Here is a 57,671-nt window from a genome sequence, read left to right as displayed (position 1 = left end):
CGGTCCGCAACCATGCCGAAAAGTTCGATCTGGAGCCTGGATCGGGCATGCTTGGCCGGAGTGTACAGGCTGAACACGATAAACGGCACAATGAAACAGGCGTGCAGGAGCGAAGAGACGGACAGCCATCGGCACATCCTGGAACGTCCCTGATAGTGTGACATCGCATCACCCTCGCCATACGTAACGGTACAAGTATTCATGGTTCACGTCCGATTCTTGGTCTGAACGGCCACCTTCTTGAAGCTCAACTGCTTCAGCAGGTCGGCCACATCGATGAAATGCTGGAGGGTGATCTCCCGGTCCGCCCGGATGATGAAGCCGGTGTCCTTGCCCAACGGCGCCAGTTCGCCTCTCAGGGACTCCAGGGTAACCTGCTTGCTGTTGAAATAAATTGTGCCGGCCGCGCCCAACTCGATGATGGCGGCCTTGTCCGTTTCCGCAGCGCTTTTCGAGGCCTGGGGCAGATTGACCGGGATTCTCCCGCTGGCGATGAAGCTCGACGTGGTCAGCACGATGGTCAGAAGCACCAGCATGATGTCCACGAACGGAATAACGTTCATGGTTTCAAAGGGCTTTTCGTCCATTGGCAATCTCCCATTTCAGCGTCAGCACTTTGGCCTTCCTCAAAAGCGCGTTGTACAGCACCACCGACACCAGCGCCACCACCAGCCCCACCGCCGTCGCCTTCAGGGCCAGGGCCAGCCCGATCATGATTTTACCCGTATCCATGGCAGCATCCTGACCCATGTTGTAAAAGGTCAGCATGATGCCCAGCACGGTCCCCAGAAGCCCCAGATACGGGGCGTTGCTCCCCACCGAGGCGATCACGGAGAGCTTCTCCGTCAGCACCAGCTCCAGGGATTTGATATTATCGAAATCCGCGATGCGGAGTTTCCGGTACAGGAAGAACCGCTCCAGCGCCACGGCCACCACCATTACGCTCAAGAACAACAACAGGCCGATGATGCCGTAATCAATAGTTCCGGACAGCCACTTCACAATCATATTCTATCCTTTCCCTTGGTTTGAAATGTGCAGGATCTCACTAGAACACCGCGCCGAATTGCAGCAGAATACGGGTGCCCGGATCGTTGACGCCGCTGGTCTTCCCCACAGGCTGCGCCACCTGGGCGGTGCAGAACAGTTGCTTGTAACTGGCGTAATACCCCAGGCCGATATCGCTCAGGATGAAGATATCGTTCACGGTGTACTCGCCCTTCTCCGCATAGGCCAAGCCATGGTCGAAGAATACCCCCAGGGACTGCTTGAGGCCAAACAGGGGGGGCAAGGCATACTTGGCTTCAAGATTCACCAGATAGCCGTTGTCGAAACCGACGCTTTCCGAATAGGCCTTGACGCCGCCGAGCCCGGAGATGAAGAACTGCTCGCTCGAATCGATATTGGCCGCCGACAACACCTGTTGCATCTTGAACGAGGCCTTGGCGGATATGTCCTCGGTCAACTCCAGGTTCGCGGACAGGGCAAGATCGAATTTCGAATAGATGCCTTCCGTATTGGCGGCGTTCTTACCCATGTTCAGCGCCTCCTGGGCGGCGTCCGTGAACTCCACCGAGCCGACGCTGAAGCTGGCGGTGGCATTGGTGAAGAGATGCTGGCCCAAGAGGCTGCCGTAGGCGTTCCGTTGCAGGGCCACGGTCCCCGCATAGGCCTCCCGCCGGTTATGGGTGCCCGTGTACCACAGGTCGTCCCACAGTTTCTTGTAGGTAAAATTTACGGAAAGGTCGTAGGCCTCCTCGCTGGTTTTTTTGACCGGATAGAATACGGTGCCTTCCAGTGAGTCCGCCACGCCTAGCGCGCTCAACGACGAATATTCACCGCCAAGCTCATAATTGGTCCGGGACACCGCCACTTCGCCGCGCAGGCCGTTATGGGCCAGGGGAAAGCCGTAGGCCAGCCGGGCATTCCACAGATCGCCGTCCTCGGTGGTCATGCCGCTGACCGAGAGCTTGTCGGCGCTGCCGGTGGGAGAATTGAGATCGATGCCGCCGTACACCCTGTTTCTTCCCGTGAAGCGCGACCCTTGATTGTCCGCCATGAGATAACCGGTAAAGCGCTGCCCGGCATCCACGCCCACCTCGAAATCGGTGGTGCCCGGCAGGGTCCCCGGCGCCAGGGTAACCGTGGGGATGGCGCAGCCCGGCATATCCCTGACCACCAGTATGGAGCGCTCAAGCCCCCCCTTGGTGACGACCTGTGACGCGCCTTTCTTGGTGTTGTCGAAGACCCCTTGCAGGAGCGAATCTCTCACCAGGGATTTGTTCTTCAGGGAGAAGGTGCCGTAGCTGCCCATGATGATCCTGATCGTCAGGATGCCGTCCCTGGCGTCCTGCTTGGGTATGTAGGCCTTGGCCACCAGGTAGCCCCGGTCCCGGTAGAAAAGCGTCAGCTTGTTGGCCGCCTCCCTGATCTCCGTCATGGTCAGGTCCCGGTTCTTGTACGGTGCCAGCAGAGCCGACAGCTTGGCCTCGTCCCCCTTTTCCGCACCTTCCAGCCGGAAATCCTTGATGAAGATCTTTTCGCCGTCGGTCAGGGAGAACGGTTTCTCCTCCTCCTGGATGATGACCGGCTTGGACGGGGTCGGCACCTCTTTCTTGGGCGGCGTAGGCGGCGGGGCCGCTTCCTTCATGGCGCCGCCGATATTGTAATCGGGGATCTGCGGGGCGGCGAACGCGGTGGACGCGGCAATGGCGAACACCAAAATGGTCAGTATCCGCACGGCGCTTGCCGTCGGGCGTCGATTAAATATGTGCATGGTGGTGGTCCTCTGTCGTTTGTTGGTATGCCATGGCCACTCCTCGGGACGGCGGCCGCCCATCAGGAGTTATCTTCCGGCAGGCGGATCTCCACCTTTGCCCGGTCCCGCAGTTGCTTGACGAACGGCTGCAACTCCTTTTCCGCCTTTTCCTGCCTGACCGTGGCCATGATCCGGTCCTTCAGTTCGTCGAAGGTGGGGGTAAAGGCCGCTCTGCTCTCCATCACCTTGATGACGTGCAGACCGAAGCGGTCCTCCACGACAGCGGAGACGTCGCCCACCTTGAGATTTTTAACCTTGGCGTGCATTTCCGCCGGCATCTGCTCCGAGGTGAACCAGCCGATATCGCCGCCACGGGTCCGGTTCTTGGCGTCGTCGGAATACTGGGCCGCAAGGGCCGAGAAGTCATCCCCGCGGGCCACCCGTTTCTGGACCTCCGCAATTTTGTCGGCGGCGGCCTTTTTCTGCTCCTTGGTGGCATCCTTGGCCAAGGCGATCAGGATATGGCTGAGATGAACCCTGGGGGGTTGGGCAAAAGCGGCAGCATTGCGGTCGTAATAGTTCCTGGCCTCCTCGGGCGTAACCGTGACCTTCTTGCCGACCGCCTCTTCGATGAGGGTACGGATGGCGATCCCCTGGGCGATCTGCTCCCGCACCTGGGCTTCGCTCAGCTTCAGGCGCGTCAGGGTTTCGACGTACTGCGCCTCGCTGGCGAAGTTCGCTTTATACTGCTTGTATTCCCGGTCGACGGTCGCGGCGTCCACCGCGATGTTCCGCCGGCGGCTCTCCTGATAGAGCAGCTCGCGGGTGATCATGTTGTCCAGGGTTTCCTGTTTCACCCGTGCCATCATGGCGTCATGGGCCAGCTTGGCCTTGGCCTCCTGCACCTGGGTGGCGCTTTCCAGTTCCTTCCGGTACGCCCCCATGGTGATGGCCGTGCCGTTGACCAGCACGGCCGCAGCGGCGGGGTCTTCGGGTGCCGGCGCGGCGTGGCCCGGAGCGGCCAGACCGCAGGCGCACAGGGCCAGCGTCAGGAGCCTGGCTGCGGTTGAACAGCACACGGTGAAACGGTTACGGCGTTCGCATCTGTCTTTCATTGGTACCTCGCATGTATGACGTAGTGAACCGGCAAAGGTCGCTCATTTTGGCGCTTCGGCGGAACCTGCGGGCCGGTGCCCGCAGACTCTGCCGAGGGGCCAACACTGGGAGGGGATGACGGCGGCCCGCCGGAGAGCCCACGGCTCTGCCGGCTGACCGCCGTCCTTCCCGGTGCCGGGACGTTCCCCGGAACGTCCCTTGTATTCCGGCCCCGTTGTATGCCAAGGCCGGGTGTGCTGCGTGTTTGTTCCAGCTACCCGGTTGTGCTAGATCGTGCCGTAGCAATGAAGGGGGAGAAAGGTGCTATTCCAGGTACCGGCGCTGATTTGGCCCTGGATGTAGCTGTTGAGATTCGCCGCCACGGTATCGGACGGCAGGAGCAGGATCGCCTTCTGGTCCAGGGTATAGTCCGAATGGGTAAACTCCACGTAGGAAACGCTGTTCTTTATGCTGCAGATCTGCGCCAGGGACACGAACCCGTTTTTGGTGGTGCCGCTGGTGGTTACGGCGTCGAAGGTCAGGTTGATGTTGGTGTACAGCGGGGAGACGACCCAGGTGGGGATCGTCGTGGGCAGCGCTGTCCCTTCGATGCTGTTCACGATGGCATGCGCCTTCACCCCATAGGGGGCGCCGGCATTGGCAATGGCCGTGGAGCCTGCGGTGGTGGTATCGGCAATTACATACGTGCTCAAATTCGAGCCGGTCAGGGTCGCATAATAATCGCTATTCTTGTCGCTGATCGTGAGGTTCGAGATCAGTTCGTCCACCGTGCGGTCATCTGCCCCCCTATACGTAAAATATACGGGTACCCCTTTGGCATAGGAGTATGCTATGCGGGGGGAAGTGGTATCGTAATAATTTGCCGTCGTATCGGCGGCAAAAAACATACTGTAGAGGTTCGAATTGGCGTCGATCTGGCTCCTGAGGTTCGTCGTGGAATCGTTGCAGATCGTGATGGCCGTATTGGCGCCGGCAGTCGTCAACTGAAAAGCGTCCACCATATCCTGGGCCGGGGTCGTAAAGTTCGAGGCGACGGCTATTTTGGTAACATTCAGTCCGGTCCCGACGGTTCTGGTGACGCAGGTAGTGGCGGCCCAGCCGCCCGAGGCGGTGAGGGTCAAAACGGCAGCGGCCGTGCAACATGAATGAAGCGCTGTTTTAATGCTCATTTGTAATCCTCCATGTTTTTTCTGGTTATGTTTCACCTTTGTCTGATTCCACTTCCACCATAAGGGGCCGGGGCGCCCTCATGGCCATCTTCCCGGAGTAGACGTGGCGTTCGCCGTCCCGCCGCCGGGTTCCTCGCCTGCGGCACCGGGCCGCAGCTTCCAGCGTATTACGGGCTGATTCGCCCATCACCCCCCTTCGTCATAACCTGCGCAGGGGACCGGTTCCCCACACGCCCTGCTTCGCGGCCGGGAATCCCAGCGGCGCACTCGCCCTTACTTCTTCCCGTCCTTCGTTTTGTCGCGCAGGTCGTACTGCACCCCGTCGGCGTTGATGGAATCGATGTCCGCCGAGTAGTCGGCCGAATCGGCGTACTCGATCTGGTCCTCGATGGACGCGGCGGCCAGGGAGGCATCGGCCTGGGTGGACAGGCTTGAGCGCGACGAACCCGACACGTTTTGCACCGTCTGCCCCGAGGTTTGGCTCCCCTGGGCGGCGGCTTCCTCCGGCAGGGCAGCATCCCGGGCGGCTGCGGCGGCGGACGCGGCGTCGGCACGGTCCTGGAGCACCTGGTCGATGGTGCCGTCGACATAATGATCGACGTCGCTCATTTGCGTACTGGTAAGGCCTTCATTATTGTCACCCGTGACTTGCACCCCGTCGCCGGCGGCCGAGCTGTTGCTGTCGCCATTCCAATAGTTGTCGTGGCCATCGGCATTGCCCCCGCCAATCAGGCCGCCGACCTTTGTCGCGCCGTCGCTGCCGGTCACGAAACCGGCGGCATAGGAGTGATCGATGGTCGCCCCGGTCGCGAAGCCCGCCAGGCCGCCGACCCAATGCGCTCCGGTTATAGTGCCCGTGGAGTGGACATAATGGAGGGCGGTGTTGGTCATGTACCCCACCAAGCCGCCGACAAACCCGGTTTTCGAGGTACCGGTGACGTCGCCGGTGGCGTAGCTGTTGGAAATGCTGTTGCTGCCGTTGCTGTTAAGATTCCCGATCAACCCCCCCGCGTAATCCACAGAGTCGCTGGCCACTACGTCGCCGGTGGCATAGGAGTCGGTGACGGTCAGGGAACCGGTACCGGAGTTTTCCGCCGTGCCGATCAGGCCGCCGGCTCCGCCATCCGTAGCATAATCTTTGGTTAAGTCAGTATCTTTGGCCGTGGCCGTCACGGCGCCGGTGGCGTGGCAGTTGGCGATGGTGGTGCCGTCGGGGTCAATGGCGAGATATCCCACCAGTCCCCCCACCCTCGACTTGCCCGACACACTCCCCTTGGCAAAGGAGTTTACGATGTAGCTGCCGCCGGAGAAAGACCCGACCAGCCCCCCCACGTTGTAGCCCGTGCCGTCCCCCACGGTGCCGGTGGCGTAACAACTTTCGATGTTGGTGCCAGAGGCGGTCCCGATCAGGCCACCGGTACCGTTCGTCACATCCCCGGTGGCGTGGCAACTCGTCACGGTGGAGGCGCTTGTCCAACCGATCAACCCCCCGCCCGCACCGTCAGCGGCTGAGTAGGAGGACGAGATGGTGGAGCCAGTGACGTTTCCGAGCAGCCCGCCGCTAGTGCCGTAGGATACCGATACCTTCCCGGTGCTGTAGGTGTTGCTCACCGTGCTGTCGGTAACCTTGCCGGCCAGTATGCCCGCATATGCCACCGTGCTGTCGGTGGACCTTAGTGATGAGACCGTGGCATTGACCACGCCGATATCCCGGATGGTGCTGCCGGTGGCCTGGCCGATCAGGCCCACATATATTTCTTTGGTGTCGCTAATGGCCAGGTTGCTGACCGTATGCCCCAGCCCGGCCAGGGTGCCCGAGAGCGCGGCGATGGGCGAACTGCTGTAGGTGGTGCCCGAGGCGTCCAGGTCCTGCGCCAGGGCGAAGTAGCCGGTGGCCGTGCCGGTGGCGTCGTCCAGGGCCGCCAGGTCGGCCATGCTGTGGATAAGCGTGTAGCTGGTGCCGTTCATGGCCAGCTTGGCGTTGGCGCCGCTGAGGGTAATGCCGGCGTATTCGGTCCCGCTCGGGGCCGCGTTGGCCACCGGGATGCCGTCCGCATCCAACACCGCACCGCTGTAGCTGGCCGGGGTGAGGATGCTGTAGTCGCCCCCGTAGTTCATGGCCAGGGCGGCATTGGCGCCGGTGAGGGTGATGTCCGCATCGATGGCGATGTCGTTGCCGGCCGAGAGCGCCAGGGTGGCGTTGGCGCCGCTGGCGGTGATGGCCTTGTTGACGGTGAGGTCCTTACCTGCTGTCAACACCAGGGTCGCGTTCTCGCCGGTGGTGGTGATCGGGGCATTGAGAACGAGGTCGCCGCCCGTGGCGGCCAGAGCCGTTGCGGCGTTGGCGCCTCCCGTGGTGATGGCGTCGTTGACGGTGAGGTCGCTCCCGGCGGTCAGGGCCACTGCGGAATTGTCGCCGTTGGCGCTGATTGATGCGGCAACTGTGATGGCGTTAGCGGCGTTGAGGGTCAGTTTCGTGTCCGCTGTCCAGGCCAGGGCGTCGTTGACGGTGATGTCGCCCTTCGCCGAGGTAAGGATAAGATTGCACAATGCCAGTTCGGCATTGACAAGGGTTCCGGTGAGGGTCCCGCCGTCGCCGATGGTGATGCTGCCGGCCTGGGTCCAGGACCAGGTGCCGCTGGTGAGCGTCGCGCCGTCGGACAGAACGACGGTGTCGCCGGCCGTCTCGATGAGTCCGCCCGCCGCGTTCAGGGTGCCGCCCACCGTGGCGGTGCCGTTCAAGCCGGAGAGGGCATAGCCGGCCAGACCGGTGTCGGCCGTATTCAGGGTGAGGGTCATTTGATCCGCCGAGGCCAGCAACACCGTGCCGTCGGTGGCGGTCACGCTGCCCGAGGCGGTGACCCCGTTGTTACTGATCAGGGCCAGGAAACCGCCGTCGGCGATGATGATGTCGCCCTCGGCGACCACCGAGCCGCTGGTGCTGCTGGCCACGGTGAACACGTAGTTGTTGTTGAGAAAATCGGCGTCGGTGAGTTGCAGGGCGCTGGCCACCAGGCCGGCCGTATTGACGGTGGAGCCGGCCGCGAAGAGGATGCCGTTGGAATTGATGAGGAAAACCCGGCCGTTGGAGGCGAGGGTGCCGTTGATCACACTGGCCTCATAACCCACGACCCGGTTGAGCACAATGGAGGTGGTGGAGGGCTGGTCAAAGGTGACGGTTTCCCCGCTCGCGATGTTGAAACGGGTCCAGTCGATGACCGTCTTGTCCGTGGAGGTGGTGACGGTGGTGTCGGTGCCGCCGCCGGCGTTGGCGGCCGTGGTGATGGTGGCCGTGCCGCTGGCCACCGAGTTGAGGACAAGGCTGGCGCCACCCACGATGACGTATGAAACGGTGGTGCTCCCCGCCACGGTGTAGTTGGGATTGCTGACCGTGAGGCCGCTGGTGTCCGTAAGCGCATAGGTGGAGCCAGACGTAGCCGTGGTGGAGACCGTGGCCGAACCGCCGAGGGTGACCGTGTCGCCGGCTACGATGTTGGTGGCCGTGAGATTCGACGATGGGATGGTATAAATACCGTCGTCCCCCTTGATGCCGTACAGCGCCAGCACCAGGGGGTTGATGGTGGCCGTGGTGGAGAGGGTCGAGGTGGTGCCCAGGGTATAGTTGCCGCCGTCCGTGCCGCCGAGGGAGAGGTTGGTGGCGGTGACGGCCTTGCCGGTTTCGGCGTTTTTGTCGGCAAAGGAGGCTGAGTAGCCGAGGGTGACCGTGTCCCCCGAGACCACTCCGGCCAGGGTGGAGGAGACCGTGGCGGTCGTGGTGCCGTCATAGGTTTTGTCGTTGCCCGTGACCGTGGCGGAGATCGTCTTCTTTTCGATGCTCGCCGTGGTGGTCGTGGTGGCGATGGTATAGTTGCTGGCCTTGCCCGTGCCGTCGGTCGCGGTGGTGACCACGGTGACGGTCTTGCCATCGCCGGCGTTCTTGTCGGAGAAGGTGGCCGTGGCCGAAGTGGTCAGGGTCTGGCTCCCCACCAGCCCGGAGAGGGTCAGGCTGGTCAGGGTGGCCGTGGTGGTGCCGTCGTAGACCTTGTCGGAGACCGTGGCCGTGGCCGTGATGGTCTTGGGGGCGACCGTGACGGTGCCCTTGACGTTCGTGTAGGCCGAAGAAGTAAGAACGCTGGCTGCAACCTGGGTACCGGCATCCACATAACCGGCGTCCGTTGTGGTGGTGAACATGTTACTTACACTATCTTTATCTGTGATTGATAGACCTTGCAGGCCATATACCAGCAGGTTCATTGTGGCTGTGCTCGTGGCGCTCCCATAGTCGGGGGTGCTGCTGCTGTCGGTGCTGACGTAGACGATAATGTTTTTAAGAATAGGTATGCCTGATGCGGACATGCCCCATATGCCCGTTGAAAAACCCGAGTAGATGGAAGCGCTGGTCAGACTGGTCAGTTGTGTTGCCGAAGTCAGATCGGTAACAGACGCGTTATGGTCGGTAATAGCCGCGTTATTATTCGCGAGCCAGTAGGAATTGGTGATCGTGCCGGTGTTGGACTTTGCGAATCCGTAACGCGCGGCAGAGTCGGATGAAGATTCAATGGCGTAGGAGTTTTCGATTGTACCTGTGTTGTCACCGACAAACCCGGCTGTCCAATAGGAAATTCCGCTTGCATTCGATAAATATAAAGCCGTGGTATAAGAATTGGTAATCGTACCGCTATTCAGCCAGACGAATCCCGCGACGTTGGCAGTGTTGGCGGTTGCACTAAAGTTGCTTGTCGCATAGGACTCGTTGATGGTGCCGGCATTCATTCCGGCAAAACAACCATATGTTGCTGCTTCATAAATATTATTATATGAAGTCGTAGTGGTATATGACCTCTCAATGTCCCCACCGGTATCATTAACCCCTACCAACCCTCCCAAATAGCTGCCCGTAGAGGCACTGGCGTTATTGGCCATTCTATTGACACCACCGGAGCCAGCATTGCTCCGCGACGAACTGTCGAGGATCGTACCAGTGTTGGTGCCCACCAAGCCGCCCGCTATGTACCAAGCATTGACTGCCCCACCAAAAACATAGCTTTGCGCGATCAGCCCGGAGTTGACGCCGACCAGGCCGCCGACGCTATAAATCCTTGTTTTATTGGATGTGGTACTATTATTGACGAAACTGTTAATAATATTGCCCTTATTATAATTCGCGAGAATCCCCTCCGCGGCTATGTAAGCGCTCGCAGTGGTTCTGGTGCTGCTGGATGCCGCATAACTTGTGTTTTGCGAAAGAGTCGCTTTGTTGATCCCCAGATTGCTGACCGTCGCGCCCGTGTCGATGGTGTCGAACAGTCCGGTCGCATACAACAGGGCGGAATTGATCAGATGGCCGAAGCCGTTGAAGTTGCCGGTGAACGTACCGATGCCGGTGCTCCAGACGGAAGAGCCCCATGTAATGTCGCTGCCCAGCACATAATTGCCATCAGGATGGGCCTGGGCGTAGTCCAAACCATAGGCCGAGACGCTGCCGTCCGTATTATAGGTTGTCGTCAGTGTGCTGATGACGATGTAGTCCGCGCCGTTCATGGTCACGGTGCCGGTGCCGCTGAAGTTGATCGTGCCGGTGAACGCGCCGTTGGTCGCGCTCTGGAGGGTGTAGAGCCCGTAGGGGGTGCCGTCGCTGTTGCCGGTGCCGCTCGCCGTGGTGGTCGGGTTGCCCGAGCTGTCCAGCACATGGCCGTAATTGGCGGCCAGGCTGGCCGAGCCGGTGGCGGTCATGGCGGCGTTGACGTAGATGTTGTTGGTGGCGTTGAGGGTCAGGGTGTTGGCCGACCAGGAGACCGCCGCGTTGATGTCGATGTCGCCGTCCGTACCGGTCCCCGAGGTGGAGGCGATGGTGACATTGCCGTTGGCCAGGGCGTTGGTGAGAGCCGTGGCGGTCATGTCGCCGTTCACGCCCACGGTGAAGCCGTCCGGGTCGATGAGCCAGGTGCCGTTTGCGCCGGTGGCCGATTTGGTGGTGATGGTGGCGCTGTCCGCGATCTTGACCGAATCGCCGCTGGTCTCGATCAAGCCGCCGTCACCCGCCGTGGGGGCCGAGGCGTCCAGGGTTCCGGCCACGGAGGTGGTGCCGCCATAGGCGTGGAGGTTGATGGTGCCTTTCAGATCGTCCACGGTGCGGGCCTGGATCAGGCCGCTGTTGTTCACCTGGGCCGACAGGAGGTCGTCCGCCGCCTTGGCCGTGAGGACGACCGTGCCGCCGTCGGCGTAGATGGCCTCCTTGTTCTCCACCAGGGCGTCCAGGGTGCCTTCATCCACGGTGACGCTGGCCAGGGAGTCGCCGTTGAAGTTGAGGGTGATCTTGTCGCCGCTGGCCAGGGCCACGGTCCCCTTGGTGGCGGTGATGACCCCCTGGTTGGATACGGAATTGCCGAGCATGGCCACGTAGCCGCCGTCCGAGGCGGTGATGGTACCCATGTTGACCACCGAACCGGTGGAGCCGTTGGCCTTGAACACGTAGTTGCCGGCGTTGAAGTCGGCGTCCGTGATGTTGAGGGTGCTGGCCACGAAGCCGGCGGTGTTGACCGTGGAGCCCTTGGTCATCAGGATGCCGTTGGAGTTGATCAGGAAGACCTTGCCGGTGGCGTTCAAGGCGCCCTGCAACACGCTCGCCTCGTTGCCGATCACCCGGTTGAGGGTGATGGACGAGGCGCTGGGCTGGTTGAAGTTGACCGTTTCCGTGGGCGCGGTGCTGAAGCTCGTCCAGTTGATGGTGGCCGTGTTGGTGGACTGGTTGACGTTGGTGACGCTGCCGGATTGGCTGATGGCCGCGCTGCCGCTGGTGACCACCCCGCCCGTGGGCGCTCCGAAGACCGTGCCGGATGCCACCAGTTGGCATGCCCACAGCCCCAGGACCAACCGGGCCGTCACCTTTGTTCCGAATCCCCGGCCATACCAGGATTTCTCATGCATCGTGTTCTCCTTTCAGAAACTAATCGATACTGGTTGCAAGCGAGACTATTCAGCAAACTGGGAAACTCGGAAGTGGGGCGGCGTGCCGGCGGCTACGGTTATCCCGTTTACCAAGGCCGGTGCCGGGTTCGTGCGTGACGCCGGGATGCCGATGCGGATCTTGTCAACACAATCTCGGCACAGGTTATAAAGGCGTCTATATAACGACAACCGCACGGTTCCCCGAGCGAATGCGAAAAGGTGGGGAGGCTGTTGCTCCCCCATCGCAGGGAAGGGTGCTTACGTTTGGGTCAGGATGGGTACAGAAGTTTCACTTTGAAGATCGGTAACACTGCAATGGCACTTGTAAGCGGCCCCCTCTGATCGATGGCACATCGGAGGAGGCCGAAACAAAGCGCCGTTATTGCCAGTGAAATGGAGGCACGCCGACGGCACGAGCTATATAATATACAACATAACGCAAAACAAATATTTTATGTAATATATAGATAAGTTAAAAGAATACGACCTTCGATATATAATTAACTACATAATGCATACCAAAACAACAAAAAAAACTATAACTATATGTTATATATATGCTTTTATTCTTTTCGCCATACATGCTAAAATGACGATGTATTTTCATATTGATTATGATTGCACTTATAATGTGCACCAAATAGTTGCAATCGGTTTGGTCGCAGAAAAAACATTCCTCGGAAATTCATTAAAATATACAGCATTTTAATTAGTTATGGCGTAATTATTATTTTGATAAACTCTCTTATCATATTGATAGCGTACTGCCCACTCAAGAAGCAACCTGCCTAAAAAATACCCCTGAGGCAGCCTGAGCCGGCAAGACAACCTGAAATGCCAAATAAACCTCACCATCCATCGTTACAAAAAATAGTTGTGCCAATAGTTGCACATATCACTTTTTCAGTGTAGTATCTCTCCAATATCACTCCAAAAACCAAGGAACACCACCATGGAACCGATCATAACCTTTAAGGAGCGCTGCCGGCTCTGCTATTCCTGCGTGCGCAGTTGCCCGGTCAAGGCCATCAAGGTCGATAACGGCTTTGCCCAGATCATGTATGACCGTTGCATCGGCTGCGGCAACTGCCTGAGCTGCCCGCAACAGGCCAAGGCCGTGGTGGACAGGATGGGACAAACCCAGGAGTTGCTTACGTCGGGCGTGCCTGTCGTCGCGGTACTGGGGTGCTCCTTCCCGGCGTTCTTCCACACCATCACCCCCGGACAACTGGTGGCCGCCCTCAAGAACCTCGGCTTTTGCGAGGTGCACGAGGGGGCCTACGGCGCCCGCATGATCGCCGATAGTTACCGAAATGTGTTGCAGAGGATCGAGCGGCCGCTGATATCTTCGCACTGCCCGGCGGTGGTCAGCCTCATCGAACGCCATTTCCCCAAATTGATCCCGAACCTGGCAGGGGTCGTATCGCCCATGATCGCCATGGGACGCTTCATCAAGGACATCCTGGGCAAGGAAACCAAGGTCATCTATATCAGTACCTGCATCGCCGGTAAATTCGAGGTGCAGGCGGCCGAGTCGTCCAGCGCCATTGACGTGGTCCTCACCTACCACGAAATCGACAAGTTTTTCAAAAGCCGCGGCATCAACCCCGCATCCCTGACGGAAGCGCCGTTCGACGGCTTTGATCCGGGCAGCGCGCGCATCTTCACCCTCACTGGCGGACCGCTCAAGGTATTCGACATCGAACCGGAATTCCTGGATACCGACATCATCTCCGCCGAGGGAGAAAATCACGCCATCGACATCATTCGCGACCTCGCTGCGGGCCGCATCTCACCGTCCTTTGTGGATTTACGCCTCTGCGACGGAGGCTGCGTCGACGGCCCGGCCCGCGACCGCACCCTCAACCACTTTTTCAAGCGGAAACTGATCGTCAGCTACAACAACAGCTCGCTCCCCTATAAAACTGCGCCGCACTACCGCTCGACGGCATCCATGCCCAACCTGATGCGCCCCTACTCCGACAAGTCACGCAGGCTCCCCAGCCCGGACAAGGACGACATCAAGCGCATCCTGCACTCCACCAACAAGTTTACGCAAAGCGACGAGCTCAATTGCCGCGCCTGCGGCTATAACACCTGCCGGGAACATGCCGTGGCGGTCTTCCAGGGGTTGGCGGACATCGAAATGTGCCTCCCCCACAACCTGCAACAGGTTGAGGATGACCGGGGACGGCTGATGCAGAAATACGAGTTGATCCGGCGCGAGTTGGACCGGCAGCTCGGTGACGACCCGATTGTGGGAAATGACAGTAAAATCCAGGAGGTATTGGAGCTGATCCGTCAGGTGGGGCCGACACCTACCACAGTTCTCATCAGAGGAGAAACCGGCACCGGCAAGGAGCTGACGGCCCGGGCCATCCACCGCTTGAGCCTGCGCAACGACAAGCCGCTGGTAACGGTCAACTGTACGACCATTACCGATTCCCTGCTGGAAAGCGAACTGTTCGGTCACAAAAAAGGGGCATTCACCGGCGCTATCGGCGACAAGAAAGGGCTCTTCGAGGCAGCCAACGGAGGCACCATCTTCCTGGACGAGATCGGGGACATCACCCCCAAGCTACAGGCCGAACTGTTACGGGTCCTCGACCTGGGCGAGGTGCGGCCGGTGGGTGGCGCGGCGCCGAAAAAGGTCGATGTACGCCTGATTGCCGCCACCAACAAGGACCTGGAACAGGGCATTCGGGAAGGCTGGTTCCGCGAGGATCTCTACTACCGCCTGAACGTCTTCAACATCCATCTTCCGCCGCTTCGCAACCGGCAGGAGTCCATCCCGAGCCTGGCTGAACACTTCCTCGACAAGGCCCGCAAAAAGCTGAACAAGAATATCGCCGGCATCGAGGAGCGGGCCGTCAAGGCCATGCAGCACTACCCCTGGCCCGGCAATATCCGCGAAATGCAAAATGTTATCGAGCGCTCCTCGGTTCTTTCCAAAGGCACGATCATCCGGCTGGAGAACCTCCCCACCATCTTTGCGGACACCTACGAACGGTGCAGCAACGGGGAGGTCAACCGGCGCCACGCCTCTTTCAAGGCCGAACGGGAACTGCACATCAGCCGTACGGAAAAAAACCTGATCCAGCGGTATCTCGAGGAAACCGGCGGCAACGTGGCAAAGGCGGCAAGACTGGCAAACATCCCGCGCCGGACCTTCTACCGCCTTTTGGAAAAACATGGCCTTGATATCGCGCAACGGGTGCGGACCAAGGCAGCGGGACAAGACCCCTTGGAGTAGTGTATACTTTTGGCCACATGTGTGCCAATTTGTGCACGTTTTTTCTGTAAACCGAAACATGCCACTTTTTTGTAAATCAGTAACATGCCAATATGATTCATAAATTTGATGTATACTCTGTTTTGGCATGGATATGGCAGAATAGATAGGAAATTATTCAAGCGTGTCATATCACACCACATAAAAACGGAGGAGCACACCATGGGCAGAATGAGAGAAAATCCGCGTTACAACGTAATCTCCATGAGGATCAGCGACGAAGAACGCGAGCAACTGGAAAGCCTGATGAGCAAAACCAAAAAGAGCGTATCCGATATCATGCGCGAGGCCATGGAATACTTCTCGGCCCAGCATGAGCAGCAGACAGGCCTGAAGCAGAAGGCAGCCTAAGGCGCTCTTTCTCAGACACACAAAAGGCGGGGACAGAATATCTGTCCCCGCCTTTTTGTTTCCAACCGATGCCAGCGGGCGATTAATTGATCAGGATCTCGAACTGTTCCTGATGAAAACCGGGCTTGGCCCGAACCGTAATACGTTTCTTGAAGCGCTTCTCCAACTCTTCAAGGCCCCGCCGCTCCTCGTCGTAGAGCAGGTCCGCCACCTGCGGATGGACCGACACCGTGGCCTTGGTCCCCTTGATGTCCAGCATCTCGCGGCGTAATTCCCGAAAGATTTCATGACATACGGTGATCTTTGACTTGATGTAGCCGCGGCCTTCACAGTAGGGGCACGGTTCGCACATCATTCTGCCGATGCTTTCCCGCACGCGCTTGCGGGTCATCTCCACCAGCCCCAATTCGGAGATCTTGAGGATATTGCTCTTCGACTTATCCCCCTTGAGGGCTTCCTCCAGCGCGGCAAAGACCTTGTCGCGGTTGACCTCTTTCTCCATGTCGATGAAATCGATGATGATGATGCCGCCGATATTACGCAGCCGGAGCTGATAAGCGATCTCCTTGACCGCTTCCAGATTGGTCTTGAGGATGGTGTCCTCAAGATTATGCTTGCCCACGAAACGCCCGGTGTTGACGTCGATGGCGGTCAGCGCTTCGGTCTGCTCGATAATGATGTAACCGCCGCTCTTCAGCCAGACCTTTCTGCCCAGAGCGCGGCTGATCTCGACTTCAAGGCCAAAATGATCAAAGATCGGCTCTTCATCGTCGTACAACTCAATGGAATACTTCATCTTGGGCATGAACGTGGAGATGAACTGGACGATCCGGTCAAAATCCGGCTTCGAGTCCACAATGATCTTGTCCACCTGCTCGGTAACGATATCCCGCACCACCTTCTGCACCACATCCAGGTCGGAGTGGATCAGGGAGGGAGCGGAAGCCTTGTCCTTGCGTTTGGCAATCTCAGCCCACAGCGTCGAAAGGTACTGCATGTCCGACAACAGGTCCTCTTCACTCTTCCCTTCCGATACCGTCCTGACAATATACCCCGAACCGCTCTGCTTGAGGCGGTCGACGATCTCCCGCAACCGCTCCCGCTCCACCTCATCCTCGATACGGCGGGAGATGCCCACATGGTCCACCGTGGGCATATACACCAGGTGGCGGCCCGGCAGGGAGATATGGGAGGTAATGCGTGCGCCCTTGGTGCCGATCGGTTCCTTGGATATCTGGACCAGCAGTTCCTGTCCTTCCTGGAGCAGTTCCTCGATGGGGTGCAACGGCTTATAATCGGGATGAGCGGATTCCGGCCGCTCGCCACTCGGTTCGTGCTCCTTCTTGCCCTCGTCAAGGAGCGATTCGTACTCCTCAATGGCGTCAAACACATCCGCCACATACAAAAATGCCGCCTTCTCCAGGCCGATATCCACAAAGGCGGCCTGCATCCCGGGAAGCACCCTGATGACCCGCCCTTTATAGATATTGCCGACAATCCCCCGTTCGCGGCTCCGCTCGATATAGAGCTCGGCAATGGTGCCGTTTTCAATCAGTGCAATGCGCGTCTCGTGGGAGGCGGCATTGATAACCAGTTCTACTCCCATACCGTCTGTCTCCGTCTATGTAAAATGTATTAAAATCAGTCGTGTGGCAGTGCCGGGCGAAAGATGACCTCCAGCTTTTCCACCCGCAGGTCATCCATGCTGAGCGTATCGTCGCCGGTGATGGCGCGGGCATATTCCACCGGCTTGCCCCTGCCGGCAACCAGCTCGATCGAGCCGTTCCCGGCAACCAGAGACACGGTCTCACGCCGCAGGTCGATGGTCTGGCGCTCGCCTTTTTTTATCCGTTGAATAACGAAACTGTCATGTGCCAAAAACAGCTCACACTTTTCGGAGAGGTCCCCAGAGAGTGTCTTATTAAGGGTTATCCGATAGTGCGTGGCCGCCATCTGTGGCGAAAGGGATGGTGATTTCACGTCTACCAGCTCTGCCTCCAAGACCTGCAGCCCTTCAGGCAGGACCAGATTCAGCCTTCGCTGCACCTCTTGAGCGCTGATACCGGCCGCCACGAGCATATCCATGTATTCCGCGTTGGATTCTATACCAACCGAGGTGGCGGTGGCAAAGGAGAATTTGGGATGGGGATGAAAACCTTGCGAGAAAAGGATCGGCACTCCCGCTCGGCTCACGGCGCGCGTGAACACGGTAATCAGTTCGAGGTGGCTCAGAAAACGCATGGCACCGGTCTTACTAAAACGGAGCCGGACGCGGGCCGGGACCGGTTCAGTTGCCACCGCGGCGGCCAGCGGCGGCAGGGTGTCATGGGGTGAAAGCCGCGTCGCCACAGCGCTGAAATCGCAGACACCGCAGGCACTGCAACGGCCATGACGGCAATCCTCGGTCGCGGACTCGCCGAAGGCGCGCTCCCGCTCGGCCAACAAGAACTCCCGCGTAACACCGCAATCGAGGTGATCCCACGGCAGGACCTCATCCAGTGAGCGCCGCCGCAGATACCACTCGGGCCGGATGCCGCAGTCGGCAAAGGCCTGTTGCCAGCGTGCCGGAGAAAAATGTTCTCCCCATCCGTCAAAACGGCAGCCAAGCTCCACAGCCCGCACCAGCACCGGGGCCAGGCGCCGGTCGCCCCGGGCAAAAACCCCCTCCATGAACGAAAGCGGGGCGTCCTGCCACTTGAAATGGAGCTTGCGCCTTTTCAGGTCACCACGCAGCAGGCCTTGCCGTTCCCGAATCTCGTCCTGGGAAATCTGCGGCTCCCATTGGAAAGGCGTATGGGCCTTGGGGACAAAACTGCTGACCGATACATTGACCTCGCCCGAAACACCCACCGCTTTGGCCTGGTCCTTGACCCGGCGCGCAAGGGCGGCAATCTCGAGCACATCATCCAGGGTCTCCCCGGGCAGGCCAATCATGAAGTAGAGCTTGATGAGCCGCCATCCGGCCCGATAGACATTGGCCGCGCCCTCCAGCAGGTCGGCCTCGGAAATCCCTTTGTTGATCACGGCCCGCATCCGTTCGCTCCCCGCTTCCGGGGCCAGGGTGAATCCGGTCTTACGCACCTTCTTGATCTCGTCGATCAACTCTTCGGTCAGCGTCCCAACCCTGAGCGACGGCAGGGAGACTGCCACCCTGTCCTGGGCATAGCGCGCCATCAGTCCTGTCAGGAGCGGGGCGATACAGGAGTAATCCCCCGAAGAAAGCGACAGGAGCGAAATTTCGTCATAGCCGGTGGCCTCCAGGGATTTTTCGACCAACTCCAGGACGGTTGCCGGCGAACGCTCGCGCACCGGCCGGTAGATGTAGCCGGCCTGGCAAAAGCGGCAGCCACGGGTGCAGCCGCGGGCGATCTCCACCGCCACCCGGTCGTGAATGGTCTTCATGAAGGGGACGACCGGCGCATCGGGATACGGTGCGGTGTCCAGGTCGGCGAGAAAACGGCGACGCACCTGCGTTTGTCCGGCCTTGAGCGGGATTATCTCCGCGATGCTCCCATCCGGGTGGTAGCGAGGCTCGAAAAACGACGGGACGTACACCCCCTCGATGGCGGCCAGGCGCTCCAGGAGCGCCTTCTTCCCTTCACCGGATCGTTTTGCCAGACGCACCGCCTCGGCGATCTCCAGCACCGCCTCTTCACCGTCGCCCAGCAGAAAGGCATCAAAGAACGGCGCCAGCGGTTCGGGATTATAGGCGCACGGACCGCCGCCAATAATCAGCGGAAAGGTTTCACGGCGCTCCTCGACCAGCAGAGGTATGCCGGCCAGACGCAGCATGTTGAGGATATTGGTATAGGAAAGCTCGTACTGCAGGGTAAAGCCGACGATATGGCAGGCCGCCAAAGGCGTGGCGCTTTCCTGGGTCGCCAGGGGCGATCCGGCGGCCTCAAGCTGCGACTCCATATCGGGCCAGGGGGCAAAGACGCGTTCGGCCGCAATCCCGTCAACGGCATTGAGGATATGATACAGGATTCGCAGCCCCAAATGGCTCATCCCGACCTCATAAACGTCCGGGAAGGCCAGGGCAAAACGCAGATCAGCCTCATCCTTGCGAATGGAGCCCATCTCCCCACCCATGTAGCGGGCAGGCTTTTCAACAGCAAGGAGATTCATAAATGGAAGACAATCCTTAAGAATGTGATTTATGGAGGCTTGGGACTGTAACAAATCGGAAGGGATAATGGCAAGGGAAATAGCCATTTTTTTCTTGCATCGGCTTGTCATTAATGGTAAATGAATTATTCTATTGCCGAAGTGGCGGAATTGGTAGACGCGCCAGATTCAGGTTCTGGTTCTCGCAAGGGAGTGCTGGTTCGATTCCAGTCTTCGGCACCATTTAAAGGAATTAAGGCTTTGCAGGTTTTCTGCAAAGCCTTTTTCCGTTTCAGGCAGCACTTAACTAAGGGCCTGTGGACGGCCACGGACCTCATTCCCCTGATATGGACTGCGCCTGCTCCCGGCAGTCAAATTTTGTTGCCTCACGACGCCAATCCTCTTATGCTGTGGAGGCAGTATCATTACCAAAAACGAAATGGAGTTGTCATGCCGACTATCTTGAAAATGTGCCTCATCATCACCCTGGCCCTGAGCCTCCCGAACCTGGCGGCAGCGGCGGATGCACCGCCGACCGCCGTTGCCAAGCCCGCCGCACTGCCTGAACCATTACAGAAAGCTCCTGCTGTTTCCGCGGCGGAAACCAAACCCTCCGACGCCGCAGTACGCCAGATGACCAAGATCGGTTCCGTGGACCTGGTCCGCATCGGCACTGAAACCCTGCAAGGCAAGGCGATTGAGGCCAAGCTCAAAGGAATGAAGGACAAGTTTCAGGGCCGGGTCGATGCCAAGCGGAAGCAACTGGACAAACTGCGCGCCTCTCTCGAAGCCAAGCTGCCCACCCTCTCCCAGACTCAACGGGAGGCCAAAGCGAGGGAATTCCAGAAAAAGGTAGAGGAATTCCAGAAGTTCGGCAAGCAGATGGAAGAGGAACTCTACACAACCCAGGAGAAGGAAACCAAGACGCTTTACGACGCGACCGAAGCCGCAGCAGTTGCCTACGGCAAGGCCAACGGCTTTGCCGTCATCGTCATCAAAAAGGAACTGCTCTATGTGGGCAGCAACATAGATGCCCAGGATGTGACCGACGCCATTATCAAGGCAATGGACGAGGCTACCAAGAAGAAATAGCTTCAGCCTGTGCCGTAAAACCCTCTTAAACGAAAAGGGGCGACATCCCGAGATGCCGCCCCTTTTCGTTGTCCTGCCCGACTCCTTCGCCGGACCGGATCAATACCGGTAATGCTCCGCCTTGTAAGGACCTTCCTTCTTCACCCCGATATACGCCGCCTGTTCGTCACTCAATACCGTCAACTGGGCATTGAGCTTCTTGAGCTGCAAGCGGGCGACCTTCTCATCCAGATGCTTGGGCAGGGTATAGACCCCCACCGGGTATTTGCCCGGATTGGTGAAAATCTCGATCTGGGCGATGGTCTGGTTGGCAAAGGACGAGCTCATCACATAGCTGGGGTGACCGGTGGCGCAGCCCAGATTTACCAAGCGCCCCTTGGCCAGCAGGATGATGCGCTTGCCGTCCGGGAAGATGACGTGATCCACCTGGGGCTTGATCTCCTCCCACTGATATTTCTCCAGGGCGGCGACCTCGATCTCGTTGTCGAAGTGACCGATATTGCAGACGATGGCCTGATCCTTCATGCGGGCCATGTGGTCATGGGTGATGACATGGTAGTTGCCGGTGCAGGTGACGAAGATGTCGGCCTTGTCGGCGGCATACTCCATGGTCACCACGCGGTAGCCTTCCATGGCGGCCTGCAGGGCGCAGATCGGATCCACCTCGGTCACCCATACCTGGGCCGAGAGAGCACGCATGGCCTGGGCCGAACCTTTACCCACATCACCGTAGCCGCAGATCAGGGCCACCTTGCCGGCGATCATTACGTCGGTGGCGCGCTTGATGCCGTCCACCAGGGATTCGCGACAGCCGTAGAGGTTGTCGAACTTGGACTTGGTGACCGAGTCGTTGACGTTGATGGCCGGGAACCGCAGGTCGCCACGTTCGTGCATCTGGTAAAGACGGTGCACGCCGGTGGTGGTCTCCTCGGTCACGCCCTGGATCTGGGCAATACGGGTCGAGTACCAGGTCGGGTCAACGGCCAGCTTGCCCTTGATGGCGGCAAACAGGATAGTCTCTTCTTCGGAACCCGGATTGGTCAGTACCGACTGGTCCTTCTCGGCCTTGGCGCCCAGGTGCAGCAACAGCGTGGCGTCGCCGCCGTCGTCCAGGATCATGTTGGAGAAGCCGCCGTCGGCCCACTCGAAGATCCGGTGGGTATAGTCCCAATACTGATCCAGGGTCTCGCCCTTGACCGCGAAGACCGGCACGCCGGCGGCGGCGATGGCGGCGGCGGCGTGGTCCTGGGTGGAGAAGATGTTGCAGGATGCCCAGCGTACCTCCGCACCCAGGGCAACCAGCGTCTCGATCAGCACGGCGGTCTGGATGGTCATGTGCAGCGAACCGGTAATACGGGCTCCCTTTAAGGGCTGGGCTGCGGCAAATTCCTCCCGGATGGCCATCAGGCCCGGCATCTCGGTTTCGGCGATCCTGATTTCCTTGCGGCCCCAATCGGCCAGGGCAAGGTCTGCTACAATGTAATCCTGTGACATGCGTGTGCTCTCCTTTGTTGGTGGTAGTTTCGTCTCCTGATTGCTGCGTCGCTCATATAATCTTCAACTCCCCGGCTCAGGAGGGCCCGGGGGCGGTGGCCTTCACTATCAGCACCGCTTCCTGGCCGTTCTTCCCTTCGACCCTTTCGCAGGAGGATTCGGAAAATCCCTCTGCCAGCAGCCACGCCGTTAACTCTGCCTCCTCAAACCCCAGCCACTGATCAGCCAGCTGTTCCCGGGCGGCTTCGCGTTCATGGCGAGCCAAGTCGGCCAGCAGCACTATTCCGCCGGGAGCCAGCACCCGACGGACTTCGGCAAGTACGGCAGCCGGATTGGGCGCATGGTGCAGCACCATATTGGCCACCACGCATCCCGCCGAGGCGTCGGGCAACGGCAGATGCGTCATCTCTCCCAGACGCAGTTCAATGCCGTGCGCGCCGTCGCGGGCCAAACGACGGCGGGCCTCCTCCAGCATGGCCGGAGAATGGTCCACGCCGATCACCCGTGCCGCCCGGACCCCCAGCTCACTCAGCAGCCCACCGGTGCCGGTACCGATCTCCAACACGGTAACACCGCTGGGCACAAGCCCAAGCAGGTTCTGACGATACTCCGGGACCGGCAGGAGCACCCCGCTCAAATCGTCCCACTGATGGGCATGGCGGTCGAAGAATTCCTGGCTGCGCCGCCGGCGCTCCTCCAGGACCACAGCCACCGCGGACAGATCCCGGCTCCGCTCGGGCAGGCTGTTCAGCTCCCGCTCGATGGCAGGGCGAATGGCGCTGAAAAAATTGCTCGCCTCACCGGCCCGGTAATAGCTCCAGGTCCCTTGCCGCTTGACCGACAGCACCCCGGCCTCGGTCAGGATCTTCAGGTGCCGGGATATCCTGGACTGCCCCATGGCAAGGATATGGGTCAACTCCTGAACGGTGAATTCACCGCGCAGGAGTACCGCCACCAGACGGAGCCGGGAGGGGTCGGCAAGGGCTTTGAGGGTATCGAGCATATCAATATCTGTATTAACGATTTTATTATATCAAGTTTTATTGATATAACATTGTGCGGGATGGCGGTCAAGCAAAAACGGCCCGCCGGGATGTCTCCCGGCGGGCCGTTTCGTGTGCGTATTCCCGTTTAACGGGCTGACGTCACGCTGCTTCCTGCAACGCCTCTTCCTGTGATGTAACTTGCGCCTCACCGAACAGTTCGTCGAAGATTTCCTGCACCGTGGTGATGCGGTCGGCCCGCCAGGCATTAGTGCCGCAGAAGACCAGGCCGGTATCCACATCGCCCCGCTGGGCACGATCCAGAGAGGAAACGATGCAAAAACGCTCGCCCGACTCTTTGTAGGAGCATTTCTTCAGGCAGCCCATGCGGCAGGGGGTACTGTTGTCCACATCGTAACGGCGGATATTCTCCGCGTTGTTCAGGATTGCTCGCCCAGGCAGGCCGGCGGGACTCATGATCAGCCCGATATCCTCCTTCGAGCAGCGAAGGTAGGCCTGCTTGAAGGCATCGTCGGCATCGCACTCTTCGGTGCAGACAAAACGGCTGGCCATCTGCACGCCGTCGGCGCCTTCCGCCAAGGCATGCTCCAGGTCGGCCCGGTCCCATACGCCGCCGGCCGCGATCACCGGAACTTCGGCGCCGCACTCATCGCGAAAGAACGCCTTGACCTGACGCACGGTGGCATACTGGTCATACTCGCCGGTGCCGATATTCTCCATTTTTTCGCCCAGATGCCCGCCGGCGGTATCCGGGTCTTCCACCACCACCGCATCCGGCAGGCGTTTATAGGCCTTCAGCCATTTCCGGGCGATAAGCTGGGCCGCCCGCAGGGACGACACGATCGGCACCAGGGCCACATCGGGGTGGTCGGCGGTCAGCTCCGGCAGGCCCATGGGGAGGCCGGCTCCGCAAACGATCACCTTGGCGCCCGCTTCCACGGCGGCCTTGACCAGTTGTTCAAAATCAGACAACGCCACCATGACGTTGACTCCGATGACGCCATCCGGCGCAATCTCATAAGCCTTGCGAATCTCGGCCTTGAAGCCCTCCGCATCGGCCTGGAAGTAGTTTCTGCCGTTGTAGAAGCCGCTGTTAAGGCCGATACCGGCCGCCGCAACCAACCCCACGCCACCGCACTTGGCCACGCTGCCGGCCAGACGGCCGGCGGAGATGCGGACTCCCATGCCACCCTGGATAACCGGATACGGGACGGTGTACTTCCCTATCGTCAAAGACTGCGCCATAACTCTCCTCCACCGAGACTCAAACATCCTGACGCTTATCATACAGGGGATCAGATTGGGTGTTTGTAATACTTTTGTAAAAGCGCCCCGTGCCTCGTGCGCCCAGTTCAGTGCCGCGGCCCCGCAACTGACCGCCCCGGCGCCGACCGACACCCACCTTTCGCGGTTGACTCTCCAGGTGCGATAAGGAATAATGCCCCATTGTTGACATCTCCTCGGGAGTATTGATGAAAAAAACGTTTGTACATTGCCTTGCGATCCTGCTCGTAAGCGCCGCCCTCGCCCATGGGGAGGACCATGCGGGACCCGCAGACCCGCCTCCTCAGGAACAACGGGGGGGCATCGTCACCCTCTGGCCGCTCTTCGATTATCGCTCCAGCCCGGGCACCGGCTACAGCAACCTTTCCATCCTGGGACCGCTCTTCAAACGCGAGCACAATGGCCACATGACCAAAACCGCCCTCAGGCCGCTCTTTTTCACCCAATCGACCCCGGCGGGCGACGAAAGCGACATCCTCTACCCCCTTGCCTCCACCAACAGCGACGAAAATGGTTCCGATACCCAAGTGCTGCTCCTGTTCCAAAAACATGCAGAAAACATCGGCACGGTCGAAGAGCGGCACAACAGCATGCTCTTCCCCTTTTACATCAGCGGCAGCTCGGACAAATACGGCCCCTATACCTCCGTCTTCCCCCTGTACGGCGACATCTACGAGCGCTTCTGGCGCGACGAGTACCATTTTACCCTGTTCCCGATCTACGGCCGCACGGTAAAAAAGGGTACCACCTCCACCAACTGGCTCTACCCGATCTTCAACAGCATATCGGGCGAAAAGGAGAGCGGCTTTGCCTTCTGGCCGCTGTACGGGCAATCGCACAAGGAAGGGGTCTACGAGAAACGTTTTGCGCTCTGGCCCATCTACGGCGACGAGAACCTTGGCCTGGACACGAACAACCCGACCAGGAACCTCTACCTGTGGCCATTCTACACCTCGTCCGAATCGCCGCGGCAGAGTTCGACCCACATCCTCTGGCCCCTGTGTGGCGTGGTGCGGGACGGCACGGGGACGGCCGTGGAGCGGGACTACCTCTGGCCGTTCTGGATGACGGCCCGGAGCGCGGATTCGAGCACCGACCGCTACCTCCCCTTCTATGCCGAAACGAAGACAAAGGAGGGGGGCAGCCACTGGATCATGTGGCCGATCTACCGCAAGACAACCATCGATTCTCCCCTCTTTCGCCAGGAGAAGACCAGCCTGTTCTATTTCCTGTTCCATCGCTCGGACGAATCCTGGCCCAAGGCGGGCAGGGACCGCGCCCAGAGCGCCTTCTGGCCGCTCTACGCATGGAAGCGTGACGAGAACGGCCAGCGGACCCTCTCCATGCCCGCCCTGGTGGAACCGGTCATCTGGAACGACGGGGTCGAACGTAACCTTGCGCCGCTCTGGAGGATCTTCATCAGCACCTGGGACGGTCAGGGCAATGGAGCAACGTCAATCCTCTGGAACCTCTTCTGGCGGGAAAAACGGGGCAACGAGAGCGCCTGGGAACTTTCGCCCCTGGTTTCGTACCGCGCCACCAGGGACGGAAGCGAATGCAAACTGCTGAAGGGGCTGTTCGGTTATGCCACGGACAAAGGGAAGACATCCCTGAGTATCTTCTGGATGCCGTTCGGGATATAATTACATCGGAAACCATGAAACACCCGTGTTGCGCGGGAGAAGGCCTTTTCAGGACAAACCATGACCAAATTTCTCGAATTCATCGGCAAGCAACTGATCTACTCGTTCGGCATCGTCGGCGAGGTGCTGATCCTGCTCAAGCGGACCATCTTTTCCTTCCGCGAGGCGCCGCACAACATGCCTTCCATCCTGACCCAGATGGCCATCATCGGCTATGAGACCCTGCCGGTTGCCTCGGTGATGGCCTTTTTCGTGGGCATGGTCCTGGCGCTGCAAACCGGAGTGGAGCTCTCCAAGTACGGTACCCAGGATATCGTCGGCAGCATCGTCGGCCTCTCCATGGTGCGGGAGATGGGACCGGTCATGGTCAGCTTTCTGGTGGCGGGGCGGGCGGGCAGCGCCATGGCGGCCGAGATCGGCGTCATGAAGGTCTACGAGGAGATCGACGCCCTCACGACCCTGGACATCGACCCGGTACGCTACCTGGCCATGCCGCGCCTGATCGCGGCCCTGATCTGCGTCCCGACCCTGACGATCTACGCCGACTGCGTCGGCATGCTCGGCGGCGCCATCATCAGCCACCTGCACCCGAAGCTGTTCATCTCCTACGCCACCTACACCGATTCCCTGCGCCTGGCGCTCAAATTCAGGGAGATCACCGCCGGGCTGATCAAATCCTTTGTCTTCGGCGGCATCATCGCCGTCATCTGTTGTTACGTGGGATTCAACACCTCCGGCGGCGCACGGGGGATCGGCGTCTCCACCACCCGTTCGGTGGTGCTCTCCTTCATGCTGATCCTGGTGGCGGATTACTTCCTGACTCGGATTCTGATGTAAGTACTCCCACCTCTGTTGCCCGGCGGCGCACCGCCGAACTCAGGCAATACTTCGCATCAGGAAGAGGGCGGTTATAACCACATTCAACAGGGTAATGCCGATTCTCAGGTGATGGGGGCTGATACGCCGGGCATAATGCGCACCGCCGTAACCGCCGATCACAGCCCCGACGAGCATGATGCAGGACTGCCCCCACCAGACCAACCCGGTTGCGGCAAAGCATAGTACGGCCGCAAAATTGGTTACCCCCACCAACAACGTTTTGGCTGCGTTCATCGATCTGATGTCCGTAATCCCGAACAGGCTCCAGACGGCCATCATCATGATACCGACCGCGCCGCCGAAATAACCTCCATACACAGCCAACACGACTTGCCCCACCAGAAGCGCCCCAGGGCCGATAGCGACTCTCCGGCGCACAATGAGACCGACCTTTGGGCCCAGGGAGAATGCCAGGGTGCCCATCACCAGCAACCAAGGGATCAACTTGTCGAAGATGGTTGTCGGGGTCGTGTACAGAAGCAGGGCTCCTGCCGCCCCTCCCGCCAGGCTTGCCCCAATCATCGCTTTCAGCGATGCGCCTGTGAACGTCCCACATTCCCCACGATAGGCCCAAGCACCGGCGAGGCTGCCCGGAAACAGGGCAACCGTGCTGGTGGCATTCGCAGAAACCGAAGGCATACCCAAAAAGACCAATGCCGGAAATGTAACGAACGACCCGCCTCCCGCAATGGAATTCATTGCGCCCGCTACCAGACCCGCACAGAATATAAGGACATTGTTTTCCACGGCTTCAGTATCTTTCAGCTTGTCGATACGGTCAATGTGGAATATTCTGAGTGTGGATACGTGTAAAACGAAGGCTTGTGTTGCAGAAGAGGCGATCCCATGCGTTTTGATCTTACGGATCTGAGGCTTTTCCTGAATGTACTTGAAACCGGCAGCATAACGGGTGGCGCCGAACGGTCCTACATGGCGCTGGCATCCGCCAGTGCCCGCGTACGCGGGATGGAGGAGGAGTTGGGAGTGCCGCTGTTGGAGCGTGGCCGGCGGGGCGTGCAGCCGACCGCGGCGGGCTGGACGCTTGCGGACCATGCCAGGACGGTTTTACGCCAGGTGTCGGACATGCGTGGGGCGCTCGGTGATTACGCCCGCGGGCTCAAAGCTCAGATACGGCTTTTGTGCAATACTGCGGCCCTGACCGAATTCCTGCCCGATGACCTCGGGGCGTTCCTCGCCCAGCACCCCTCGGTAACTATTGACCTGCATGAACATGCAAGCACGGAGATCGTTGCGTTAATCACGGCGGGCAAGGCAGATGTGGGCATAGTCGCCGACTCCGTTGATCACGGTCTTCTTGAGACGCGCCCCTTTCGTATCGATCAACTGGTGGTTGCCGTTCCTCGACGGCATCCATTGGCCGCCCAGCGTGAAGTGTCGTTCAGCAACCTGCTTGATAACCCCTTTGTCGGGCTCATGAAAGGCAGCGCCCTCCAAGACCATCTCGACGGCCAAGCGGAGCGCCAGGGAGCCCGGCTCGATTACCGTATTCGCGTCCACGACTTCGATTCCATCTGCCGACTGGTGGAAAAAAACGCCGGCATCGGCGTCATTTCGGAAACGTCCGCGCTCAGGTGCAGCAAGACGCTCGCAATTGATTTTGCACGGCTCACCGACCCTTGGGCGTGCCGCCGGTTGATGGTCTGCATGAGGAACTTCAATGAGCTGCCGCTACATACCCGCCATCTGATAGAAAAAATCGGCTCCTGACTCGTGGGCAGGGATTGAATACAGCGGCTAATCCCGCGGCACGGCCAGCATCCTGTCCAGGGCCTGTCTGGCCCTGACGCGGACCTCCTCGGTAACCGTGACTACCGGCGACATGGTCTGGAGGGAGTAGAGCACGTCCTCCAGGGAGGTCAGCTTCATGTTGGGGCAGATCAGGGCCGGCGAGGCCAGGATGAACTCCTTGCCGGGGTTCTCCAGCCGCAGCTTGTAGAGGATACCGGCCTCGGTACCGATGATGAACCTTTTGGCCGAGCTGGCGCGACAGTAGTCGTACATGCCGCTGGTGGAACAGACATGATCCGCCAGGGCCGAGACCTCGGGTGCGCTTTCCGGGTGGCAGATGAACAGGGCGTCGGGATGCTCGCTCTTTTTCTGCATGACCGCCGCCACGGTCATGCGCTCGTGGGTCGGGCAGAACCCCTCCCAGAATACGAAGCGTTTCTCCGGGACGAATCGGGCCACCCAGCGCCCCAGATTCCGGTCCGGCACAAAGATCAGTTCATCCTCCTTCAGCGATCTGACCACCTTGAGTGCGTTGGCCGAGGTGCAACAGATATCGGAATGGGCCTTGATCTCAGCCGAGGAGTTGACGTAGGTCACCACCGGCACGCCGGGGTGTTTCTCTTTTAGCGCCTCCAACTCCTCCACCGTGACCATGTCGGCCATGGGGCAGCCCGCATCGGGTCGCGGCAGCAGCACCTTTTTTTCAGGCGACAGGATGGCGGCCGATTCGGCCATGAAGTGCACGCCGCAGAAGACGATCACATCGGCCTCGGTCTTGGCCGCCTCCATGGACAGGGCCAGGGAGTCACCGGTAATGTCGGCGATCTCCTGCACCTCGTCGCGCATATAGTTGTGGGCCAGCAGCACGGCATTATGCGCCGCGAGAAGTTCCCTGATCTGCTGTTTGATGTCGTCTCCAGCCATTACCTGAGCCTCCCAAGGTTCCTGACGCTTGACAAGCGGGAACTAAAATGGATAGTTAACCGTACTCCGGAAGACAACACCGCGCGGGTGGCGCACCTGCTTCGGGAGCCCGCAACTCCCCGGTCCGTCTCCGGCGGAATCTGATCGCCACCCTACCCGAAATTCACTGAAAAAACAAGGTTTGGCCCTCTACGCATCCTATAGCGCACATAACAGCAGAATCTGTTGGCCTGCGGCCGACAAGGGGAGTTATGCCATGACAACGAAGGAATCTCTGAATGAGGTTTTCAGGATGGTATTCGATGACGATACGATCCAGATAGCGCCGGAAATGACCGCCAACGATATCGAAGGGTGGGATTCCCTCTCCCATATCAACCTCATCGTGGCGGTGGAGGCACGGTTCAAGATCCGTTTCAAACAGAGGGAGGTGTTATCCTTGAAAAACATCGGTGACCTGCTGAAGGCTGTGGAGACCAAACGCGCCGAATAGGGCTGTGCCCTTGTCTTCAGTCCGGCGGCGAAAAGCTGCCCATATCCATCTTGATGCGACGCTCCGCGAACTCCTCTATGACGATATCCGGACGAACCTCCGCAACAATGGAGGCTATCGGCACCGATTGATCCCAATGCTTTCGATAGTACTGGACGTGCTGGAAATGCTCCGAAATATAGGGAATAATTTCATCAAAGAAAGAATCCCTGAAAACGATTGCTTTAGGTAGTTTTTTGTTCTCCTGACGCATTGCATAGGTCCTCGGATCACCGGTATTCATTTCAACCCTGCACGCCAGACGTTTTTTATGGGGGATCAGGTTTATTTCCTCTTCCGTGATAAATTCCGAGCCCCCTACCAGAAGAGCCAAATCACCGCCTTTTTCGTATCTCTTCTCAATTGTGAAATCGGACAGGGCAGATGCAGGTTTGGATGAAACACCTCTGGACATGGCTTTGACTATCTCCTGATACGCAAGGAAAGCGCCATACCTGTTCCAGTGAGTATCGGTCTTCTTGTAAAGTCGCTCATTCTTCTTTGCCGCGAGCAGTGCCGGTCTCAAATCAAGCATTTCAACTCTGGAGTGAGTTCCAACGTAATCGACAAATTCATCGAGTCCGGTTATAGCCACGCTTCTGTAATAAGAAGGCAGGTTCTCGCCATAAATTGTTTCCTTGTTTGGGGCAATGACAAAAAGATATCGTATGCCCCGTGCAGCGAGCCACTGCCGTTTACGCTCAAGTGAAGCGGTCCACATTGCCAGGGTATCATCGCTATAATGCGTAATACCACGGGCATCATCCATCTCATGTTCTCCAAGAAAAAAGAGCCATCCATTTTCTCCGAAAAGCACCTCGTTGAATTCAGTTTCCCGCAAAAGCCTCCGCCGGATGAGAAAATTCAATCTGATAAAAACATCTCTGAAACCGAAATTGTCCTTGAAATAGTTATAGAAATCATGGGGAAACCTTTTCAAGGCCGCTTTTTCAAATGACACGACGGGGAATTTGGCATGCTCCCTGTTTTCCTGGAGAGCCGGCGAACGATCCAATTTAAAGACCGTGGCAGCAAGTGGCGCAATCAAGCTCACGGCAAAGATCGCGATAATTGTGGCGTTTCTGTAGGTCCGATAATTCATGGCATCAGAATTTCTGGTACAGGAAGGGGGTGAACGTCGACGATGCAATGGAACAGAAGGACAGCATCAGCACGAAAACCATCCCGGCAATCTCACAGAAAGCCCCGATGGCATGATGTTCTGTTTTTCGCAGGTGGTCGGAGATGTTTCTCACTATCGGCGTGGATGCGACGACTCCGGCAATCAGGACAAGCAGTTCAGTGCTGTCGATATACATGCGCAGATCATAATGAAAAACCGTAGTGGCGGGAAAGCCTGCTAATGTACGCAGGTAGTCAACCGCTTCGGAAAAGCTCGACGCACGGAAAAAGACCCATGGGAGCATAACTATGAGCAATAAATACACATGTTGCAGCGGAACCCACCATTTTTTTATCACCCTGGATAGCCAGAGGCTTTCGAGAGCCAGGACGACCCCATGGAGCATCCCCCAAACAATAAAATTCCAACCTACACCATGCCAAAGCCCGCAAGCGGTGAAAACCATCACGATGCTGAACAACGATCGGTAATTGGTCGGATATCTCCCCTGAGCGATCTTTTGCCTGACACTATCGCTCATCAATGCATAGCTGAGAGGGATAAACATATAATCCCTCAGCCATGTTGACAGCGATATATGCCAGCGGCGCCAGAACTCGGTCAACGATCTGGATATATACGGGTAGTTGAAATTTTCCTGGAACGTGAATCCGAACATGCGCCCCAGCCCTATTGCCATATCCGAATAACCTGAAAAGTCCAGGTACAACTGAAGCGAATACGTTATCAAGCCAAGCCAGGCGGCACTTGGCGACAATTCCGCAGCAGGCACGGAAAAAATCTGGTTGGCGGTCAGCGCCAATGTATCCGCAAGCAGCACTTTTTTACCGAGGCCGATTACGAAGCGCCTGGCGCCCATGGCAAATTTGTCGGCGCTTACCTTTGGGTCGGCAAGGTCTTCAGCAACCTCTGAATATCTGATAATCGGACCTGCCGTGATTTTGGGAAAGAGGACCAGGAATAGCGACAGAAGCAGCGGATTTTTTTGAGCGTCTATCTCATCACGGTACACATCGAGAACGTAAGCAATTGCCTGAAATGTTAAAAACGAGAGGCCCAGGGGCAGATAGCTGAATTTGAAGTAATCGGCAATGTTCACGCCAGTCGATGACGGGATTATACCTTGTGCGGCCATGGCCGCAACACCGGGATATCTATAGCAGATCAAGGGCAAAAGATTCATGGCAATCGACAGCCAGACAACAACTTTACCCCAGAAAGAGTCTCGATATTTTTCGGCTGATAGACCGAAGAGATAGTTGGCGACAATATAATAAAGGAGCAACAACAAAAAACTGCTCCCGGTTTTTCCAATTTCAGAAAAAGAGGTAAACACGTTTGAAGCGGCAAAATATAGTAAACTTACGCCAAGGAGAAACCAAATCCTGCCATTTGCCCTCAATAGCCAGTAACAGCCAAGAACCAGGGGCAGAAACAGGAAGAGAAAAAGAGGTGAGTTAAATGGCATGGGCTATTTGAAGAAATATGGAAAACAGGGCTTGTTCATGTCCAAACTCTGTATTGGAGACCTGTAATCCCCAAGATTTTTGATATGGTTGTCCGTTGTTATTTCGGTCATGTTCCGGCCTCAATCCGTCCAAAATCACTTTGTCGCGCTTTAGACGAAACTCAATCGAAAAAGGTTACAAAAAAATTGAGATAAAATTTATGGGAAGAGGGTACAGAGCGGCAAAAGGGCATATTCATGAAAGCTTGACATTATTCGATTGAACCTGCCAATAACCTGACAACACCGGATCAGCCCCCCCGTCCAGGTACGACCTCCGCACCCGATTGCCGGCAGAGGGCGCAATTGGCTGATGGCATGGCTTTAATCAGTGCAGGCGGAATGTTTGGGCAGGGACAAAAAAGCAACCTTACGTGGGAAAATTTATCGTCTTGACTCGTCAAGGGCCGCTTGAGCGGGGGCTCGCATCGTCTTCCCGCTTGACAAGCGGCAACCAAAAAGGATATAAGAACAGTTCTTCGGGATGTAGCGCAGCCTGGTAGCGCACCTGCTTCGGGAGCAGGGGGCCGCTGGTTCAAATCCAGTCATCCCGACCATTAATAATCGAGGGGTCAGCCGAATGCGGTTGGCCCCTTTCTCTTTCCCTCCGCATCCACCCTTGCCTCGTTGGATGGAGAGCAACGTATATCACTGACCGCAAAAAAACATGCTGTGATCTCCCCCTCTCATGCGCGCCCCTCGCGGACCGGTTCCGCATATCCTCCCCCTGATGGCCCCGCTCCCGAAACCATGCACCGGCAGTGATACGTGCTATACTGGAGCTACATACGAGAATGCCTTTATGACAACCCTGGAGGAGGCCCCATGCGTTGCCCCTTTTTACTGCTTGCGCTGTTGCTCATACCGCTGGGTGCGGAGGCCCTGGCCGCCGATGTTCCCCAGCTTGCCGGCTGCACCACCAAGGTTTTCGATGAAATCCGCCGGACCCGCACATGGTCGGGCAAGGCACCGGGTGGCTGCCCGGCGTCGATAGCCGTGGAAAAGCGGGCCAATGGCGTGGTGGTTACCGCCTGGACAACCAGGAACGTCGATGGGGGGTGGGTCAAAACCGCCTTTTCAAGTGCCATGGGGTATGGCGAGATCGCCCGCAAAAAGGAGTTGGCAGCGGCGAGCCGCGACATCGTGGCGCGGGCCAAGCACCTTGAGCGGTGCCTGGAGTCCATCAACACGGCCAACGACCCGCTCGACTGCCGCGACCGGGCAACCAAGTCCTATATCGCCGGCGAGGAAAGCGGCGTGGAAAATGACCGGATCGTCTGGCTGGATGACAATGGTCGCCATACGGTCGTGGAATACGCCTTCGGGAATACGGAACCGACCCCCAGCCCGCCCGCCGACCTCCTGGACGGCCAGCAGCTGCCGCCGGGCGTGATCATAGACTTGCGCGTGAACCGCTAACGTTCTTTAACAGGCTGTTAAAAAACCAAGTGTATTCAGATTTTTCAACAACCCCTCAACGTTCCAGGATAAAGGTGACCGGCCCGTCGTTAACCAAATGCACCTTCATGTCGGCCTGAAAGATGCCGGTCTGCACCGGCAGGCCGAGTTTCTCCACCGCGGCAGTGAAATAATCGTACAGCCGTTTACCTTCTTCGGGCGGGGCCGCCGTATCGAAGGAGGGGCGCCGCCCCTTGTCGCAATTGCCGGCCAGGGTGAACTGGGAAACCGCCAGAACGGCTCCCCCCACATCGGCCAGCGCAAGGTTCATCTTGTCCTCCCCGTCCGCAAAGATGCGCAGGCCGGCAATCTTCTCCGCCAGCCAGTCGGCCTTCGACTCGTCGTCTCCCTTCTCCACGCCCAAGAGAACCAGGACGCCTTTTCCGATCCGCCCGACAACGCTCTCGTCCACAGTGACGGACGCAAAACTGACGCGCTGAATTACCGCTTTCATAATGTCCCCCTGAATCCGTGACGCCGGAATGCCGCAGCGTCCGGAAGAGCCGAAGCCCGCACGCCGCCATGTTGTAACAGCTCACTCATGAGGCCCGTCCACCGCCTGATTGTCGCAACCTCTTCAAACGCAAAGGCAGAGGCTTTCCGAACCAGCGAAGGCATGAAGGCGTCACGGGTTCAGGGCCCCATTACCTGTCACCACGGCGCAGCGGCAGGTTTGCCCGTTCAAATCTTCACCAACTCGTAGATCCTCGTCCCCAGGCCGACCTTCTCGCCGTGCTCCAACTGCACCTCCCACGGAATCTCGGGGTACACGCCGCGGAACTTGTCGCCACCCGGCTCATGGCCGCTTTGCAGGGCCGAACCCTCGTTGCCCCGGGCTCCGTTGACCAGATCGGCGCAGGCCTGGTCGATGGCCACCGGGTCGCAGGAGGCGCAGATGCCGATGTCGTTGACGATTGGCGCATCGGCGTGGCCGTAGCAATCGCAGGCCGGAGAAACCTGGGTGATGAAGCTCAGGTAGACCGTCCTGCCCTCCTTGCCGGCCACGGCACCCTTGGCGTACTCGGCCATCTTCTTCATCACCAGGTCGGCCGCCTCGTTCCATTGGACATTGATGACCTTGACCGGGCAGACGCTGATGCAGCGGCTGCAACCGGCGCAGAGCGCGGGATCGATGGTCGCCTTTCCCTCGATGATCCGGATGGCGTCGTGGGCGCAGGCCTTGAGGCAAGCGCCGCAGCCGGTACAGTATTTCTCGGCCACCTTGGGCGCCACGGTGGAGTGCTGCACCAGCTTGCCCTTACGGCTGGCGCACCCCATGCCCAGGTTCTTGATGGCCCCGCCGAAGCCGGTCAGCTCATGGCATTTGAAGTGGGTCAGGCAGACCAGCGAGTCGGCCTCCACAATCTCGGTGCCGATGTGGACCTTTTTCAACAGCTCCCCGTCGATGGCGACGTCCGTTTCGGTCACTCCGCGCAGGCCGTCGCTGATGATCAGCGGCGCCCCGGCGCAGGCATAGCCGAAACCGTTCTCTATGGCGCAGACCAGGGCAGAAACCGCTTCCTTGCGCTCGCCGGGATAGAGAGTGGACGAATCGGTCAAAAAGGGCCTGGCCCCCAATTTCTTGATCTCCTCCACCACCCGCCGGGCAAAGATCGGGCGGATGAAGGCGCTGTTCCCCTTCTCGCCGAAATGGATCTTGACCGCCGTCAGGTCACCCACGGCAATGCGCCGGTCCACGCCGGCCAGGGCCAGTAATTTACTGATCTTGTCGAACAGGTTTTCCTTATGGCCGGCCCGCATGTCGGCAAAGTACACCTTGGACATGGTTTCCTCCCCTAGAAGGTTGTTGAAAAACAGCCATCTCGCCGCCGTCCTCGAAAGCCCTTTTGTGCGGCGTAGCGCTGCTACGCCTCCGCGAGGCTTTCTGCGGGTGCGACGATCTGACTATTTTTGAACAACCTGAATTATTCAACAACCTGCTAATTCTATTTTTTTGACCCGGGTCAAGCAATGCCGGGAAGATTCGGTATACTGTTCATACCATAGAAACGCTCAAAACTCACCTGCGAGTTTATTCAGGCACCAAACGAAAGGGAGGACACAACTATGGGAATGTTCTGTAATCAATGCGAGCAGGCGGCAAACGGCACCGGCTGCAACATCTCGGGCGTCTGCGGCAAGAAACCGGAGGTAGCGACCCTGCAGGACCATCTGCTCTACGGTTTGAAGAGTCTGGCGCTCTACGCCGACAAGCTGGGGCGCAATCCCGAGATCGACCGTTTCACCATCGAGGGGCTCTTCACCACCGTTACCAACGTGGATTTCGAGGCTTCCCGCATCGGCGGCATCATCAAGCACTGCTATGAACTCAAGGAAAAGGCCCGCACCGCCCTGGCCGCCAAGGGCACCACCCTTTCCGGCCCCGTGGCCGAATGGAAACCGGCCGAGAGCCTGGACGGCATGATCGCCCAGGGCGAGGCATACGGCATCAACACCCAGCACGTCAACGAAGACATCCGTTCCGTGATCGAGATCCTCATATACGGCCTGAAGGGGATGGCCGCCTATATGGACCACGCCATGATCCTGGGCAGGAGTGACGATGAGGTGCTGGCCTTCGTCCAGAAGGCGCTGGCCGCCACCACCGACCCCAACCTCGGCCTCATGGATTTTGTGGGCCTGGCCATGGAGTGCGGCAAGCAGAATCTGACCGTGATGGGGCTTCTGAACGCCGCCCACACCGACACCTACGGCCACCCGGTCCCCACGCCGGTCCAGCTCGGCACCAAGGCCGGCAAGGCCATCCTGGTGTCCGGCCACGACCTGAAGATGCTGGAAGAGCTGCTCAAGCAGACCGAAGACACAGGGATCAACATCTATACCCACGGTGAAATGCTCCCGGCCCACGGTTATCCCGGACTGAAGAAATACAGCCACCTGGTGGGCAACTTCGGCGGCGCCTGGCAGGATCAGGCCAAGGAATTCGTCAACTTCCCCGGCTCCATCATCTTCAACACCAACTGCATCCAGCGTCCGTCCGACACCTACAAGGACCGTCTCTTCACCTGGGGTCTGGTGGCGTGGCCCGACGTGAAGCATGTGAGCGGTTGGGACTTCTCCGAGGTCATCGCCAAGGCCCAGGAACTGCCCGGCTTCCCCGACAACCCGGGCCAGGAGATCCTGACCGGCTTCGGCCACAACGCCGTGCTGGGCGTGGCCGACAAGGTAGTGGCGGCGGTCAAGTCCGGGGCCATCAAGCACTTCTTCCTGATCGGCGGCTGCGACGGCGCCAAATCGGGGCGCAACTACTACACCGAGTTCGCCGAGAAGCTTCCCCAGGATACGGTCATCCTGACCCTGGCCTGCGGCAAGTTCCGCTTCAACAAGCTGGAGTTCGGGGACATCGGCGGCATCCCGCGCCTTTTGGATGTGGGCCAGTGCAACGACGCCTACTCGGCCATCCAGATCGCCGTGGCCCTGGCCGGCGCTTTCGAGTGCGGGGTGAACGACCTGCCGCTCTCCATGATCCTCTCCTGGTACGAGCAGAAGGCCGTGGTCATCCTGTTGACCCTCCTGCACCTGGGGATCAAGAACATCAAGATCGGCCCGTCGTTACCGGCCTTCATCTCCCCCAACGTACTCAACTTCCTGGTGGAGAACTTCAACATCGGCCCCATCACCACGGTCGAGGCCGACATGAAGGCGATCCTGGGGTAATCTTTTTTCGCGATATATCCGTCAATAAACAAGGCGCGGGCTTCGGCTCCGCGCCTTGTTGCGTTTCAGGGCCCCTCTGGCTCTCGATAACTGCCTGTTAACAGAGGAGCTATTTTCACTTCACCCCTGCATTGGAGCTGTAAATAAGCTCAAGAATGTGGTATTGGAAGATATAATTGATCCATTTTGGTGACATCTTCACCTATCCGGCCCGTTTTTCAGGTTGCAAGGGATACTACCGATGAGCACGACCGCAAGCACGACAAAAACAAGGATCAGGCAGATCATCTCCCGGCAGGTGATCAGCGTCACGCCGGAAACGCCGGCGGAGGAGGCGATCGCCTGCATGGCTCGAGCCAGGATCAGTTGCCTCATCGTGGCGGAAAAGAAAAAACCGCTGGGGATCTTTACCGAGCGCGACCTGGTCAAGTTGACCAGTCAACAGGTCCCCCTCGGAAAACGGCCGATCCGTGAACTGATGACCAGCCCGGTTGTTACCATTTCCGGTAGCCTGAATATCTACGAAGCGTACAGCCTCATGCTCACCAACAGGATTCGCCACCATGTGGTGGTGGACTATGGCGGCAGGATATTGGGGCTCATGACCCAGTCCGATCTGATCAATCACTTGGGACACGAGTACTTCGTCGAGTTGCGCAAGATCGAGCAGGTCATGACGACCGGCGTCATGACCGTCGCCAGCGAGGCCCCGATCAGCGAAGCACTCGGCATCATGGCCGGTCCGGGAATCAGTTGTGTCGTCGTGGCGGACCACCGCATCCCGCTCGGCATCATGACCGAACGCGATGCGGTCAGGCTGGTGGCCGAAGACGTCGACCTGGAAGCCGTCCCGGTCAGCGCGGCCATGAGCAGCCCGGTTTTGACCGTGGCCACCGGGACAACGGTCTACGAGGCGGCCCTGATCATGAAGCGGGAGAAAATTCGCCGGGTGGTGGTGGTCAACAACGAGGGAAAAATCGAGGGAATCATCACCCAATCCGACATCATCAAGGGACTGGAAGGGCATTACATCGAGTCATTGAAGGAAATCATCCGGAAGAAGGAGAATATCTTCCAGCAGGCCGCCAGGGAACTTCTGGACAAGACCATCTTCCTGGACAATATCCTCAGGTCTTCCACCAGCATGGCGATCGTCGCCTCCGACAGCACGTTGAAGATCAAATACTTTAACCCGGTAGCGGAAAAAATATTCGGATGCAGCGCGGCCTCGGCCATCGGCCGTCCTGCTGCGGAGGTGCTCGCCCTTGACGATATCGCCCCCATCAGCTTGCCCAGGGCCCGAGAGGCCGTACTGAAAGAGGGGAGATGCAGCTTTCCCGCAAAAATTCACCAGAATGGGGCAACCTTCTTTTACGACGGCAGCCTGTCCGGCATCCTGGATAAGCAGGGTAAGCTGGCGGGCTTCGTATTGATGCTCAACGATATCACCGAGCGCAGGCAACACGAGGACACCATCCATCACCTGGCGTACCATGACGCCCTGACCGGCCTGCCCAACCGGGTGTTGCTCAACGACCGCCTTGACCAGGCCCTGGCCTCGGCGAACCGCACCGGCACACGGGGTGCGCTGATGATCCTTGACCTGGACCGCTTCAAGGATATTAACGACAGCCTTGGGCACAGCATGGGCGATCTGCTGCTCAAGGCCGTCGGCGAGCGGCTGACGGGACTCCTGCGCAAGAGCGATACGGTCTCGCGCATGGGCGGGGACGAATTCGTGCTGCTCCTGCCCTCCATAGCCTCGACGGAAAGCGCCGCCGTGACCGCTGCCAAGATTGTGGCGGCTTTCAGCAAACCATTCGTCTGTAACGGGCACCCCCTCTCCATAACCGCCAGTATCGGGATCGCAGACTTTCCCGATGACGGCGGGGATGCGGAAACCCTGCTGAAAAATGCCGACATCGCCCTGTACCGGGTCAAGGAGGAGGGAAGGAACGATTTCCAGCGTTATACCACGCTGCCGGAAAACGGGGAACTTCTCGGACGCAGGGAGGCGTTCCGGGAGATATCTCAACGTCTGCAAGCCGGATAATCAAAAGCCCCCAAACTTCGCAAAGTCAGGGGGCTTTTGATTATGATGGGAAACCGTAGGCGCAAATATGGCGGAGAGAGAGGGATTCGAACCCTCGGTACGCTATTAACGTACACACGCTTTCCAGGCGTGCTCCTTCAACCGCTCGGACATCTCTCCGCAAATGAACGGGAAATATAGTATAGCCTGACGCATTTGTCCAGCATTTCATATTATTCTTTGAAAAACGGTGGAGATAATTGTACAGTCCAGCCAGGAGCTACCATAGTATATGGACATTGCCGTTATCACCGCCATGCCTGAGGAGACGCGGGCCATCCTTAAGGCGTTCGAGGCTGGGGAGCCCGCGCAGGCCGGCCGCCTGAAGGCCTTTCGCTGCCGGGTACGGGAGCACAACCTGCTGCTGGTCGAAGCCGGCATGGGCTTCAAGAATGCCGCAGCCGCCGCAGAGGCGGTGCTGGGGATATCCCGCCCGGACTTGCTGATCTCGGCGGGGTTGTGCGGCGGCATCTCGGCCGGACTGCGCGTCGGCGACGTGGCCGTCAGCACGGAGTTGTGTATCGTCGCCAACAAGGTGGTTCAACAGGTGCCCGTGGAGATTGCCGCGGCGGCCCATAATTTTATCGCCCGGCAGTCGGCGATGGGTGAACGGGTGTTCGCCAGCCTGTTTGCCGGCACCCCCTCGATCACGGCCAAAAAACTGCTCGCCGCATTACTCCCACCCGGCGCCCCCTGCCCGGTGGTGGAGATGGAGAGCGGGGCCATCGCCATCGTGGCCGCGGAGAACGGTATCCCCTTCATGGGCCTCCGCACCGTCAGCGACCCTGCCGACGAGGAGTTGGGCTTCTCCCTGGAAGAATTCACCGACAGCAACCTGCGCATCCGCCCCCACAAGGTCGCTCTCACCATCCTGCGCAAGCCATGGATCATGCCCCAGCTCATCCGTCTGGCCCGCAACAGCCGTCTCGCCGCGGACAGCCTTTCCCACGCCATAGCCCAATTGCTGGCGTCTCTGACACCCTGAAAAAACATTTGCCACAGATCCACAAAGACACGGAGATAAACATTTCAGCCGGTTAGACAGCATTTCGGTCAAGTTTCTCTTCACCATTCCAAATGTGAGAATATTCGAAAAAACCTGTGATTTCCTCTGTGTCTCTGCGTCTCTGTGGCAGAATTGCTTTTAGATTTTTTTCTGGGGAGGTTTTCTAGCGGCCTTTCGTTGTGGTTGCCGCCGGGGACCAGGGGTAGTCCCGCACATGCTCGCCGAGTTCGTCCTTGGTGTAGCGGTTGACCCGCCGCAGCGCCAGGACGATGACGATCACAAGGGGCAGACTGTACATGAGGATGCCGCACAGGGCCATGAAACGCTCACCGATCAGGAGGGTTATGGTGATATTGAAGATGAGCACGGAGAGGTACAGGACCGGCCCCACGAGGGAGCGGAACGGAAGATTGCAGACGCCTCTGGGGGCGTCGTCCAAACGGCGGGCGTCGATCACCTGGAAGGCGGCCACCAGACAGAAACTGGTCAAGAGCCACCCCCAATAGTTGGAGAGCGGCACGCCGAAGTGAATGCCGTTTTCCCGGTAGCCGTAGATCTGCCCCAGGAACCAGCGCCGTCCCTGGAGGGCCACCGGGTCGACCACAATATCGAGGAAGGTTTGCAGGAATGCACCGAGGACCAGCGCCGACAGGGAACGACGGATGGCGCGCGTCTCCAGGGTAGCCACGTTCCAACGCCAGGATTTGAGAGGCGAAACGATGAACAGCGCCGTGGTGTAGCTGCAATAGGCCAGGAAGACGTAGGAGAGCGAGTCGAAGAACGGCACCCCGGCAATCCACAATTCCCTGCTGCTGGTGGTGTCGATGTAGTAGTACCAACCGTAGGGGAAACCGGTATTGATGGAGAGCCACTCCGAGGCAAAGGCGATGAGATAGCCGACCACGGTGAAGGCCATGGTCCTGCGCCAGCCCACGTGGGGCACGCAGGCCAGAAGATACGCCCCGAAGAAGGCGAACACGTAGGGGCGCATGGTGAAGGTGCCGAGGGCTATGTCGAAAAAACCGTTACCGGTTGCGGGTGACATGGACAATCTCCTGACTCCGTGACGCCTCCTTGCCTCCGCTGGTCCGAAAGGCCTCTGCCTTTGCGTTTGAAGGGTTTGCGACCATCAGGCGGAGGGTCAGCCGAGTGGGTGAGTTGGTACTACATGGCGGCGTGCAGGCCCCGACTCTTCCGGACGCTACGGCATTCCGGCGTCACGGAGTCGGGGACCTCAGAACAGCGTGCCGACGACGCTGCCGATGACCGAGATGGGACCGGTATCCTGCAAGCCTTCCATGGCCTTTTCAGTCTTCTTGAGGGTCGAAATCGCGTTCAGGTACAGTTTGTCGTCATTGACCAGCTTGCCGATGGTGCCTTCGCCGCTGTTGATCTTGCGGGTGATCTCCTTGAGGTTGGCCACCGTGTCCTTCAACTCGTCGTAAAGGGCCGGATCGTTGACCAGTTTACCGGCCGTTCCCTCGCCCTTGTCGATGCGGGCGGCAATGCGGTTCAGCGATCCCATCCCGTCGCGCATCTCCTTGACCGTGGCCAGAGCCTCGGTGTAGAGGCGGTCATCGGTCAGGAGCTTGCCGGCCGTACCTTCGCCCCGTTCCAGGCGGGCGCTCACCGTTTTCAGGCTGCCGGCCACGTCGCGGATGTCACGTCCCAACTGCCTGTCGTTCACCAGCATCCCCAAGGCGCCCTCCCCCCGGTCGATCTTGGCGGTAATGCTGGAGATACTCTTGAGCGACGTATTCACCGCGGAACGGTTTTCGTCCAGGATTGCGGTGATCTTGCCCATGACCTCGTTCTGGTTGCGGTTCAGATCGACGATCAACTGCTTGGCGTCCTTGGTCAGCCCCCCCACATTGTCCATGATGGCGTCGATGCCGAACGCTTCGGTGCTTTTTACCGTGCTGCCGGGCGGGAGGTCCGGGCTCGCGGGGGAACCAAAGGAAAGCCCCAGAAATTGCCCGCCCAGCATACTCGTCATGCGGATGCTGGCCACCGTGTCCTGCTTGATACGGGTTCCGGGTTTCACCTCGAAGTCCACCTGCACCCGACTGTCCTGAACGGCTATCTTGGTGATCGTCCCCACTTCGACCCCGGCCAGTTTCACGGAGTCCCCCTGCTTGAGTCCCGTGGTTGAGGAGAGAAAGACCTTGTAGGGAACCCCCCGGTCAAAGATCTTCCAGCGATTGCCCAACTCCAGCATCAGCCCGAACAGAACGATGCTGAGGATAAAGAACAGGCCGACTTTTGCTTCGTGGGACAGGGCCATATGTAATTCTCCTACCGTGGCGTAACGGCACATATCCAGCGTGTGTCCGATCTGCCATTATACCCATAGACAACAGGTTAGCAATCATATTGTGTTTTTGCGATGTTCCCGTTATCCTGTTCCCGAATCCGCGGTACCTTCACGGATTCGGAAGGTTTTCCATCTTCGACCAGGAGGGGTTGCATGGTTTCATTCGAAGAGGCCCGGAACGTCATTCTGTCCTCCGTGTCCGCCACAGGTGTGGAGCGGATTCATTTGCTGGACGCCGCCGGACGGGTATTGGCCGAGGACATGGCTGCTCCCTGGGACATGCCGTCGTGGGACAACTCGGCCATGGACGGCTATGCGGTGAACTCCGCCGACTGTGGTGCCGCACCTTGCAAACTGCGGGTGAGCGCCTTCCTGCCCGCCGGCGCCAAGGCCGAGGGCGTGCGGGTGGAACCGGGGTGTGCCGTCAGGATCATGACCGGCGCCCCGACCCCCGAGGGCTGCGATGCGGTCGTACCGGTGGAGGAAACCGACAACGGCGACCATGAGGTCACCCTGCGGGAACCGGCCACGAAAGGGCAGCACATCCGTTTCAGGGGTGAGGATGTTCAAGCGGGAGCGACCTTCGCCCGCGCCGGTTCGGTCATCCGCCCCCCGGAGGTGAACATGCTGGCCGGTTTCGGCATGGCGCTGGTGCCGGTCCACCGCCGCCCCACCGTGGCAATCCTCTCCACCGGGGACGAGCTCGTGGAACTGGGCAGGACCCCGGGACCGGGGGAGATTATCAACAGCAACACCCTGTCCCTGGCAACCGCGGTGCGGGAGGCGGGAGCAATCCCGCTGATCATCGGGATTGCTCGGGACACGCGGGCAAGCCACCTGGAAAAGCTGCAGGAGGGACTGAAGGCGGACGTCCTGATCACCTCGGCCGGCGTCTCGGCCGGCGACCGCGACCTGGTGCGGGACATACTCGAAGAGCTGGGGGCGCGGCAGGTATTCTGGAAGGTCGGCATCAAGCCGGGTGGGCCGACGGCCTTTGCCCTGCACGGTGCGACCCCCGTGTTTTCGCTGCCCGGCAATCCGGTCTCGACCATGATCACCTTCGAGGAATTCGTACGGCCGGCACTGCTCAAGATGCAGGGACACCGCCGCATACTGCGGCCGTTCTTCAAGGTCGTGCTGCGCGAGGAGTTGCGCAAGAAACCGGGCAAGGTCCAGATCATACGCATCCGCCTGGAACGGGAGAACGAGCGCTGGTACGCATCGTCGGCCGGAAATCAGCAGACCGCGATCCTCAAGACCATGGTGGACGCCGAAGCCATCGCCGTCCTGCCGGCCGAGAGCACCCGCTTCGCCGCCGGGGACGAGGTGGACGCCCACTTTTACGGGAACCACATCGATTTGCTGGAGGCGACCCCATGAACGACTATCTCGGTGCCCACATGTCCATCTCCGGCGGCCTGCACCTGGCCATCGACCGGGCCGTTGCCGCCGGGTGCGGCGTGGTGCAGATCTTTACCCGCAACTCGAACCAATGGAAGGGCAAACCGGTCAGCGAGGCGGACGCCGCCCTGTTCCGGGAGAAATTCGCCGCCTCCGGCCTCCACGAGGTCATCTCCCACGACATCTACCTGATCAACCTGGCGGCGGCCCCCGGCGACGTGCGGGACAAGAGCCTTGCCGCCTTCCGTGACGAGTTGGAGACCTGCGCCCGGCTCGGCATCGCCAAGGTGGTCATGCATCCCGGCTCGCACCTGTCGGACCCGCCCGAGGCCGGCCTGGGACGGGTGGTCGAGGCCTTTGACCAACTCTTCCGCGAAGTCCCTCAATTTACGGGAAAGGTGCTGCTGGAGACGACCGCGGGACAGGGGACCAACCTGGGGAGGACCTTCGAGGAGTTGCAGGCCATCATCGACGGTTCGAAATTCCCGGACAAATTCGGCATCTGTTTCGACACCTGCCACACCTTTGCCGCGGGCTACGACACCGCCACAGAGGCAGGTTACGCCGAGACCATGGCCCAGTTCGACCGCATCATCGGCCTGGGGCTCCTGCAATGCTTCCACTTCAACGACTCGAAAAAGGGGCTCGGCTCCCGCGTGGACCGGCACGATCACATCGGTCAGGGGACCCTTGGTTTGAACCCCTTCCGCTTCATTCTCAACGACCCGCGCTTCGCGAAGATCCCCAAGATCCTGGAGACCCCCAAGGGGGACAACGAAGAGATGGATAGTGTCAATCTGGGGGTGCTGCGGGGGTTGGTGGGGGCATAAACCCAATGGAAAACCCTGGTTGTTCAAAAATAGTCAGATCGTCGCACCCGCAGAAAGACCAGAGGAGGCGTAGCAGCGCTACGCCGCACGAAGGGGCTTTCGAGGACGGCGGCGAGATGGCTGTTTTTCAACAACCAACTAGAACAGGTCCAGGTTCTCTAAGGCCTTCAACGGCTGATTGCTAAAGCCTGGCTTTTCCTCCCGCCGCGCCGGGCGGGCAGGGGACTCCACCTGGATGACCGGCTCATCCGACTCCGGGGCCTGCTCTTCGCACTCCTCCTGTTCCACCTCCTCGCCGCCCATGCCGTTACCCTTGAAAAAATAACGGTCATAGAGCCGATGGTGGGAGGTCCAGCGTGAACTGCTGGCGCTTTCCTTGGCGATATGGGCCTGGATGCCGTTGATCTTGGAGTCCATGTCGTCCAGATAGTTGAGGATGGTGGCCTCCACGGTCTTGGGGCGCTTGGGCGAACCGTACTCGTACTGGCCGTGGTGGGAGAGGAGCATGTGTTTGAGCAGCATGGCCAGCTCCCGGGAAAATCCCTCCACCGTGCGGATCTTGTCCTCCACCAGCGCCACGCCGATGGTGATGTGTCCCAGGAGCTTCCCCTCGTCCGTATAGTCGAAGGCGCGCTCATAGCTCATCTCGTGGATCTTGCCCACGTCGTGCAGCAGCGCCCCCACCACCAGCAGGTCCTCGTTGATCCCCACGTACATCGGCACGATGGTCTTCACCAGCCTGACGAGCGACAGGGAGTGTTCCAGAAGCCCTCCCAGATAGACATGGTGCATCCCCTTGGCGGCCGGGGCCGTGCGGTACTTGGCCATGAGGGGGCCATCCGCCAGGAACGCCTCCATGAGCGCCTTGAGGTGGGGATCGGCTATGGCGGCCACCACCGCATCCAGCTCCCGGCACATCTCGCCGCTGTCGCGGGGCGATTCGGGCAGAAAGTCGGCCAGGTTGACCGTTTCCTCGGGGATCCGGGTGATCTCGGCCACCACCACCTGCATCTTGTTCAGATAGACCGATGCCTTGCCGCGCACCTGCACGAAATCGTCCCGCTCGAAGAGCTTGTCCAGGGCGTCCACGTTGTCCCAGATCTTGGCGTCCACATCGCCGCTCTTATCCATCAGGCGCAGGTTCATATAGGGCTTGCCGTTCTTGGCCATGGCCATGATCTTCTCCTTGACCAGAAAAACGGCGGCGACCGGGTCACGGTCCTTTATGTCGGCTACGAATTGTTTTGCCACGCGGCGCTCCTTTACTTCTTGATTTTCAAACAAGCTCTCAGCAATTCAGGTTGTTCAAAAATAGCCAGATCGTCGCACCCGCAGAAGGCCCAAAGGAGGCGTAGCAGCGCTACGCCGCACGAAGGGGCATTCGAGGACGGCGGCGAGATGGCTGTTTTTCAACAACCTCTTAACCGGGCTGCTATGGTGTCCGCTATCCTGATGCCGTCAATCGCCGAGCTCATGATGCCGCCGGCATAGCCGGCCCCCTCGCCCGCCGGGTACAGCCCCGCAAGCCCGACCGACTCATAGCGCTCATTGCGCGGAATGCGCACCGGGGCCGAGGTTCGGGACTCGATGCCCACCAGGACGGCCTCGGCGGTGACGAAGCCCCGCAACTTGCGCCCGAATTCGTTGATCCCTTCCCGCAGGGTCCGGGTGATGAACGGCGGCAGCGCCTCGCCCAGGTCGGCCTCGACGATGCCGGGACGGTAGCTGGACGAGAGCGGGCCCTTGCCGGGCAGCCCCATGAACCCCATCAGATTGCTGGCCGGGGCGCGGTAGCCGCCTCCCCCGGCCAGGAAGGCCTGTCGCTCCCAATGGCGTTGAAACCTGACCCCGGCCAACGGGTCGCCGCCGCCGAAGTCGGCCGGGGTGACGTTCACCACCAGGGCGCTGTTGGCGAACGGAGCATTGCGCATCTGGCCGCTCATGCCGTTGGTGACCACGCCCCCCTCCTCGGATGCGCCGCCGATGACCACGCCGCCGGGGCACATGCAGAAGGAATAGGCGCTGCGGCCGCTGGCGCCGTTGTTCCAGGCCACGGCATAGTCGGCCGCCGGAAGGCTTGGGTGGCGCGGGCCGCCGTACTGGATACGGTCGATCAGGGCCTGGGGATGTTCCACCCGGAGCCCCATGGCGAACGCCTTCTGCTCCAGCGGCACACCGCGCCGCTCCAGCATTTCATAGGTGTCCCGGGCGCTGTGGCCGCTGGCCAGGACCAGCAGGTCGCACGGCAGTTCCGTCTCCCCGTTGACCATGATCGCGGAAACGGCCCCGTCGGCGGCGACAATATCGGTGAGGCGGCAACCGAAACGGATCGTGAACCCCTTATCCAGCAGATACCGCCGTATGGCGCCGACGACCGTGCGCAGGCGATCGGTGCCCACATGGGGCTTGGCCAGATAGCGGATCTCGGGCGGCGCCCCGAAACCGGCCATCCGCTCCAGTACCCAGGACACAAGCGGGTCTTTGGACCGGCAGGTCAACTTGCCGTCCGAGAAGGTGCCCGCACCCCCCTCGCCGAACTGGACATTACTCTCCGGGTCCAGCACGCCCGATTTCCAAAACCTCTGGACATCGAGGCTGCGCTGTTCCACCGGCTGGCCCCGCTCGATGACGGTTGCCGTCAGGCCGTATTCCGCCAGGCGCAGCGCCGTGAACAGCCCGGCCGGACCGCTGCCCACAATGACGATCCGCTGCGGCGACCTGACCGGCGCGAACAGGTGGGGAGCCGATTCCGGCTGCCATTCCAGGTCCGGTTCCTGGGCGAGACGGGCCAGCAGGGGAGCGTCCTCGGCGAGGGAGAAGGAAACGGTATAAATGACCTTGATACGAGGTTTGCGACGGGCGTCGATCCCCTTGCGGAGGATACGGAAATCCCGCAGGGATGCAGGGGAGACGGCGAGTTGCGCGGCAACAAGCTCAGGCAGGCGGTCTTCTCCGTCGTGCGGAGAAAGGGTGAGGTTACGATAGATAAACGGCATCCGTCAGCCTTGCTGAAATTTTTTCCGTTCCAGGAGTTGCTCGACGATAATGACGATATCCACGGCTTTGGTGGATTTGGGGATGTGCACCCTGGCTCCCATGTCGGGGGCATCGTGCTCGTGAGGCGGCTCATGGAACATGGAGGTCAACAGGACGATCACCGGCTGCCTGTCGCCCGCCAGGCGGCTGATCTCCATGCAGGTGCTGACACCGCCCATGCGCGGCATGACCAGGTCGGAGAGGACGGCATCGGGGGCCTTTTCCAGAAAGACCTTGATCCCTTCAACGCCGTCGCTGGCGTTAAATGCCGTATAGCCGTTCTCGTTGAAGGCGTCGGACAACACCTTCTGGAAAAAAGGGTCGTCGTCGATGATCAAAATTTTTCCGCGCGATTCCATCATGGCTGGCCCGTCATAGGGGAATATACGGCTAACTATAGCCATTTATTGCGGGAAAGAAAAGTGGAATGCTCGTGAACGTGCGGATTTCAGTTCTTCAGGCTTGAAAAACGGCGGGAAATTCCAGGCGGAACACCGTCCCCTCAGGCGAACTCTTTTCCACGGCAATGCTTCCCTGGTAGATGCGGGCGATACGTTGGACTACCGGCAGCCCCATGCCGGTGCCGCGGGACTTGGTGGTAAAAAAAGGTTCAAAGATGCTCGGCAGGGCCTCGGCCGGAATGCCGCCGCCGCTGTCGCCGACCCGGACCACCACCCGGCCGTTTTCCTCGTAAATTTCTATCTCGAGACGGCCTCCGCCGGGCATCTCGTCCAGGGCGTTGAGGAACAGGTTGGTGAAGATCTGCTCCAGTTCCGCCGGGTCGGCCTTGATGGGTGGGGGGAGGCCGCGATAATGCCGTTCGACTCGGATGCTCCCGGTCTCGATCTGGGGAGAAAAGGCATCGATGGCATTATCCACCACCCGGTCGATCTGCACATCGGAGATTATGCTGCGGTTACGGCGGGAGGCATCAAGGAGTTTGGAGATGATGTCATCGATCCGGTCTACCTCCTTGAGGACCTTATCCAGGTAGTCCAATTGTTCCTGATCGGCGATGTTCTGGCGCATAAGCTGAACGAAAAGCGAGATGGTATTGAGCGGATTGCGGATCTCATGGGCCATGCCGGCCGAAAGGTAGCCCAGCGCGGCCAGCTTTTCGGATTGGGCGATCTCGGACTGGGCCTTTTGCAGCGCCTCCGTTTTCTCGCGAACCCGCTTCTGCAACTCCTGGTTCCAGTTGTCGATCTCTTCAAGAAGCCGTACATGTTCCTGTCGCAGCGCCTTGTTGTGGAGTTCGATCTCCCGGATGCGCAGGACGTTGTCGAGACGGTCGAGCAGGTCGCGGTTGTTGAACGGCTTGAGGATGTATTCGGAAGCGCCGCCCTTCATCAGTTCAACGGCAATCTCTTCATTCCCCTTGCCGGTGAACATGATGACGTAGGTATCCGGGTAGTGAGCCTTGATCTTCCGCAAGGTCGCAAGGCCGTCCATCTCGGGCATCATGTAGTCCAGAAGCGCCAGCTCCGGCACCTGCGTGGAAATGATCTCCATCCCCTTGCGGGCCGTGGAGGCGGTAAGCACATGATACCCTTTCCGGGACAGGATCACACTGGCAAGCTCGAGGATATGCAGGTCGTCGTCGATGACGACGACCGTTGCCTTACTATCGGGGGGGGGGGTCGCGCTCATAGCGGGAAACGCCACACGGAAACGGCGTCCGGGGCACCGGTCATTGTACCGCCGGCAGACGAATCGTCAGGACCGGACAGGAAGCGCCGCGAACGACACGCTCAGCCGTGCTGCCGAAGATCAGGTGGTCGAGGCCGGTACGTCCGTGGGTGCCGAGCACGATCAGCGAAGCGGCTGATTCCTCGGCGGTGCGAATAATCTCCTCGTAAGGTATCCCGGTGACGATGGATGTCGTGAAGCTGGTAAAATCCCCCATCTTCGAAGCGCAGAACTTGGCCATCATCTTTTCGGCCCCTTCTTCGATCTCTTTCTCCAACTGCTCGAAGGAGATGTGGGGGACGTAGAAGCCGCGCAAGTCCACCGGTTCATTGATGACATGCAGTATCGTAAGCTGGGAACCGAACTGTTTCGCCAGGGTCAGGGCGTAATCGAATGCGTATTCGGAGTTTTCCGAAAAGTCGATGGCCGTCAGGATTTTGTTGAACGGTTTCATTTTGCAGCCTCCTCATGTCGATGGAGTAAGATGCAGCTAACGAGTGTCCCGTGCGGTCGGTCATGGGGCACTAGTTGAATATTTTTCGAATTATCTGCTTGAGTTCATCAATCTTGACCGGTTTGTTGATGTACTCGAAAGCCCCCAGGTTCATGGCCTCGATATACGACTCCACCTCGCCGTAGGCGGTAACCATGATCACATTGCTGTGGGGATGGATCCTGCCCAGTTCCCGCAGGAACGTAAGCCCGTTCATCTCCGGCATATTGATGTCCGTGATGATCAGCTCCACCTCCTTGCCCCGCAGGTAGTTGAGCGCCTCGCAACCGTTGCCGGCCGATGCCACCTCATACCCTTCACGAGTCAGGATTTTCGAGAGCGCGATACGGGCGTTCTCCTCATCGTCAACCACCAGTATGCGTTTTTGTTGCTCTGCCACTAGCGCGCTCCCCGACTCGAACCTGTACTGTGATTCTAGCACGGGGCACTGCCGTGTCAAGAAACGGCGGGCCTTTTCTCCCCGTTTTTGGCGGACGCGACTTTCTGGCGAAGCTTGATGGCGGAAAGGATCAGGTTTGCGATGATCGAAACAAAGTAGATCTCGTCCTCGGGGAAGCTGCGCATGGATGTGGTCTGAAGGTTGATGACCCCATAAACGTCCTTCTTGTCGGTGATGGGAAAGGAGAGCATGGAGTTGTATTTCTCCTCGTTCAGCTCGGGGAATACCTTGTAACGAGGGTCCCGTGAAGCACGGCTCAGGTTGATGGGCTGCATCTCCCTGGCGACGGTGCCGGTAATCCCTTCACCGATCTTGAGGCGGATCATGCCTATCTTTTCCTGCTCGTACCCGTAGGTGGCCTTCAGGACCAGTTCCCCATTCTCCAGGAGATAGATATTGCAGACACTGGCATGGAGTTGTACGGCCAGTTTGGTTGCCACCATATGCAGCACTTCGGAGAGTTCAAAATCGGAAGATACCAGCATGCTGATCTCTTCCAGGGAGATGATCTCCATGTGCTCGCGGTTCGCCCGTTGCATGGTCAGCACCATCTTTCCCTTTTCACTTTCCACATAGGGGGTGAAATTCGCCTTATGGTAGAACGGGTTGACGGTTTTGACCTTTTCCGTCTGGGTGCGAAAATCGGAAAAACCACAGGTACAGGTCATTTTGACCCGGTAGTTATCGATGCGCTGACTGCTCATTACCTTACCGCACTTACGGCAACGTGCCGCTATCTGCATGGTGCTCTCCTTGGAAGGTTTTCAGATCGGCCCGGACACTAGGGCCGGATGCCATTGGCGTCAAGCTCGATGGAAACAGGTTTCCCGACGGGCCCGAGCGCTTTGAGCGGTTTACCGTTTACCTCGACCTCAACCCCCCCGGCGTTGGACAACTCGAGGGCAATATTCTTTTCCGCCTTCCATTCGATGGCGTCGCCGGCCGTCAGGTCATAGGTTTGGGACAGCGCCCCATCGATGGTGACGTTGAGGGTCCCGTTCTGGCTCACCTTCATGCGCACAATGAAGCTTTTCGGCTGCTCGGCCGGCGACAGGGCACCCTTCTGGTCGACCGGCGGCGCATCTTGGGACTGCTCGACGGGGACCGGCTTTTTTTCCTTCTTTTGCGGGGGGGGCGGCGGGTGGGCGCTGGAGCGCACCGGCTGGATCGCCGGCACCGGTACGGTTGTCGGCACCGGCTGTAGCGGGGCGACCTGCGGGGCGATCTGCTCCCGCCTGGGGGGAGCGTCGGAGCGATTGATGATACTTGCCGTGATGACGATAAGCAGCAGCAGAAAAGCGGGCAGCGCGAATTTGCGTAACGATATTCGTTTCTTCGGAATTTCGGCGCCGCCCCGCGCGCCTTCCTTGTGCGCCGCGGCCGCGAGGCCGATGCCCTGCGCCTGCTGTTTGTCGTGCAACCGGAGCATGTCGTCGGGGTTAAGGCCGAGGTAACCGGCGTAGATCCGCAGAAAGCCTTTCAGATAGGCTTGGTTGGCAAATTCCTTGGTCCTGTCGTTTTCCAGGGCCAAAAGATAGTTCTTGCCCATTTTGGTCGCTTCGGCGGCTTCGTCGATAGAAATGCCGTGGTACTCGCGGCAGCGCCTGAGAACGGCCCCCAAGGAGGTGGAAGAGGAATCTTCGTTGTGCGGCACGGTTTCGGACAAACTGTCCTCGCTTACTTGGTTTCCATCCGGTTCCGGATGAAAACTATTTGTTTTCAATTCGGAAACGAGCAAATTTTCGCCATTGGCAGGAAATCAATGGGTTGCGCGGAGGCATACATCGGTACGCCGCACAAGCAAGCCCGAAGATTGACGCCGCCATGGCGGAAAAGGGCCGGTTCCGGATGAAAACTACTTGAGAAGCTCCAGATACCCTATTGATGCATGCCCCAATTCGGAGTCGGGGATGATGCGAAGCACCTCGTTAAAAGAACGTTTGGCGGCATCGAGACTATTTTGCTTGAGCTGGGCCAGCCCGAGATAATAATAGGCGGCGCCAAAGTCTTTGAATATCTCCAAAGCCTTACGATATTCGACAATGGCCTGTTCGGTCTTATCCATGGCGAACCAGACCCTGCCGAGGGAAAGCCGGGCCAACGGGTTGCGCGGGTTGGCGACGATCACGGCCCGGAGTTCCTCAAGCGCCTTGGAGTAATCTCCCTTGCCGAGATAGGCCAGCCCCAGGTTGATGGCCGCATTCTCGCTGTCCTGGTAAAAGATGTCGTTCTTGACGATCTTGAACTGCTGGATGGCGTTATCCCACCGTTTGAGTTCGAGATAGACCACCCCCAGGTCATTCCGCGCCGACGAATAGTCCGGCTTCAGCAGAATGGCCTTCTGGAGCTTCTGTTCCGCCAGGTCAAAACGCTTCTTCCCCAGATAGGCCAGACCCAGATTATAGAGCAGTTCCGGGTTCTCGGAGTCCATTTTTTCCGCTTCGGTCAGCTCTATCAGGGCGCTGGTATAATTGCGCTCCCCCAGGTAGGAAAGTCCCATCTGGTAATGGTAGGACTCCTGGTTGCTCTTTACCCCCTGCGTGGCGCAGCCGGTCACAGCCAGTGTCACGAGAAGGCAAACCATGTAATATCCACAGGATTTCATGGGCATCCGATCAAGCAGTAGTGAACTCCTCGGCAAAACTAGCAAAACAATACAAAATTGTCAATAAATCAAATGGTTACGATTTAAGGTCTCTAATATCCCGAAAACTCGTCAGCGCTTTGAAACTCCGGTAACGAGCCTCGATCTCCCGGTATTCCAAGCGTTTCATGCGGTCGAGGCTGAAATCCTCCACATTGAAGGAGGCCATCACCGAACCGAAGACGATCGCCTGGCGGATCCCCTCCTCGGACAGGTCGCCGGTATTGGCCAGGTACCCCATGAAACCTCCGGCAAAGGTGTCTCCGGCGCCGGTCGGATCAAAAACCTCTTCCAGGGGGTAGGCGGGCGCGGCAAAGACCGAATCCGCCGTGAACATCAGCACACCGTACTCCCCGCGCTTGACCACCAACCGTTTGCACCCCAGAGCGATGATTTCGCGGGCCGCCTTGACCAGGTTCGATTGATTGGTGAACTGACGCGCCTCGCCTTCGTTGATCACCACGATATCAACCTTCCGGAGCACCTGCTTCAATGCCTCGGGCTTGGACGTAATCCAGAAATTCATGGTGTCGCACGCCACCAGCTTCGGCCTGCGCACCTGGTCCAGCACCTCCATTTGCAGGTCGGGATCGATGTTCGCCAGGAAGAGATAGTCGGCGTCACGGTAGGATTCGGGCAGGTCGGGACGGAACTCCGTCAGCACATTGAGCTGCGTGTCCAGGGTCTGGGCCTCGTTTAAGTCGTAGCCGTACTTTCCGGTCCAGTGAAAGGTCTTGCCGGGGAGCCGCTGAAGACCATCGGTATTGATATCGCGGGATTTAAGAAAGCTTATGTGCTCCGCGGGGAAATCCTCTCCCACGACCGCCACCAGCGAGACATCGGTAAAGAAGCTGGCCGAGGTGGAAAAATAGGTGGCCGAACCGCCCAGGACATTCTCACCCTTGCCAAAAGGGGTTTCCACCGTATCAAAGGCCACGGTGCCGACGACAACGATTCCCATAGAAATAATCTCTCCTTGCGACAAATTAAGAACTACAAATATTTACCGATGAGCAGATCGAGCTTTTGTTTCGTTTCAGCCGGGATTACCGACCTGTCGCTGATAATGGCGTACTGCATGGCGCTGCCGCAGGGGCAGCTTTGCTCCCTGCCATGGATGACGGCCACGGCGTGGCGGATGATGTCCTTGGCCATGGCGACGTTCTGCTTTATGATCTGGACCACCGCCTCCACCGATACGTCGTCGTGGGCGGTGTGCCAGCAGTCATAATCGGTGGAAAGGGCGATGATGCCGTAACAGATCTCGGCCTCGCGCGCCAGCTTGGCTTCGGTCAGGTTGGTCATGCCGATGACTGCCGCCTCGCGCTCGCGGTACATGAACGATTCGGCACGGGTGGAAAAGGCCGGCCCCTCCATGCAGATGTAGGTGCCGCCTTTGTGGGCGACCGCTCCGGCCTTGAGGGCCGCGGCATAGAGGACCTCCGACAGGTCATGGCAGACCGGGTCGGCAAAACCGACATGGGCCACGACCCCTTCGCCGAAAAAAGTGTCCTTGCGGATGCCCTTGGTCCGGTCGATAAACTGGTCAGGTATCACGATATGGCCGGGGGCAATGATTTCCTTGAGGCTCCCCACGGCCGACACGGAGATGATCCGTTCCACGCCGAGTTTCTTCATGCCATAGATGTTGGCGCGATAATTGACTTCGGACGGCAGCAAACGGTGGCCACGCCCGTGGCGGGGGAGGAACGCCATCCGCACGCCGTTCAGCACACCGGTGACGTACTCGTCCGAAGGGTCGCCGAAAGGCGTCTCCACCTGCACCCGTCGCACGTCATCCAGACCTTCCATCTCATAGAGCCCGCTCCCGCCGATAACTCCGATTGCCGCATCCTTCATGGTCCCTGCTCCTTCTTTATACGTGCCTGTAAAACGCCGTAAACTGTAAGGGTTTTAGGCATAAACTTCAACCGTTATTTTCCACTGAATGCCCCCTCCTGCGCGGCTTTCCGCAGAAACATCCCCTGCCGGGGGAAATTAGTGCTTGCCTTTCTGCCCGAAGGCCTTTATGCTGCTGGTTAGACTTCTACCCGAAACGGCGGCATGGTGTCCGCCGTTTTTATTTTGATCATCGCATTCTGCCCCTCCTGCATTCAATTTCCCATTGAACAACGCAGACCCTTTGGCAGGCGAAGATTATGTCTGCCGCACGGTACTGCCGTCCTGTCCATGGATCATTCCGGTTGATTCTGCGGCCCGCGCGCGCCTGTCCTCACACCGACAACACCAAAGAAAAGGAATAGACTCATGACGTTTGACGAACTTGGCCTCAATGCGGCCATCCTCAAAGCGGTGGCCGACTGCGGCTACACGACCCCCACACCTGTCCAGGAACAATCCATACCGTTGGCCATGGCCGGCCACGACCTGATCGCCACGGCCCAAACCGGCACCGGCAAAACAGCGGCATTCGTATTGCCTGCCCTGCAACGCCTGGCCACGCCCTCCACCGTACCCGGCAAAGGCCCCCGCATCCTGGTCCTCACCCCGACCCGCGAATTGGCAGGCCAAGTCATGGAGGCGGCGCGCGCCTACGGACGCGCTTTTCGCCCCCGCTGCGGCACACTGCTGGGCGGCATGCCCTATCGTGAGCAGTTGCGCCTGCTCTCGGCTCCGGTGGACATTATCGTCGCCACGCCGGGCCGCCTGCTGGACCACCTGGAGCGCGGCAGCGTCCGCCTGGACCGCCTGGAGATGCTGATCCTGGACGAGGCGGACCGCATGCTGGACATGGGTTTCAGCGAAGACATGGAGAAGATCGTCGCCCGCGCCCCTTCCAACCGCCAGACCATGATGTTCACCGCCACCATGGACGCCACCGTCAGCAGGCTGGCGGAACGCATGCTGCGCAATCCGCAACGGGTGGAACTGGCTGTACGCACCACCTCCCACGCCCTGATCGAGCAGCGCCTTCACGTCGCCGACAACCTGAATCACAAGAAGGAACTCCTCAACCACCTGGTCAGCGACAACGCGTTGACCAGGGCCATCATCTTTTCGGCCACCAAACGCGATGCCGACGAGTTGGCGCGCGAACTTAGCCGCAACGGCCACCAGGCGGCGGCCCTTCACGGCGATATGAACCAGATTGCCCGCAACAAGACCATCGAGCGCATGCGCCGCGGCGGTATCCGCCTGTTGGTGGCGACCGATGTTGCCGCACGCGGCCTGGACGTCACCGGAGTCAGCCATGTCATCAACTTCGACCTGCCGCGCTTTGCCGAGGATTATGTCCACCGCATCGGCCGCACCGGCAGGGCCGGGGCTTCGGGTATCGCCATCTCCTTTGTTTCCCGTTCGGAAGTAAGCTACCTGGAGAAGATCGAACGCTTCATCGGCAAGAGGCTGCCCGAACAGAATATTGACGGGCTGGCCCCTCTCGCCGTCCTGCGCCGGAGTGCCGGAGGGTCGAAAAGGCCGGCAGGGCCGGGAGCAAACCGTTACGCTAAACCGGGCGTCAAGTCCGGCGCCGCGCAGGGGCAGGGGAAACCGTGGGATAATGCCGGGAAGTCCTCTTCCGCCAGACCGCGCCGTGCACCGGGCCACCAGCCGGTAG

45 protein-coding genes and 3 tRNA genes (2 of these 48 cut by a window edge) are annotated in these 57,671 nt (G+C 59.1%); 16 read left to right on the top strand and 32 right to left on the bottom strand.

The genetic code is table 11. The features are described 5' to 3' along the window. The 7 genes from LDN12_RS13305 to LDN12_RS13275 form a co-directional block, all read right to left on the bottom strand. Positions 1-203, bottom strand: the beginning of a protein-coding gene (locus tag LDN12_RS13305; protein ID WP_223923146.1) for a TonB family protein. Its footprint begins 613 nt before the window's first position; only the first 203 of its 816 coding nucleotides appear in the window; it begins with the start codon at positions 201-203; the stop codon falls past the left edge of the window. Between the two features lie 3 nt (positions 204-206). Then, on the bottom strand, positions 207-587 hold the full coding sequence (locus tag LDN12_RS13300; RefSeq protein WP_223923145.1) for a biopolymer transporter ExbD: 381 nt from the start codon (positions 585-587) through the stop codon (positions 207-209). After that, entirely contained in the window at positions 568-1,008 is a 441-nt protein-coding gene (gene exbB, locus LDN12_RS13295) for a TonB-system energizer ExbB (protein WP_223923144.1), read from the bottom strand. Before exbB ends, LDN12_RS13300 begins: the two co-directional genes overlap by 20 nt. A 40-nt stretch (positions 1,009-1,048) precedes the next feature. Next, on the bottom strand, positions 1,049-2,776 hold the full coding sequence (locus tag LDN12_RS13290) for a ShlB/FhaC/HecB family hemolysin secretion/activation protein (protein WP_223923143.1): 1,728 nt from the start codon (positions 2,774-2,776) through the stop codon (positions 1,049-1,051). A 62-nt stretch (positions 2,777-2,838) separates the two neighbouring features. Continuing rightward, positions 2,839-3,873, bottom strand: a complete 1,035-nt coding sequence (locus LDN12_RS13285) for a peptidylprolyl isomerase (protein WP_223923142.1) — start codon at positions 3,871-3,873, stop codon at positions 2,839-2,841. A 267-nt stretch (positions 3,874-4,140) separates the two neighbouring features. Beyond that, positions 4,141-5,043, bottom strand: a complete 903-nt coding sequence (locus tag LDN12_RS13280; RefSeq protein WP_223923141.1) for a hypothetical protein — start codon at positions 5,041-5,043, stop codon at positions 4,141-4,143. 273 nt (positions 5,044-5,316) lie between these two features. Next, the gene (locus tag LDN12_RS13275) at positions 5,317-11,970 is read right to left on the bottom strand and encodes a filamentous hemagglutinin N-terminal domain-containing protein (RefSeq protein WP_223923140.1); all 6,654 of its coding nucleotides are present in this window, start codon (positions 11,968-11,970) and stop codon (positions 5,317-5,319) included. Positions 11,971-12,943: 973 nt separating this feature from the next. On the opposite strand from LDN12_RS13275, the gene LDN12_RS13270 reads away from it, so the two are divergent. Then, positions 12,944-15,244: a sigma 54-interacting transcriptional regulator gene (locus LDN12_RS13270; RefSeq protein WP_223923139.1), complete on the top strand. Its 2,301-nt coding sequence runs from the start codon at positions 12,944-12,946 to the stop codon at positions 15,242-15,244. Between the two features lie 201 nt (positions 15,245-15,445). Then, positions 15,446-15,634 carry a ribbon-helix-helix protein, CopG family gene (locus LDN12_RS13265; protein ID WP_223923138.1) on the top strand — a complete coding sequence of 63 codons (189 nt, stop codon included), beginning with the start codon at positions 15,446-15,448 and terminating at the stop codon, positions 15,632-15,634. Between the two features lie 82 nt (positions 15,635-15,716). Here the strand turns inward: LDN12_RS13265 and LDN12_RS13260 are convergent, their stop codons facing one another. Together LDN12_RS13260 and LDN12_RS13255 are read right to left on the bottom strand one after the other, a co-directional pair. After that, positions 15,717-17,240 carry an Rne/Rng family ribonuclease gene (locus LDN12_RS13260; protein ID WP_223923137.1) on the bottom strand — a complete coding sequence of 508 codons (1,524 nt, stop codon included), beginning with the start codon at positions 17,238-17,240 and terminating at the stop codon, positions 15,717-15,719. A gap of 35 nt (positions 17,241-17,275) precedes the next feature. Next, entirely contained in the window at positions 17,276-19,762 is a 2,487-nt protein-coding gene (locus LDN12_RS13255) for a TIGR03960 family B12-binding radical SAM protein (protein WP_223923136.1), read from the bottom strand. Between the two features lie 135 nt (positions 19,763-19,897). Here LDN12_RS13255 and LDN12_RS13250 point away from each other — a divergent pair. Beyond that, a tRNA-Leu gene (locus tag LDN12_RS13250) sits at positions 19,898-19,984 on the top strand. A 207-nt stretch (positions 19,985-20,191) separates the two neighbouring features. Then, a complete protein-coding gene (locus LDN12_RS13245; RefSeq protein WP_223923135.1) occupies positions 20,192-20,833 on the top strand; it encodes an OmpH family outer membrane protein in 642 nt (213 codons plus the stop codon). A 99-nt stretch (positions 20,834-20,932) separates the two neighbouring features. Here the strand turns inward: LDN12_RS13245 and ahcY are convergent, their stop codons facing one another. The 3 genes from ahcY to LDN12_RS13230 all read right to left on the bottom strand — a co-directional run bounded on the left by ahcY (position 20,933) and on the right by LDN12_RS13230 (position 24,576). Continuing rightward, entirely contained in the window at positions 20,933-22,327 is a 1,395-nt protein-coding gene (gene ahcY, locus LDN12_RS13240; protein ID WP_223923134.1) for an adenosylhomocysteinase, read from the bottom strand. 76 nt (positions 22,328-22,403) lie between these two features. Continuing rightward, entirely contained in the window at positions 22,404-23,330 is a 927-nt protein-coding gene (locus LDN12_RS13235) for a metalloregulator ArsR/SmtB family transcription factor (RefSeq protein ID WP_223923133.1), read from the bottom strand. Between the two features lie 142 nt (positions 23,331-23,472). Continuing rightward, positions 23,473-24,576, bottom strand: a complete 1,104-nt coding sequence (locus tag LDN12_RS13230) for a nitronate monooxygenase family protein (protein WP_223923132.1) — start codon at positions 24,574-24,576, stop codon at positions 23,473-23,475. A 227-nt stretch (positions 24,577-24,803) separates the two neighbouring features. On the opposite strand from LDN12_RS13230, the gene LDN12_RS13225 reads away from it, so the two are divergent. After that, a complete protein-coding gene (locus LDN12_RS13225; RefSeq protein WP_223923131.1) occupies positions 24,804-26,258 on the top strand; it encodes a hypothetical protein in 1,455 nt (484 codons plus the stop codon). A gap of 60 nt (positions 26,259-26,318) precedes the next feature. Next, positions 26,319-27,095 (top strand): ABC transporter permease, encoded by a 777-nt coding sequence (locus LDN12_RS13220; protein WP_223923130.1) that lies wholly within the window; start codon positions 26,319-26,321, stop codon positions 27,093-27,095. A gap of 39 nt (positions 27,096-27,134) precedes the next feature. Here LDN12_RS13220 and LDN12_RS13215 read toward each other — a convergent pair whose 3' ends face one another. Continuing rightward, complete coding sequence (locus LDN12_RS13215) at positions 27,135-27,884, bottom strand: sulfite exporter TauE/SafE family protein (RefSeq protein WP_223923129.1); 750 nt, start codon at positions 27,882-27,884, stop codon at positions 27,135-27,137. 99 nt (positions 27,885-27,983) lie between these two features. On the opposite strand from LDN12_RS13215, the gene LDN12_RS13210 reads away from it, so the two are divergent. Continuing rightward, positions 27,984-28,865 (top strand): LysR substrate-binding domain-containing protein, encoded by an 882-nt coding sequence (locus LDN12_RS13210; protein ID WP_223923128.1) that lies wholly within the window; start codon positions 27,984-27,986, stop codon positions 28,863-28,865. Positions 28,866-28,892: 27 nt separating this feature from the next. Here the strand turns inward: LDN12_RS13210 and nadA are convergent, their stop codons facing one another. Continuing rightward, the gene (gene nadA / locus LDN12_RS13205) at positions 28,893-29,810 is read right to left on the bottom strand and encodes a quinolinate synthase NadA (protein ID WP_223923127.1); all 918 of its coding nucleotides are present in this window, start codon (positions 29,808-29,810) and stop codon (positions 28,893-28,895) included. A 256-nt stretch (positions 29,811-30,066) separates the two neighbouring features. Here nadA and LDN12_RS13200 point away from each other — a divergent pair, with 256 nt between their 5' ends. After that, positions 30,067-30,303, top strand: coding sequence for an acyl carrier protein (locus LDN12_RS13200; protein WP_223923126.1), 237 nt, complete (start codon positions 30,067-30,069; stop codon positions 30,301-30,303). A gap of 16 nt (positions 30,304-30,319) precedes the next feature. On the opposite strand, the gene LDN12_RS13195 is transcribed toward LDN12_RS13200, so the two are convergent. After that, a complete protein-coding gene (locus LDN12_RS13195; protein ID WP_223923125.1) occupies positions 30,320-31,444 on the bottom strand; it encodes a hypothetical protein in 1,125 nt (374 codons plus the stop codon). Positions 31,445-31,448: 4 nt separating this feature from the next. Next, a complete protein-coding gene (locus LDN12_RS13190; RefSeq protein ID WP_223923124.1) occupies positions 31,449-32,954 on the bottom strand; it encodes an MBOAT family protein in 1,506 nt (501 codons plus the stop codon). Positions 32,955-33,473: 519 nt separating this feature from the next. On the opposite strand from LDN12_RS13190, the gene LDN12_RS13185 reads away from it, so the two are divergent. Next, positions 33,474-33,550 (top strand) — tRNA-Pro (locus LDN12_RS13185). 268 nt (positions 33,551-33,818) lie between these two features. Next, positions 33,819-34,412: a hypothetical protein gene (locus LDN12_RS13180; RefSeq protein WP_223923123.1), complete on the top strand. Its 594-nt coding sequence runs from the start codon at positions 33,819-33,821 to the stop codon at positions 34,410-34,412. A gap of 55 nt (positions 34,413-34,467) precedes the next feature. On the opposite strand, the gene dtd is transcribed toward LDN12_RS13180, so the two are convergent. Together dtd and LDN12_RS13170 are read right to left on the bottom strand one after the other, a co-directional pair. Then, on the bottom strand, positions 34,468-34,905 hold the full coding sequence (dtd, locus tag LDN12_RS13175) for a D-aminoacyl-tRNA deacylase (protein WP_223923122.1): 438 nt from the start codon (positions 34,903-34,905) through the stop codon (positions 34,468-34,470). Between the two features lie 227 nt (positions 34,906-35,132). Beyond that, entirely contained in the window at positions 35,133-36,236 is a 1,104-nt protein-coding gene (locus LDN12_RS13170) for a DUF362 domain-containing protein (RefSeq protein ID WP_223923121.1), read from the bottom strand. A gap of 288 nt (positions 36,237-36,524) precedes the next feature. Here LDN12_RS13170 and hcp point away from each other — a divergent pair, with 288 nt between their 5' ends. Then, the gene (gene hcp, locus LDN12_RS13165; RefSeq protein ID WP_223924067.1) at positions 36,525-38,129 is read left to right on the top strand and encodes a hydroxylamine reductase; all 1,605 of its coding nucleotides are present in this window, start codon (positions 36,525-36,527) and stop codon (positions 38,127-38,129) included. A gap of 241 nt (positions 38,130-38,370) precedes the next feature. Next, entirely contained in the window at positions 38,371-40,182 is a 1,812-nt protein-coding gene (locus LDN12_RS13160; RefSeq protein ID WP_223923120.1) for a diguanylate cyclase domain-containing protein, read from the top strand. Positions 40,183-40,250: 68 nt separating this feature from the next. On the opposite strand, the gene LDN12_RS13155 is transcribed toward LDN12_RS13160, so the two are convergent. Continuing rightward, positions 40,251-40,341 (bottom strand) — tRNA-Ser (locus tag LDN12_RS13155). Between the two features lie 112 nt (positions 40,342-40,453). Here LDN12_RS13155 and LDN12_RS13150 point away from each other — a divergent pair. Beyond that, positions 40,454-41,206, top strand: coding sequence for a hypothetical protein (locus tag LDN12_RS13150; protein ID WP_223923119.1), 753 nt, complete (start codon positions 40,454-40,456; stop codon positions 41,204-41,206). A gap of 184 nt (positions 41,207-41,390) precedes the next feature. Here the strand turns inward: LDN12_RS13150 and LDN12_RS13145 are convergent, their stop codons facing one another. Beyond that, positions 41,391-42,272, bottom strand: coding sequence for a carotenoid biosynthesis protein (locus tag LDN12_RS13145; RefSeq protein WP_223923118.1), 882 nt, complete (start codon positions 42,270-42,272; stop codon positions 41,391-41,393). Between the two features lie 189 nt (positions 42,273-42,461). Continuing rightward, on the bottom strand, positions 42,462-43,511 hold the full coding sequence (locus LDN12_RS13140) for an MlaD family protein (protein WP_223923117.1): 1,050 nt from the start codon (positions 43,509-43,511) through the stop codon (positions 42,462-42,464). Positions 43,512-43,694: 183 nt separating this feature from the next. Between LDN12_RS13140 and glp the strand changes: the two genes are divergently transcribed. Together glp and LDN12_RS13130 are read left to right on the top strand one after the other, a co-directional pair. Beyond that, positions 43,695-44,921 (top strand): gephyrin-like molybdotransferase Glp, encoded by a 1,227-nt coding sequence (gene glp, locus LDN12_RS13135; protein WP_223923116.1) that lies wholly within the window; start codon positions 43,695-43,697, stop codon positions 44,919-44,921. Continuing rightward, the gene (locus LDN12_RS13130) at positions 44,918-45,772 is read left to right on the top strand and encodes a deoxyribonuclease IV (protein WP_223923115.1); all 855 of its coding nucleotides are present in this window, start codon (positions 44,918-44,920) and stop codon (positions 45,770-45,772) included. Before glp ends, LDN12_RS13130 begins: the two co-directional genes overlap by 4 nt. A 138-nt stretch (positions 45,773-45,910) precedes the next feature. Here LDN12_RS13130 and LDN12_RS13125 read toward each other — a convergent pair whose 3' ends face one another. The 11 genes from LDN12_RS13125 to mtnP all read right to left on the bottom strand — a co-directional run bounded on the left by LDN12_RS13125 (position 45,911) and on the right by mtnP (position 55,954). Continuing rightward, the gene (locus LDN12_RS13125; protein WP_223923114.1) at positions 45,911-47,023 is read right to left on the bottom strand and encodes a 3'-5' exoribonuclease YhaM family protein; all 1,113 of its coding nucleotides are present in this window, start codon (positions 47,021-47,023) and stop codon (positions 45,911-45,913) included. A gap of 158 nt (positions 47,024-47,181) precedes the next feature. Next, complete coding sequence (locus LDN12_RS13120) at positions 47,182-48,768, bottom strand: NAD(P)/FAD-dependent oxidoreductase (RefSeq protein ID WP_223923113.1); 1,587 nt, start codon at positions 48,766-48,768, stop codon at positions 47,182-47,184. Positions 48,769-48,771: 3 nt separating this feature from the next. Continuing rightward, a complete protein-coding gene (locus tag LDN12_RS13115) occupies positions 48,772-49,170 on the bottom strand; it encodes a response regulator (protein ID WP_223923112.1) in 399 nt (132 codons plus the stop codon). A gap of 94 nt (positions 49,171-49,264) precedes the next feature. After that, positions 49,265-50,458 (bottom strand): response regulator, encoded by a 1,194-nt coding sequence (locus LDN12_RS13110; RefSeq protein ID WP_223923111.1) that lies wholly within the window; start codon positions 50,456-50,458, stop codon positions 49,265-49,267. Between the two features lie 40 nt (positions 50,459-50,498). Next, a complete protein-coding gene (locus LDN12_RS13105; RefSeq protein WP_223923110.1) occupies positions 50,499-50,951 on the bottom strand; it encodes a universal stress protein in 453 nt (150 codons plus the stop codon). Positions 50,952-51,021: 70 nt separating this feature from the next. Continuing rightward, a complete protein-coding gene (locus tag LDN12_RS13100; RefSeq protein WP_223923109.1) occupies positions 51,022-51,390 on the bottom strand; it encodes a response regulator in 369 nt (122 codons plus the stop codon). 56 nt (positions 51,391-51,446) lie between these two features. Beyond that, positions 51,447-52,193 carry a GAF domain-containing protein gene (locus tag LDN12_RS13095; RefSeq protein ID WP_223923108.1) on the bottom strand — a complete coding sequence of 249 codons (747 nt, stop codon included), beginning with the start codon at positions 52,191-52,193 and terminating at the stop codon, positions 51,447-51,449. Between the two features lie 38 nt (positions 52,194-52,231). Beyond that, positions 52,232-53,116 carry a helix-turn-helix domain-containing protein gene (locus LDN12_RS13090; RefSeq protein WP_223923107.1) on the bottom strand — a complete coding sequence of 295 codons (885 nt, stop codon included), beginning with the start codon at positions 53,114-53,116 and terminating at the stop codon, positions 52,232-52,234. Positions 53,117-53,305: 189 nt separating this feature from the next. Next, entirely contained in the window at positions 53,306-54,034 is a 729-nt protein-coding gene (locus tag LDN12_RS13085) for a lipopolysaccharide assembly protein LapB (RefSeq protein WP_223923106.1), read from the bottom strand. Positions 54,035-54,131: 97 nt separating this feature from the next. Further along, positions 54,132-55,055, bottom strand: coding sequence for a PfkB family carbohydrate kinase (locus LDN12_RS13080; RefSeq protein WP_223923105.1), 924 nt, complete (start codon positions 55,053-55,055; stop codon positions 54,132-54,134). Between the two features lie 32 nt (positions 55,056-55,087). Next, positions 55,088-55,954: an S-methyl-5'-thioadenosine phosphorylase gene (gene mtnP / locus LDN12_RS13075; protein WP_223923104.1), complete on the bottom strand. Its 867-nt coding sequence runs from the start codon at positions 55,952-55,954 to the stop codon at positions 55,088-55,090. 408 nt (positions 55,955-56,362) lie between these two features. On the opposite strand from mtnP, the gene LDN12_RS13070 reads away from it, so the two are divergent. Next, positions 56,363-57,671, top strand: the 5' portion of a protein-coding gene (locus LDN12_RS13070; protein WP_223923103.1) for a DEAD/DEAH box helicase. It continues 41 nt past the right edge of the window; the window shows 1,309 of its 1,350 coding nt (coding positions 1-1,309); it begins with the start codon at positions 56,363-56,365; its stop codon lies off the right edge, out of view.

The organism is Geobacter sp. AOG2 (genome assembly GCF_019972295.1).
Lineage (GTDB): Bacteria > Desulfobacterota > Desulfuromonadia > Geobacterales > Pseudopelobacteraceae > Oryzomonas.
The sequence above is the reverse complement of the archived record's forward strand: the minus strand, read 5'-3'. Positions and strand labels throughout refer to the sequence as shown.

Coding starts and splice junctions, on each gene's coding strand:
- LDN12_RS13300 (WP_223923145.1), bottom strand. CDS start 587: ATGGACGAAAAGCCCTTTGAAACCATGAACGTTATTCCGTTCGTGGAC.
- exbB (WP_223923144.1), bottom strand. CDS start 1,008: ATGATTGTGAAGTGGCTGTCCGGAACTATTGATTACGGCATCATCGGC.
- LDN12_RS13290 (WP_223923143.1), bottom strand. CDS start 2,776: ATGCACATATTTAATCGACGCCCGACGGCAAGCGCCGTGCGGATACTG.
- LDN12_RS13285 (WP_223923142.1), bottom strand. CDS start 3,873: ATGAAAGACAGATGCGAACGCCGTAACCGTTTCACCGTGTGCTGTTCA.
- LDN12_RS13280 (WP_223923141.1), bottom strand. CDS start 5,043: ATGAGCATTAAAACAGCGCTTCATTCATGTTGCACGGCCGCTGCCGTT.
- LDN12_RS13275 (WP_223923140.1), bottom strand. CDS start 11,970: ATGCATGAGAAATCCTGGTATGGCCGGGGATTCGGAACAAAGGTGACG.
- LDN12_RS13270 (WP_223923139.1), top strand. CDS start 12,944: ATGGAACCGATCATAACCTTTAAGGAGCGCTGCCGGCTCTGCTATTCC.
- LDN12_RS13265 (WP_223923138.1), top strand. CDS start 15,446: ATGGGCAGAATGAGAGAAAATCCGCGTTACAACGTAATCTCCATGAGG.
- LDN12_RS13260 (WP_223923137.1), bottom strand. CDS start 17,240: ATGGGAGTAGAACTGGTTATCAATGCCGCCTCCCACGAGACGCGCATT.
- LDN12_RS13255 (WP_223923136.1), bottom strand. CDS start 19,762: ATGAATCTCCTTGCTGTTGAAAAGCCTGCCCGCTACATGGGTGGGGAG.
- LDN12_RS13245 (WP_223923135.1), top strand. CDS start 20,192: ATGCCGACTATCTTGAAAATGTGCCTCATCATCACCCTGGCCCTGAGC.
- ahcY (WP_223923134.1), bottom strand. CDS start 22,327: ATGTCACAGGATTACATTGTAGCAGACCTTGCCCTGGCCGATTGGGGC.
- LDN12_RS13235 (WP_223923133.1), bottom strand. CDS start 23,330: ATGCTCGATACCCTCAAAGCCCTTGCCGACCCCTCCCGGCTCCGTCTG.
- LDN12_RS13230 (WP_223923132.1), bottom strand. CDS start 24,576: ATGGCGCAGTCTTTGACGATAGGGAAGTACACCGTCCCGTATCCGGTT.
- LDN12_RS13225 (WP_223923131.1), top strand. CDS start 24,804: ATGAAAAAAACGTTTGTACATTGCCTTGCGATCCTGCTCGTAAGCGCC.
- LDN12_RS13220 (WP_223923130.1), top strand. CDS start 26,319: ATGACCAAATTTCTCGAATTCATCGGCAAGCAACTGATCTACTCGTTC.
- LDN12_RS13210 (WP_223923128.1), top strand. CDS start 27,984: ATGCGTTTTGATCTTACGGATCTGAGGCTTTTCCTGAATGTACTTGAA.
- nadA (WP_223923127.1), bottom strand. CDS start 29,810: ATGGCTGGAGACGACATCAAACAGCAGATCAGGGAACTTCTCGCGGCG.
- LDN12_RS13200 (WP_223923126.1), top strand. CDS start 30,067: ATGACAACGAAGGAATCTCTGAATGAGGTTTTCAGGATGGTATTCGAT.
- LDN12_RS13195 (WP_223923125.1), bottom strand. CDS start 31,444: ATGAATTATCGGACCTACAGAAACGCCACAATTATCGCGATCTTTGCC.
- LDN12_RS13190 (WP_223923124.1), bottom strand. CDS start 32,954: ATGCCATTTAACTCACCTCTTTTTCTCTTCCTGTTTCTGCCCCTGGTT.
- LDN12_RS13180 (WP_223923123.1), top strand. CDS start 33,819: ATGCGTTGCCCCTTTTTACTGCTTGCGCTGTTGCTCATACCGCTGGGT.
- dtd (WP_223923122.1), bottom strand. CDS start 34,905: ATGAAAGCGGTAATTCAGCGCGTCAGTTTTGCGTCCGTCACTGTGGAC.
- LDN12_RS13170 (WP_223923121.1), bottom strand. CDS start 36,236: ATGTCCAAGGTGTACTTTGCCGACATGCGGGCCGGCCATAAGGAAAAC.
- hcp (WP_223924067.1), top strand. CDS start 36,525: ATGTTCTGTAATCAATGCGAGCAGGCGGCAAACGGCACCGGCTGCAAC.
- LDN12_RS13160 (WP_223923120.1), top strand. CDS start 38,371: ATGAGCACGACCGCAAGCACGACAAAAACAAGGATCAGGCAGATCATC.
- LDN12_RS13150 (WP_223923119.1), top strand. CDS start 40,454: ATGGACATTGCCGTTATCACCGCCATGCCTGAGGAGACGCGGGCCATC.
- LDN12_RS13145 (WP_223923118.1), bottom strand. CDS start 42,272: ATGTCACCCGCAACCGGTAACGGTTTTTTCGACATAGCCCTCGGCACC.
- LDN12_RS13140 (WP_223923117.1), bottom strand. CDS start 43,511: ATGGCCCTGTCCCACGAAGCAAAAGTCGGCCTGTTCTTTATCCTCAGC.
- glp (WP_223923116.1), top strand. CDS start 43,695: ATGGTTTCATTCGAAGAGGCCCGGAACGTCATTCTGTCCTCCGTGTCC.
- LDN12_RS13130 (WP_223923115.1), top strand. CDS start 44,918: ATGAACGACTATCTCGGTGCCCACATGTCCATCTCCGGCGGCCTGCAC.
- LDN12_RS13120 (WP_223923113.1), bottom strand. CDS start 48,768: ATGCCGTTTATCTATCGTAACCTCACCCTTTCTCCGCACGACGGAGAA.
- LDN12_RS13115 (WP_223923112.1), bottom strand. CDS start 49,170: ATGATGGAATCGCGCGGAAAAATTTTGATCATCGACGACGACCCTTTT.
- LDN12_RS13110 (WP_223923111.1), bottom strand. CDS start 50,458: ATGAGCGCGACCCCCCCCCCCGATAGTAAGGCAACGGTCGTCGTCATC.
- LDN12_RS13105 (WP_223923110.1), bottom strand. CDS start 50,951: ATGAAACCGTTCAACAAAATCCTGACGGCCATCGACTTTTCGGAAAAC.
- LDN12_RS13095 (WP_223923108.1), bottom strand. CDS start 52,193: ATGCAGATAGCGGCACGTTGCCGTAAGTGCGGTAAGGTAATGAGCAGT.
- LDN12_RS13085 (WP_223923106.1), bottom strand. CDS start 54,034: ATGGTTTGCCTTCTCGTGACACTGGCTGTGACCGGCTGCGCCACGCAG.
- LDN12_RS13080 (WP_223923105.1), bottom strand. CDS start 55,055: ATGGGAATCGTTGTCGTCGGCACCGTGGCCTTTGATACGGTGGAAACC.
- mtnP (WP_223923104.1), bottom strand. CDS start 55,954: ATGAAGGATGCGGCAATCGGAGTTATCGGCGGGAGCGGGCTCTATGAG.